Below are 46440 nucleotides of genomic sequence, written 5' to 3'. Positions count from 1 at the left end.
CTCGACGGCGCAGCTCGGCGGGGTAGGGAGACTTACCTGGCATGGACTCGATCCTCTCAAGAGATCAAGTCTCCACCGAAACCGGGGCGATTCAAAACCCTCACAAGCCCTTGAGATCTCTGCCACGCCCTCATCCTGAGCAATGGATGTCATGCGGTGCCAAAACTTCCTTCAGACCATGGACAGCCGAGCGCCAAGTCGTACCAAAAGAGACCGACGCCTGGTGCTAGAATCCGTCGACGAAATCACCGGCGTCACCACACTCGCGGCGAGAACGTCTGATGCCGGTCACGGAGAGGTCGTGAAAGCCTTCGACAGACCGGTCACGTCCAAGACCCTGCGCAACATGCCGTGCACATGGGCCAGCTTCATGCTGCCGCCTGCGGCGACAAGACACCCCTGTGCCTGAAGCAAGGCCCGCAGCCCGGTGGAGTCGCAGAAATGGAGGCCGGCAGTGTCGACGGTGAGACAGGTGCAGCCCTTCTCGAGGGCGGTGTCCACGAGTGGTTGCAGAAGCGGCGAAGAGGATAGGTCGAGGTCACCGTCCAGAATCAGATCGCCGGCAGGGGCATGGACGACCAGACGCAGGTCCAGTGTGTTCATCGAAAACCCCTCCGTTGATGTGGTCCACGTAACGGAGCAGCCCCTTGCGAGTTGCCACATCTATTGACACTACGCCCTGGCACTTCTGACCGTGAAAGCTCCGCCGCGGCCCACATGCCGTCAGGCATGAACCCCAACCACGGCAACGTGCACGGCTGGACGGCCAGGCCCAGCCACGCACCGCCAAGGCCTGGTGGAGCATTGCGACCCCTGTCCGGCACCGGGTCCGGGGTGCCGGTGCAGCACCCAGGCGATGCACAAGACGGCCGCAGCGACCATGGTCGCCGGGCACGACGTCAGCGTCCTGCCCGGCGTCATCGACGGCGAGTGGCCCGCCGAGGCGGGCGCCAAGGACCTGGTCGGAACCTTCCGCCGCCGGTCATCCTCAAGTAGGACTCCAAGGGCATGCCCCTGGCCCGCCGCAAACACGACCTGGCCGCAGCGGCAAAGGAATTACGCGAGGGCGTACGGGCGCCGTTCACCGAACGGTTCTAGCCCGGCCACTCACTCACCGCCGACGGCCTGGACAACGGCGAGCAGTCGCGGGTGCTGCCGCTGCTGGAGAGCCCGACCGAAGCGACTTCTACGTAGACGCCACCCGATCATTCGGTGCGCATCTGCCCGGCCTCGCGGCAGGCGTTCACGTCGCGGCATTTCCTTGGGGCGCGGCGGCGCGGGGCCGGTGGCCGTTCAGCGTGGCGCCGCCGGGCCTGTCCTTCCCTTTGCCGCTGGCGGCGGCCGAGACATGCACGATGCAGCCGTGCTCGTCACGGGCGTCGGCGTCCGGGTCATCCAGCCAGTGTCCGCCTTCGGCCAGGTAGCGGAAGCAGATGCTGGTGCCCTGCGGCAGGGCGATCACGGCGGTGTGGGCACCGTACTGGCTGCGCTGCATGGGGTGGGCGTAGGGGTCCCAGTGGTTGAAATCCCCGACCACCGAGACGTGTCCGGGAATGTCGGGAGGCAGCGTGAAGGTGACGTCGACCAGCCCGTCCTCGGTCGGCTCTCCCTGCCTGATCACGATATTCGCTCCCCTCGTCGCGTGGCGCACCCCATGCCCCCATGCCAGGCTCGGCACGATGTTAAGGCGACAGAACCCGGGCAAGGGGTGCGCCAACGCACTCATTGCACGCCCACGGCGCCGGGACGGCCAATTCAACGCGACGCCGGACGAGCACGTCTTGATCTGTACATGCCGGTCGCTTTACGCGCAGAGATGACCGGAGGGTTCGGCAACCACGTGCCGTCGGCGGCGGAATGTCGATCGATGATCTGTTTCATCCCCGAGCACCACCGGGGATCGGCAAGAACCCGGTCATGCCTGTTCGCGGACACCAAAGCCAGGGTTGCTCTTGGTTCGGGCCAGGGCCAGGCTCTGAACCGCGCCGTTTCTGTCGGAGATCAGGGCCTTCAACAGCGCCGGAACGGGGCCCCGCAGGCCGCCAGCCTCAGGCAATGACGGTCTCCACGATCAGAGATCCCAAGGCGCGCCCCGATCTGCTGACCCCGATGGTGGCCGAGGCGTGGCGCGCTCGGGCAGACGCAGCACGAACCGGGCCCCGCGGGGACTGTCCTGAGCGGTCAGGGTTCCGCCGTGGGCTTGGGCGATCTGCCGGGCGATCGGCAGCCCGAGCCCGGTGCCACCGGGGTCGCGGGCGCGGGAGGCTTCAAGGCGGGTGAAGCGCTGGAAGATGGCCTCCCGGTGCTCGGGGGCGATCCCTTCGCCGTCATCGCTCACCTCCAGCGTCACGACGCCGGCATCCAGCGTCAGGATGACAGTGACGGCGGAGGCGGCATGCCGTTCGGCGTTGTCCAGCAGGTTGTTCAGCAGCCGGGACAGCTCGATCCGTGAGCCGTCCACCATGACGCCGGGTGTGAGGCGGTGGCACAGGTCGGTCTTGGCCATGCGGCGCTCCAGGTCGCCGGCGACCAGTTCGGTGAAATCGATCGGCTCGTGGCGACCGGTGACGCCGGCGTCCAGCCGCGCTTCTTGGAGCAGGTCGCGAATGAGGGCCTGCATGCGTTCCACGCTGTCCAGGAGCGCGTCGGCGGTGCGCTGCCAGTCGGCCTGGTGCGGGTCGATCAGCGCCTCCTCGATGCGGATACGTATGGCGGTCAGGGGGCTGCGCAGGTCGTGGGAGGCGTCGGAGGCGAAGCGGAGCTGCTGATCCACCGCCGTCTGGGCGCGTTCCAACGCCCGGTTCGCGGTCTCGGCCAGGGTCCGCAGCTCGTCGCGGTATTTCGGCACGGGCACCCGGTGACGTAGATCACCAGACGTGGTGATGTGGGCCAGATTGCCGCTGATAGCGTCCACAGGCTGCAGCGTCTTGCCCACGATCCGATAGCTGCCGGCCACAGCCACCGCGACCAGCAGCACGCAGCCGATGGCGAGTGGGATGATCAGCTCTGAGCCGACGTACCAGGGGACGTCGGGGACGGCCATGTTCAGCTGCCAGACGCCGTCCTCGCGGTGGAACGGGTAGGCGAGCACGATCATGCAACGGTCGGGGAAGACCCTTGTGTCGCAGGAGGTGGTGGTGGCATAGGCATCGGGATCCGGGCGCAGGTTGGTCATCGGCGGCTTACGCGACATGTCACGGGTGGCCGTGACCATGATGCCGACCGGGTTGAACACCTGGATCGCCTGCCCTGGGCCGCTCTCGGTCAGATCGGGGACGCGCTGGCGCATTTGAGCGCCAAGATTCACGGCGCCGGTGAAGAGCTGATCGGTCCGGTAGTCGATAGCCGCCTGCCGGCCCATCACCACGATGAACACCGCCATAGCGGTGCACAGCAGTGCCGTGACGGCGCCGGCCACCACGGCCAGGCGGCACCTGATCGAATAACGATGCCACCAGCTCACTCTGATCACCCCCTCTGATCAGAGACACCGCGATACCTCCTTTGTTCCTTACCGGTTCACAGAAGAGCGACGACCAAAAGGTGGCAAACGTCAGCACCGACGCATGAAACACCCATCCCATGGCATGGGGACACCAGACATACAACGGTCAGGCGGTGGCTGTGGCGAGCACCTCGGCGAGGTTGCGATGTACACCGGCACCGCTGCACCGGTGAGGCGAAATACACGGGCGGCTTGGCGCCGCAGCGCGACCAGGCGGACCGCGCAACGGTCGTCCCGCGTCCTGGCGTACCCGCAGCTCGATAGTCGCTTCAGCTATCGCCTCGTCGAGAGCGTCCCCGGCGAAGTCGAAGGGGGCCGCCGTGGACCACGCCTCCACCCCGGTCTGCCTCACCGGTGCGGAAGCATGGCTTGTCCAGGTCCTTCGCCCAGCGGGCGCCCGGTTCTCGACCACCATGACCACGCCGGATGTCTCTGCGGCCCCGGTGCCTCAGACCGATCACGTGGATTCGCCGCACCGGAGCCGTACGTACCAGGACTATCGTGGAGGAGTGGGCGGACTCACCTTCCGGCGACAGCACCTACCGGGTGTCACCGTCATCTCCGTCGGTGGGGAACTCGACATGACCACCGCCGGCGAGGTGGAGGAGGCCATCCGCCGCACCTGTCAGCCGGGCGATGAGGTCGTCATCGATCTGGCCGGCACCCCGTTCATGGACTGCGTCGGATTGAACGCCTTGCTACGCCTGCGCTGGAAGGTGGGATGCAGCGGCGGCACGGTCCGGCTGGTCGCGCTACAGCGCGAGCCCGCCCGTTTGCTTCGCCTCACTGGCACTGAGCGGTATCTGTACGTTCACCGCAACCTCGCGGAGGCACTCGCCGTGGCCACCGCTGCCAGGCGACCAGCTTCCCGATGGGCCCATGGGGCTGACCGGACTTCGCCTCCTAATGCTTCGTAACGGTACAGTGCATCGATTGTTCTGATTACCGGTGAGTGGCGGGATCCGTCCTGAGCGCTGAGCCAGATGCGGCGCACCCGCCGAAGAGCCATGGGGCCTTGCCTCGATCACCCAAAGTCGCGCGGCTCCCGTACGCGGTGTGCCGCGTCATGTCCGTAACAGTGCGAACATGCCTGATGGCCCGTCGTTCCCGGCGAGGTGCAGGGTCGGACTTGCCCTTTGGCGAGGACAACCAGGTAGGAGCGCCGGTAGACCTCAGATGCTGCGGAGCCATGGCGCCTCGTGTACAGGAGTTCTGACGCATCGTGGCCATGCTGGCTGGGCGGGTTGTCCGGCCGGGTACCCGTCCACGACGTGAGGACGCATCGGTGCGCCGACTCTGCGGGCGTCGATCCTGCCCGCCGAAGATCCCGGCCGTGAGTTCGGAGACGAAGGTGAATGTGCTGTTCTCTGATACTGCTGTGTCTACCGGCGTAGCCGGTGGGATGCGGGTGCGGCCGACGGTGACGATAAAGAGCATCGACAGCGCGGTCAGGATGACGACGGCGAGGAACACGCATACGAGTTCGTGGCGCGTGGTGTGACAGGCGAAGCGTTGCGGCCCCTGTCTGGCGGAGGCGGTGTTCAGCGCGTCCATGCGCCAGGCGAAGGCGCGGTCTTGATGGCGGAGGTTCTGTTCGATCTCCCTCCCACCGAACAGGAACAGCCAGAAACTGACCGCGTTCAGCCGGGGAAAGGCGACGTCGGGTGCACCGATCTGCAAGGGCATGATGACGTTGGCGAACCCGGCGAACAGCAGCAACATGATCGTGCCGTGCATGGTGAACAGCTGGTCGTACGTTTCCTGACTCACCAGGTCCATGCCGGGCTGGATCAACTCGGCGCGAATGACCAGCGCCATGATGCCGGCCAGCGCGAAGAAGAGGAACGAGGCGATCAGATACATGTAACCGATCACCTTGTGATCGATGGACGACAGCCAGTCGGCGCCGATCCGGCCGATGTGATGCGCATGCCGGCGGGGACAAGGCCTGTCACAGCAGTGCTTGGCTGCATGCCGACCGCCTGTGCGTGACTTCGTGGCGTGCTGGTTTAGGGTTCAGATGATGTTGACCGAGAGCTTCGCGACAGAAGCCGATTGCCTTTTCAGGACAGTCGGACGCGGTTGAGCGCTTGACCGGCGGTGGATCTGGACAAATCGTGGATCGGCTGCAGATGCGGTTGCGGGCAAATGTGAGTTGCTCGATCATATCTGCGGCCGAATTTTGCAAGGAAAGGGGTTATTCGGCCTCGGCTTTTTCGTGCGGGATCAGGCGAGCCAGTTGTCTGGCATTGACCTGTGCGTTGTCGCGGTAGCAGTTGTTCATGAGAATGTGCGTCGTGTCGGCGCCATCGGCCAGCCGCCGTAGCCGGGGCGCCCACTCCCCCAACTCCTTCTCGCTGTAGAGATAGCCGAACCGCTCGTGGACGTCGTGGCTGGTCCATTTCGCCGAATGGCCGTGGAAGCGCACCACGGCCAGGTCCGTGGTGGCGGCGAGCACGGGCGGGATGGAGTCGGGGTAACCCTGAGGCATGTCCACGCTCACGTACGGAAGCCCGTAGGAGGTGAGGAAATCCAGCGTCTCTGCCTGGTTCTCCTCGCTCATCCAGGTGTGGTTCCGGAACTCGACGGAGATCCGCAACGGATCGCAGCGTGCCTTGCACTCCAGGATGTACTGCTTGTTGCGCTTGCCGATCGGAAACCACCGCGGAAACTGGAAGAGGACCGCGCCCAGCCTGCCCGAGTCGTGCAGCGGCGCCAGGGCCGTCAGGAACCGGTCCCATATCTGCTCGACGGCCTGCGGGTCCAGGTCGCGGAGGTAGAGGTTCTTCTTGGTGTCGCCAAGGCGGTCCCGCAGGTCTTTGGGCAGAGCCGTCGGCTTGGTCGGATGCTGGGTCAGCAGCGAGAACGCCTTGATGTCGAAGGTGAACCCCGCCGGAGTGCGGTCGCGCCAGAGGGAGACCGTGCTCTCTGGGGGTGGTGCGTAGTAGGACGAATCCACCTCCACCACGGGGAACCGGCTCGCATAGTAGGCCAGCCTCTCCTGCGCGGAGGTGACGTCGTCGGGATACCACCCCGACTCCAGCAGCGTCTTGTCGGTCCACGAAGCGGTCCCCACCAGGATGCGGCCCATGCCCGACCCGTACCCGAACCGTCCCTATCGAGACGCACGGCCCCGCAGCCGACCGCCGCAGCGTTGCTCACGCTGGCCGCCATGGCCGCCTGCACGCATCGGTTCTGCCGACGGCCTCGAGACACTGGCGGACCCGCTCAGCCGTGAATCACATGACTCCGCGAGCCCGTGACGGGGAACCGAGGTGATCAGCACCCCATGCCCCCACCAGCTCCGCTGCCGCCTCGGCGCGCCCGGGAAGCGCCGAGCCAGCAGCGGTCGGCCCCTTCCGGGCTGGACGCCGGGCAGGTGAACGACTTCTTTCTCCCCGCGGCGGGGCACGCGCCGAGCGCGGGTGACCGCCTCCTCCGGATTGCGCCCGTCGGTGAACATCCACGTGGCCCAACGCTCCGGGATGTCCAGGGCCGGGCGCGATGTGCGTGCACAGGATTGAGGGGCACGGGCGAAGCCCGTCAGTGTCGTACCTGTAATGGCGATGGCCACGCGTGGGCCAGGGTTTCCCTTCGATCAGGCCCGCTGTCCCACTCCGGTCAGGAACTCCCGGACTCTGCCCGGCCCACTGGTGCGAGACGACAGCGGGGGCGTGTCCATGTCCGCCGCGGCGCGCGTGCCTTCAAGGAGTTCCTGGATGGCCTCGACCGCGGTGTGGGCAGGGGCCCAGCCCAGTTCGGTACGAGCGCGGGTGGTGTCCATGATCGGCAGATGGAGCAGCATCTCGAGGAGACCCGGTGAGGCAGGTACCAGGCGCATGTGCCAGGCGACGGCTGCCGCGCCGTGCAGCAGCCATTCCGGCGCCGGAACGAGACGCGCATCCAGCAGATCCGCCAGCACGCGTGGTTCGACGATCGGATCGGCTGCGATGTTGAACGGGCCCGAGACCGGTTTGGTGACCGAGAGCCGGTAAGCCTGGGCGGCGTCGTCGGCGTGCAAAGCTTGGAAACGAAGCCCTGGCGTGTCCGGTACGAAAGGCACCAGGCCTGGACGCACCAGCTGATGGGGCAGGAAAGGACCGGCGAACAGTCGCCGCTGCTCGGTGGCGGCCTCACGCTTGAAGATGAAGCCCGGGCGCAACCGTACCACCCGGACCGCCGGATGATCGCGCTCGAACACGTCCAGCGCCCGCTCCACGTACGCCTTCTCCCGCCCATAGGCCGCCATCGGCCAACCGTGCGTCGGCCAGTCCTCGGTGACAGGAGTGTCTTTGGGGCCGGGCGAGTAGGCGCCCACAGAAGAGGCGTAGACCAGGACCGGGACCTGCGATCGAGCCACCGCGTCGAACACGCGCAGGCTGCCCAGCGCGTTGGCCCTCCACGTGGTCCGGGGATTCCGCGTCGGCTGGAACAGCCAGGCAAGATGCACGACCGCGTCGGCTCCTCGCAAGTGCGGAGCCAGGTCGTCGGTCGCGACGTCCAGCATCTGCCACGCGGTCTTGTCCGGATGCCAATCTGGCAGCCTGCGCGCCAGTCCAAGGATTGAGGTGACGCCGGGATCGGCGGCGAGTGCGGAGACGACGCTGGTGCCGACGTTGCCGGTCGCGCCGATGACGACTACACGCATGCGCGCCCGCTGCCCGGCGGCCCAGGCGTCAAACCCCAGGTCACGTTGCTGGTGCGCCAAGGGGAGAACGAGCCATGGCGCATGGGGCGCTACGGACGGTTCGAGATACACGCGAACGCCCCCTGCTTCGACCACTTCATCGTGAGGGAGCGGTCCACCCGAGATCGACAGTTCAGGGGATGCGGCAGGACCGTCGACAGACGCCGATGCGATACGCAGGCCGGTGTCTGGCGGTATTTCCGGCTCTGACGTCAGATAACGGATTGCTGCGACCGCGTCGGCGGTCAGCGTGAGGCGTGTTTGTGCCAGATGGAGAACCGGGATGACCACAGCGGATCATCGGCGAGAGAGCGTGCCGTCGCCAGCCCGCGGCATTCACGAGCACGCACGGGAAGACCTCTTCAGGGCCGCGTCCATCCCCGGCCACGTTCAGACCGTATCCGCCGACGATCAGGTGGAGGTGGACCGCGGCGGCGGCAACACGAGTCGTCGAGATAGCGGGACAATCACCGGCCGGTGGACGCGACATCGAGTCGAATCCGTGTCCCGAGCCGCATGGCATCACCGGCCGCGAGGCGCCGGCCTGGGCCGGTGGAGACGACGGCTTGTTTCCGTGGGTACCGGCTGAGCACGTGCGGCCCCATGGATCATTCACAGGCACCGATCCTGCAAGCGTTGCAGGCATACCACGACAGCGGACAGTTGCCTTTCACCCCGCCCGGCCACGAGCAGGGCCGGGGCGTCGATCCGCGGGTCAGGGCGGTGCTCGGCGAGGCGGTCTTCCGCTCGGACGTCCTCGCGGTCGGCGGGCTCGATGATCGCGCATCCTCCGGAGGAGTCCTGGAGCAGGCCCAGCAGTTGATGGCCGACGCAGTGGGCGCCGGACAGACGTTCTTCTCCACCTGCGGCAGTTCCCTGTCCGTCAAGGCGGCGATGTTGTCGGTGGCAGGGCCGCGCGAAAAGCTGCTGATCGGCAGGGACGCCCACAAATCCGTGGTGGCGGGCCTGATTCTGTCCGGGATCTGCCCGGTATGGGTGGAGCCGCAATGGGACGAGGACCTGCACCTGGCTCATCCCCACCTCACCGCAGGCGTTCGCCGACGCCTTCGACGAGCATCCCGATGCGCGAGGCGCTCTGGTGGTGACGCCCTGGCCGGGGATGTACGCTCGCACATCGAGGCCATCGAGGGGCTGCACCTGCATGGCCGCGACGACTTCTGCGGTCCCGGGCGTGCCTTCGACGCCGACCCGCTGCAGCTGGTCGTGGACGTGAGCGCCTTGGGGACGGGCGGCTACCAGATCGCCGACTGGCTGCGCGAACACCACCGGATCAACGTCGGCCTCGCCGACCACCGCCGCATCGGCGTGCAGCTCACCCACGCCGATGACAGCCAGACGATCGGCACGCTGCTTGACGCGTTGCAGGATCTCCGCAAGCCCGCAACCGAGCTGCCGCCCCCGCCGCGCGTGCAGATCCCTCGCCGTGCGAGTTGCGGCTGGAGCAGGCCATGGTGCCCCGTGATGCGTTCTTTGCCAGAATCGACCACTTCCGTGACAGCAGGCAGCAGGTCGCGTCGCCGTGGAACTCCTCACGCCCTACCCGCCCGGCATTCCGGCCGTACTGCCGGGAGAGCGCCTGACTGACAAGGTCCTGCGATACCTGCACAGCGGCACCGAGGGCGGCCTGGTCATCCCGGACGCGGCCGACGTCTCCTTGAACACCGCCGCGTGGTGGCCGGAGACCGTTGACGCAGACCCACGAGCATCGTGCCCAGTCGACGCAGACGGGCGGCGGTGTTCGGCGTGGGCGTAGCGAGGTGTGGAAGACGTGATCGTGGGGCAGCGGGTCTGGGCGGATGTGGTCACGGTGTCGCCCTGGAGGGAGCTGGATGGCGCGATCAGCGAGGCCGGTCGTGGCGACGGGCCGGCGCACGCGCATTCCAGGCTGCGGCGCTACCACTCCCCCGGCGGGCCGCCCCGCGTCGCTTGAGGGAGGGACATGCGTCTGCACAGCGTCATGGCCCCGATGCTCGCCAAGCGCGTCGATCACTTCCCGGTGGGGCGACCGGGAGAGTTCTTGTTCGAGCCGAAGCTGGACGGCTTCCGCTGTCTGGCAGTCGTCGACTCCGACCGGGATGTGCATCTTCAGTCACGGCACGGGAGCAGGTTCAACGAGCGCTTTCCTGAGGTCGTGTGGGCCGTCTTCAAGCATCTGCCCGCGGCCACTATCGCGGATGGCGAGATCGTGCGCTGGTCCTCGGGCAGACTCGACTTCGCCGCGCTCCAGCACCGCATGGTCGTCGGACGCCGCGCGGCCGAGCAGCTGGCCCGGACGCAGCCGTGCCACTACGTCGTTTTCGACCTGCTGCGGATATGCGGCCGCGACATGATCGCCAAACCGCTGATCGAACGCCGTAAAGTGCTGGAGGAGTTGTTCGCGTCCGTGCCCGCGGCCGGCGTCCTGGCGCTCGGCATGCAGACTGCCGACGACAGCGAAGCCCGCGCCTGATACGGCTCGCTGCACCTGGCGGGGGTCAGGGCCCGACCGACCGATTAGGCCTTGCCGTCCAGCTCGCCACGTGCCCTGGCTGGGGTTCGTGCCGGACGAGGTGGACTCGGCGCCGCAGGTGGCCGTGGCCCGCCTGGCTGAGCGGCTGGGAGTGGATCCGGCCGTTCTCGCCGAGTACGATCAGCGGGAGCAGACACGCAGCAATCATCTGCGGTTCGTGGCCGGCTATCTGGGCTGGAAGAGCGCTCCAGCAGGGAGCACCGCGATGAAGGAGCTGGAGCAGTTCCTGCTGGACCGTGCCGTGGAACACGACTCACCCACGTTGCCGTTCAACCTCGCCACCGACTATCTGATGGCGGCCAAGAGGATACGGCCGGGCGTGACGATGCCGGCCAAGATGGTGCCCACCGCCCGGACCAGCGCCACCGCGCTGACCTGGGACTGGAGACCGCTGCGCCCGGCGACTGTGGCTGTGATGTGACCCGCCAGGACAAGAAGGAGCCAACCGGCCCTGCCAGCCTGGGGACATGCCGTCCCGCCTTCTCAGGGTCTGCTGTGGGTGAGCAGGGCGAGCAGTGGAGCAGGCCATAGGCGGCCGTCATGTCCGCAGCAGCATACGTCACGGGCGTCCGGTCCGGGCGATGCCGGGAATGAGGGCGCCCAGATCGGCCGTGCGCGGCTGATGGAGAGTGACCTCGATGTCGAGCGGACGCGAGGCGGCAACGGGTCGATGCTCGTCACGCCGACTGACTGCGTGGCTGGCGCCCTGTCGCATACCTCCTGCGGAGGCAAGGTGTCGGCCGCGTGCTGGCCGAGCCCGCGTTTGACCGGCACGGTAAGGCTGTCGGCAACAGGGCGGTGAACTCATGCACGCCGCGTCGTCGCCGCTGGCCAGCACGACCGGCGCGCCATAGGAGCCGCCAGCAGGGTGTTGCTCCCGAGCTCGTCGTGGGAGCTGCCGTTGATGCGCACGTCGAGGATGGCGTCGGCGATGGTGTGGGCGAGCACAGAGCCGCTGCCCCCGCGCGGGCGTGGTGGCCCACGAAACCAGGCGACCTCGCGGGGTGCGGCGGTGGTGTCAATTTGGCTTGTGCAAGGTGCGGTGGTTAGCGCGGCGGTGGGTCAGAGCGTTGACAGTCGTTGGCGAGGGTGGCTCGTAGCCGATCGTGTTTGAACTGGTATCTGGCTCCGGCGGTGCGCAGCACATGACGCCGGCGGGCGTCTTCGAGGAACCGCATCCCGCGCAGAGGAAACAGCCCGCGTATCCGGAGCTGGGCGAAAAGCAGGCCGGTGCGCCAGATGTCGGAGATCGCCGCGACGGAGCCAAGGGTGATCATGATGCCGAACCCGGCGGCGGCGACGATCCCGGCCAGCAGGCCGTGGGTACGGCCGTTCTGGAAGCCCAGCGCCACACTGATAGGGATCGCGGCGCTGCAAGCCACCAGCAGGGCGCGCTGGCGGTCCAGGCGCCAGCGCATGCGGGGAGTGGGCGGGGTGTCGATGTCGGCGATCGGGCGTGCCACGCTGACCATGAGCCCGAACCCGAACGCGACGATCAGCCCGGCAACCGTTCCGTGCAGCGGCGCCTTGGTCAAGCCGTAGGCCAGCCCGATCGGCACCCCGATGGTCGTGGCGGCCAGCAGATCGACGCCGCCCGGACGTAGCCTGCTCCACCAGGAGCCGGTGCTGGAGGTGGGGCGGATGCGAGTGGCGGCGTGCCCGGCGGCGGCCGCCGCGACGATCCCGGCGGCCAGGCCGAACGGGTAGTTGATCTGGTTGCCCACGGCCATGGCCACTACCGCAAAGATCGCCAATCCTACTGCGGTGTTGAACGCCGAGCGCGGCCATCGGTGTAGCAGGCGGGCGGGCCGTCCGCCGAAGGCGGTGTGGAGCTTGTCTGTCCAGTCGGGGCGGGGGTCGCGCAGTTCGGAGACCAGGCCGGCCAGCAACCCGAAACACGCACCCATGCGGACGCCGTACCACATGCCGAAAGCCGTTCCGGTATCACCGGCGACCGTGTACCGCCCGATCGGGCCGAACACCACGGCGCCGATCCCGCACATCAACAGCATTCCGGCAAGTGCGTTGAACAGGCAGCGCTCCCACATCGGCGCCCAGTGGTGCATCTGCCACCATGCCAGGTCGCCGCGGCCCATCTGGATGGCCAGATACCTGAGCCACCTGCCGGCCTGCTCCGCTGGAGGGCCGGACCGGTGGGGCGGGTAGGCGGTGGGAACGACGCGATCAAGCAGGTGCTCCTCGGCCTGCTCGCGCGTGGCGAAACGGCCTGGCTGGAGCAGGCCGGCGGCGGCGTGCGGGTCCTCGCGCAGGAGGGTGAGGGTCAGCGGCGTGTCCAGTGCCTGGCTGACCGGGTCGTCGGGGTGCCGCTGGAGACGGTCGATCAGTTGGTTCATGGGATCGCCATCGGCAGGCGGGTCTGGCCGATAGTCCTGCAGATATCTGATCGCCTGCTCGCCTGCGACGGGTAGGAGCTCCACGGCCGCGGCGCCGTGCAGCGGCGTGGTCTTGGTCTGTACGGCGGCGGTGAAGTCGTCGGTGCGGGCCAGCACCATCAGCCGGAAGGAACGGCGCTGCCGGTTGATGTGCTGCAACGCGTGGACTTGGCGAGGCTGGTCCATCTCATCAAAGCCGTCCAGGAGTAGCGACACCATGCCGTGGCGAACCAGCTCGCCCGCCGCGTCCGGGCCGTATTCGGGAGAGGCGAGGAAGGTGTAGGCGGTGGCGAGTTGCTGGGCGAACCACTCACTGAGACTGTTGTGTCGGGGATCCCAGTCGCAGGCGCTCAGCAGCACCGGAACCGGCGTGCTCATGGCCTGCGAGACGCTCAGGCGGACCCGATGATCCAGCGCCTCCAGCAGTAACAAGATGGCTGTTGCGCTCTTGCCGGTGCCGTAGTGACCCATCACGACGATGCGGCCAGAGCCCAGCCCCGCATACAGGTCGAACAACCCGGCCAGCCCACCGCCCTCGACCGCCTGTGCCGTCGCCTGCGGGGTGCCGGGCAGCGGCACGAAGCGGGGCCGCTGCGGATCGTCCAGAGCCACCCGCAACCGGCTGGCGACGGGCCGGGAGGTTTTCACCCAACGAGGTGGGATCGGCGGCGGGTTGTCCAGCCCGCGCTCGGCCGCCTCATCCTCCCATTGTGCCCGCAGCTTTCTCGCCAGGGCATTAGCCGCCTTGACCAGCCGAACGCCCTCCTCGCCCTCAGGCGCCGTCCCTGAAAGAGCAACGTTGTCCGGATCCGGACAACGTCGTTCCTTAACGGGGTTTTGGGTGTACACAGCCATTTCCGGACACCTTTCCTCCGGCGGGCCGGGTTTGAACTCCTCCTTCATATCACGTGCCGTGTCTGCCGTTTCGTCCCTTCTGCCAGGCGCCGGCACAAAGATGCTGCGCGCGCTCATGCCGCGAGCAGGGGCATCGACGGTGTCGTGCACTCTAGCGTCGGCGGACGCGATCCTAGCCGGGTCGACAGCGGCCGCTTCGCGCATTTTCCACGCACGATGAGCGCGGCGCGCAAGGTCGAGGAATGCGGTGTGCTCGGTGTGGTCAACTTCTACTCCTGCTCGCACGAGCACGGAGGCGATCAATGTCTGGCGCGGGAAATGCCGCTCTTTGCGCCAATGCCCGACAGTCGAGGCACTCAGGCCCAGCGCCTTGGCTATGTCGATGTCTAATGGCTTCCCGTCACTGCCACGGCCGGCCTGCCACCGTTTCGCATGCTCTGAGCGTCGCGCTGCCTCCTCCGCATACCCGAACAGGCGGCCGAAGAACTCTGCGATCACATCATCTTGCTCGCGCGATGTCCGATTAGTTCCGACCATGCCTCGTTCGACTCCTTTAGTTCTCGGTGGGCAAGTCAGGATATTTCCGTCTCCACCGTATCGCGCGTTGGCGCATCGCCGCTTCTCCCGCAGAACGCATTCGACCATTACACGCAACCCAATTGCATTTGCAATGCAATTGAGAATGGCCAGGTCGCAGGCGTTGCAAATTGTATTTCGGCTCTTCTTCGTGAAAGGTCTTTACGGCTCGATCCGAGTGATGATCTCCTTTGCCAGGAAGTCAATCGGACGGCGCTCAGCCGGATGACGCACCCGGACGATTGAAGCGCTCAATTGTCGGCGAAGCTGTCGAACACGCCGTTCGAGCAGGAACACAAAGGGAGAATCAAATGCAGAGCACAGGGAAAGTCAGATGGGCCGCCGCTTCGGTCGCCGCGGCGGCTCTCACCGGCAGCCTCACGATGGCGGCCTCCGGTGCGGCGTCTGCGTCCGCGGAGGCTGCCGTCACGCCCGCCGCAAGGATGGCGCTGGCGCCCCAGGCCAAGGTGTCCGCCGTGCCGTGCGGTCTCAGCTACACGACGGGTGACGTGCCCGGCGGCCCCCTGAAGATCGTCTACTACACGATTCGTAACTGTCACTCCTACACCGTCAAGCGCAAGCTGGAGATAGCGGGAACCACTGACGGGCCGTGTCTGACGATCCATGCTGGAGGGACCGTTTCAAAGACGCGTATTATCGCGGGCTGGGCGGGCGTTAGAGGGATGAAGCCCTGCTAAAGCCTCGCACCAGGTAGGGAAGCGCTTTGAGCCTCCTGAAGCATCAACACTTCAGGAGGCCGTGCACAAGATTTCCTTGACGTTCCGGTCGATCTGCGCCCGGGTCGCTGGGCCTGAGGCCGACGGGCCTACACCGTCAGCGTCCCGATTCCCACGGTCCACAGGGGACGACCGCGCCGTATCCGAACTCCGGCTGGTTGGTGCTCACGCCTTCACCGTAAGCGAATCCACACCACAGTCACAGAGCCGTCATCGTCGCAGGTCAGGCAAATCCGTTGGAGGTTTCCCCAGGACTACAGCGAGGCCGAGAGGGAGGTCTGCCTCTCAGCCCACGGCGGCGCTTGCGTCTTCTCGCAGGCCACGGGACCCCCAGCTCACCGGCGGGCGGCGCAAGCGGGAGGCCACCGCCGTGCAACAGTGATCCTCTTTGCTGGGGCTGTCCGAAAACCAGTGTCACAGGGGGGAACCAGTGAACAGGATGACGAAGGCGGCCGCCTCGGCCGTCGTGGCGGGCGGGCTCCTGCTAGCGGCGTCGTCGCCGGCCCAGGCCGCGACCACGATCAAGGTCGAGTGCCACACCTACGGCGGCACGGCGTTCCGGTACGAGCTGGAGGCGACCGCCTCCTTCGAGAACCTACCCGACGGGAGCCGCGCCTGGCAGAAGCTGACCTTCCGTATCAACCACGGCGGCTCCGCGAGCCGCGTGGTGATGCGGATCAGGGACGCCTACAAGAACGCCTGGGCCTTCGAGCGCACGGTCGAGGCGGGGAAGACCTACACCGCGCTGCCGCTGGTCGACGGCGGGCGGCCGGTCGTCACGAACACCGACCGCGTCGACGACCAGGTCATCTTCGCGGGGTACTTCGCCAGCGCCCAGGACCCTGACCCCAGGTGCGTGGTCCGCTCAGCGCTGATGTAACCGTTCCCGTCACCTCCGGGGCGTCGGCCCGCGGCGTCCTGGAGGTGCTCGCCGCCGGCGCCCGTACGGGCGCGCAGCAGCCGTGCAACATTCCGGCAAGCGGACTCGCGTATGCCTGGTCGCGAGGGACGACGGGTCGTCAGGCGGAAGGAGGCCCCGAAATGGAGCAGCCCGCGGTGCGAGGCGACACGCCGGACGCACCCGAGTGGGACACACCTGACGTCCCTGAGGAGAGGGTGCCCGAGACTCCCGACGAGGCGGCGCCGGGCGACGGCGGCGAGGAGCCGGCGCGGATCAGGCCACCCGGCCGGCGGTTCCTGGCCGCAGTGCCCGGCCGGCGCCTTCCGGCCGCCGCCTTGCCCGGGGTGCCGTGGGGATGCCGGTGACGCGGCACGGTCACGTCGCGCCGCCTTCGCCCGCGGCCCCCGTTCTCGCCGTCGTCCTCGCTGTCGTCCTCGCCGTCGTCCTGGCCCCCGTCCTGGCCGTCGCGATGCCTTCGGCAGCGGACCTGGCCGCTGTGATGGTTTCCGCGATGGTGGTGCGGCGGCCGGCCGCGTGGTGGGTGTGGTAGGAGCCGGGCCCGAGCGCCGTACGCAGGCCGCTCTCCAGGGCGGCGAGGTCGGCCGCCTCGCACGGGGGCACCGGAGCGGAGATCGCCGCCCGGATCGCCGAAGCGCCGCCGAGCAGCCGGGCAGCGGCGGCATGGGCGCCGTCGAGGTGCAGGACCCGGGCGATGGCCTCCACCACGCTCGACGACCGGCACAGATCGCCCAGGCGGTACTGGATGTCGAGCGCGGGGGCCAGCCGCCCGGCCGCCGCCTTCAGGTCCGTCAGGTCGGTGAGTGCCAGGAGGTTGTCGGCCCAGCCGAGCCCTTCGGGGAAGCCGACCTCCTCGAACAGCACCCGGGCCTCCAGCAGCAGGCCCCGCGCGCGTACGGGATCCCCGTCGTACAGGTCACAGGCGGCGAGGTCGAGCAGCGTCCAGCCGATGCGTTCCTTGTCGCCCAGCCGTACGAACTCGTCGTGCGCCTCCTGCGCCCGCGCCCTGGCCTCGGTGAAGCGCCCCGACAGCCAGGAGGCCAGGGCCAGCATCTCGACCTGGAAGGCCTCGCCCCAGGTGTCCCTGGCGGCCCGGTACTCGTGCCGCGCCTGCTCGTGCGTGCGCAGGGCGCGCTCGAAGTCGCCGGTCTCGCGGGCGATCTCGCCGAGCATGCTCAGCGCCCTGGCCACGCCGGCCGCGTCGCCGAGCCGCCGGTGCACGGCGAGCGCGCGCTCGGCGTACCCGGTGGCCCGCTCGTAGTCGCACTCGTACGCGGTCAGCGTCGCGACGCCGCCGAGCGCCTTGGCCACGTACGGCTCCGGGGCGCCGGAGGCGTGCTGCAGCGCGGTCTCCAGCCAGTGCCGGCCTTCGGAGTAGTGGCCGCGCAGGTAGTAGTAGCGCCAGACGGCGCCCGCGATGCGCAGTGCCATCTCGTCGCCGAGACCGAACGTGCAGGCGGCGCGCAGGTTGTCGTGCTCGGCCGCGATCCGGTCCAGTGCCGCGCCGAGCCCCGGCCCCTTCAGCTCGCCCTCCATCTTCTCGGCGAAGGCCAGGTAGAACTCGGCGTGCCGCCGGGCGTACCGGTCGCGCCGCTCGGGGGTGAGCGACTCGGCGGCGAACTGGCGGATCGTCTGCGACATGCGATACCGGGCGCCGTCCGGCGTGGGGTCGACGATCAGCAGGGACTTGTCGACGAGCCGTCCCAGCAGGTCGAGCACGTCCGGCTCGGCCGAGACCGCCGCGGCTGCCGTCAGGTCGAAGCCGCCGAGGAACACCGACAGCGCGTGAAACAGCTCGCGTTCCTCCGCGTCGAGCAGGGCGTGACTCCAGTCGATGACGGCCCGCATCGTACGGTGCTGCGGCGGGGCGGTGCGCGGGCCGCCGGTCAGCAGCGCGAAGTGGTCGTGCAGCCGTTCGGCGATCTGGGGCAACGTCAGCACCCTGGCACGGGCCGCGGCCAGCTCCAGGGCCAGCGGGAGTCCGTCCAGCTCGGCGCAGATCAGCGACAGCGCGGCCCGCTGGCCGTCGTCCAGCCGGTCGGCGTGGCCGAGCCCGGCGCGTTCCAGGAACAGCTCGGCCGACGGCGGCGCGCCGAGCGGCGGCACCCGCCACACCAGCTCGCCGCCCACCCGCAGGGTCTCCCTGCTGGTCGCCAGGATGTGCACCGACGGGCAGCTCGTGAGCAGGAAGTGCGCGACGGCGGCGCAGGCGTCGGCCAGGTGCTCGCAGTTGTCGAGCACGCACAACACGCGCCGCGTCCCCAGCTCCTCGGCGATCGCGTGCAGCGCGGAGTGCCCGCCTGCGGTGTGCACGCCGAGCAGGTCGGCGATCGCCGGCGCGACCAGCTCGGGGTCCTCGACCTGGGCCAGCTCGACGAAGTGCACCCCGTCGAAGCCGCCGTCCAGGCCGGTCGCGGCGATGGCGGCGGCCAGGCGGGTCTTGCCGACGCCGCCCATGCCGGTCAGCGTCACCAGCCGGTGGCCCGCGACGAGCGGGCGCAGCTCGGCCAGGTCCGCTTCGCGCCCGATGAGCCGGGTGATGGGGGCCGGGACGCCCGCCGGAGCTCGCGGCGCGACCTGCACCCGGTGCACGACCGGCGCGGCGCCGGGCGGCAGCAGGTCCTCGGCGGCGAGCCGGCCGTGCAGCACGTTGACCTCGATCTCGCGCAGTGCCGGGCCGGGGTCGACGCCGAGCTCGTCGTCGAGCACTCGGCGGGCCCGCTGGAACGAGGCGAGGGCGTCGGCCTGCCGTCCGGCCAGGGCGTGGGCGATCATGAGCAGCTCCCACAGGCGTTCGCGCAGCGGATGCTCCACGACCAGGTGTTCGAGCTGCTCGGCGGCGACCCGGTGCTGTCCGAGGCGCAGCCGCGCGGTCAGCACGTCCTCTGTCGCCGACAGCCGCATCTCTCTGAGCCGTTCGATCTCCCCGTGCGCCCAGCCGTGCACCCGGCAGTCGGCGAGCACCTCGCCCCGCCACAACTCCAGCGCGCCGGTGAGCGTGTCGGCCGCTCTGTCCGACACCTCCTCCGCCAGCAAGCCCCGGCCGAGCGCCACTCCGGACTCGAAGACGGCCACGTCGACCTCGCCGGGTTCGAGCGCCAGCCGGTAGCCGGGCGCGCGGGTCTCCAGGGTCGCGGGCAGGCCGGCGTCACGCAGCGCCCTGCGCAGGTGGGAGATGTAGGTGTGCAGGGTGCGCACGGCCTCTGACGGCGGCTGCTCGCCGTAGAGGCCGTCGATCAGCCGTTCCACGGACACCACCCGGCCGGGCGTCAGAGCCAGCAGGCCCAGCACCGCGCGCAGGCGGGATCGCGGCAGGCCCGTACGCCGGTGACCGGCCACGAGTTCGACGGGTCCGAGTACGGCCACGCGTACGTTTGCGGCCACCTGGCGTTACCTCCGGGCAGGGGAGTGACATCGTTCACGACGATTGAAGGCGGCCGGGTTCGTCGCGTCCTCAGGGAAACCCCTGAATCCTCGACATTTTCTCGCGAATCTTGATTTGTTACGCTCCACGAGTCGTGACGGATCGACGCCCCACCGTCCCGGCCGCGCGGAGGGGCACTTGCACGGCAGGAGAAGATGGGCGAACCGCTCCTTGGCAGAGACGCCGAACTCGTCTCGTTGCGTGCATGGCTCGACCTTCGCCACCCCGGCCCACGCATGCTGATGATCAGCGGTGAGGCGGGCATGGGCAAGACGTCGTTGTGGACGGCGGCGCTGTCCGCGGCCAGGTCGGGCGCGGGCCGGGTGCTCGCCTGCCGCCCGGGGGAGGCCGAGACCGGCCTGATCTACTCCGGCCTGGGCGACCTGCTCGACGGGCAGGAGGACGCTCCGGCGGTGCGTGCGCTGCCCGCGCCGCTGCGCGCCGCGCTCGGGGTCGCCCTGCTCTGGCGGGAGCCCGGCGAGACGCCGCCGGACCAGCGGGCGGTCGGGCTGGCCGTCCTGCATCTGCTCAGACGGTACGCCGCGGAGGGGCCGCTGATCGTCGCCGTGGACGACCTGCAGTGGCTCGACCCGTCCACCGAGGCGGTGCTCGGCTTCGTGTTACGCCGGCTCGAACAGCCCGTCGGCGTGCTGGCCACGTTACGCACCGGCACCGGCGACCTCTCCTGGCCATCGCTCGCCCGCGCCGTGGCTCCCGACCGGGTGGAACGCTGCGAGATCGGCCCGATGGACCTCGACGCCATCGGCGCCGTCCTCGCCTCCCGATACGGCCGCTCTGTGCGGCCCGGCCTGCTGCGCGTCGTCCACGAGGCGAGCGGCGGCAACCCGCTGTTCGCGCTGGAGCTGGCCAGGACCTTGGACGACCGGCCCGGCCCCGACGCGGACCTGCCCGTCCCGGAAGGACTGCGGCACCTGCTGCGTACCATGATCGACGGCCTGTCCGACGCGGCGGCCGAGGTCGCGCTGATGCTCGCCTCCGCCTCCCGCGTCCAGGCCGGGCTGCTCGACGGGCTGCCCGCGCGGCACGAGGGCCTGGCCGAGCTGGTCGCCCGGCACGTCGTCACCGACGGCCCGGCGCCGCGCTTCGCCAACCCCCTGTACGGCGCGGCCGTCCTGGAGTGGGCCGGAGCCGCCAGGCGGCGCGAGATGCACGCCAGGCTCGCGCGTACGGCGGCCGGGCCGGAGGAGCGGGCCAGGCACCTGGCGCTCGCCGCGACCGGCCCCGACCCGGTCGCCGCCGACGCCCTGCACGAGGCGGCGCGGCTGGCGGTGGCGCGCGGGGCGCCGTACACGGCGGGGGAACTGGCCGAATGGGCAGCCCGGCTCACCCCGCCCGAGCAGGACGACCTGGCCGCCAGGCGCCGCATCGAGGCCGCGGTGAACCTGCTGACCAGCGGTGGCGCCTCCCGGGCCCGCGCGCTGCTGGAGGACGTCGCGGAGCGGTGCCCGTCCGGCCCGGTCAAGGCCGAGGTGCTCTTCCTGCTCAACCGGGCGATCTTCGGCGAGGGCGACTACGCCGGCGCGCTCGTGCCGAACCAGCAGGCCAGGCTGGAGGCCGGGGAGTCGGCCGAGTTGCTCGTGCCGATCCTGGCCGACCTCGCGTACACGCGCATGCACGTCGGCCACCTCGCCGGGGCCGCCGGGCACGCCCGCGAGCTGCTGGCCGTGGCCACGCGCGTCGGGGACGGCGCGCTGCGCGACGAGGCCACGATCGCCACGATCACCGTCGAGTTCATGCGCACCGCACGTCCGCCCGCCGCCGTGCCCGAGCTCGTCTACGACAATCCGCTGGATCGCTCGCCATTCGCCGCCCTGCATGTGGCCGGCTACCTGTACCGCTCGCTCGGCGACCTGCCGGCGGCGCGAGCCGCGCTCGACACCGTCCGTACGGCGGCGGTGGCGGCCGGTATCGAGGCCTACATCCCGTCCGCGCTCATGTGGGCGACGGAGGTCGAGTGCCTGGCGGGCGATTTCGACGCCGCCGCCGAACGCGCCGCGCTCGCCCGCCGCGCCGGGCAGGAGACTGGAATGCCCTCCACGTCCGCGCTGTTCACCGAGGCGCTGGTGCTGGCCCACCGGGGCGAGCTGGACAGGGCCCGGCCGATCGCGGAGGAGGGGCTCGCCGTGGCGTTGCGGTCCGGCATGGGCACGGGCGCTCTGTGCCTGCGGGCCCTGCTCGGTTTCGTCGAGCTCGCCGCGGGTGACCCCGCCGAGGCGGTACGGCACCTGGAACACATGGAGCAGGCGGCCACCTCTCTCGGAGCGGCGCTCGAAGTCGTGTGCCCGACCGCGGTGTCCGACCATGTGGAGGCGCTGGTGGCGCTCGGCCGCCTCGACCGAGCCGCCGAGCTGGCCGAACGGGCCGCCAGGTCGGCGCGCCTCATCGACCGGCCGCTGGCCAGGGGCGTCGCGGGCCGGGCCCGTGGCCTGCTGCTCACTGCCACGGGCTCGCCCAAACGGGCAGCCGGAGAGCTGGGCGCGGCCTGCGCGGAGTTCACCGCCGGAGGGATGCCGTTCGAGCTCGGCCGTACGGCGCTGGCGCTGGCCCAGGCGCAGGGGCGGCTGCGACGGCGAGCCGCGGCCAAGCAGAGCGCCGAGCAGGCCGCCACCCTGTTCGCCGAGCTCGGCGCGCCCCGCTGGGCCGGGGCGGCGGCGCAGCCGGCCCGGCCTCCGGGGCCGTACGGGCTGACGCCGTCGGAGGCGCGGGTGGCCGCGCTCGCAGCGCGCGGCCGGTCCAACCGGGAGATCGCCGAGGAGCTGGTGATCGAGGTGAAGACCGTGGAGACGCACCTGTCCAGTGCCTACCGCAAGCTGGGCGTACGCAGTCGGACGCAGCTCGCGGTCCGGTTGAACGAAGACGCCGGCGCGGGCCGGGCCTGACCGTTCACCGGTGTCTCGCCCATCACCCGTGTCTCGTTGCGGCGGTCAGCTCGCGGAGGCGCGCCAGGAACGACTGGCCGTTCGCGCCGGTGTCGAGCGGCAGCAGGTACGAGCTCGCCTCCGACGACCCGAACCAGCGCGCCTGCACGTCGACCCCCGTGGCCTGCCCGTACAGCGCCGGGTCCACGACGCGCAGTGACACCTCCGCCAGCCTGGCGCCCAGCCGCACCTCCGTGCCCCGGTCGGTGACGGTGGCGATCACGATCACGCCCGGCGTGACGACGGCCGCCGTCGTGAACGGCCCGATCTCCAGCCCGACCACCCGGAACGTGCTGAACAGCCCGTTCAGCAGGCCGCGCCGCAAGCCGCCCGGCGGCAGGATCGGGACGCTGCGGGTCTCGCAGCAGATCTCGGCCGTCTCCTCCAGGTCGCCGAGGAGCTGCTGTCCGGCGTATTCCGTGACCGCCGCCCGCAGCCGGTCGTTCAGGCCGCTCACCGGGCACAGCCGGGTGGCTCTGGTGTAGTCCAGGCTCATGACATCCCCCTGATGAGATCGGGCAAATGGGCGCCGAGCGGCGTGCCGGCCAGCAGCCGGGCGGTGAGGTCGGTGTCGAAGCCGCTGAAGTAGCCGAGCAGCCAGGAGGCGTAGAGCCCGTGGGCGTCGAAGTAGCGGACCTCGCCCTCGTCGCAGGTCACGTACCGGTAGGCGGGGACGCGGCCGGTCTCGACGGCGGTCGCGTCCGCGGCGCAGGACGGGACCGGGCGGGGACGGCCGCCCTCGCGCGGCCGCCACTCGACCGTCTCCGTGGACGGCCCGTGCGCCGGGTCGAACAGGCACGGCGGGCTCTTGCCCGCTGTCGGCGCGAGCTCCCGCCCGGCCCTGGCCAGCGCCTCCGTGCACGCCGACACCTCCAGCCAGTACGTCGAGCCATCCGCGGCCGAGGCACGCAGCACGTGGCTCTCGGCCAGGCGGCGGTACTCGCGGGCGGTCCCCGCGCCGGGCGGGAGCTTAGCGTCCAGCATGGTCAGGTCCTGCTCCAGGCAGGCGCCGACCCACTTCTTGAGCTCGGCGAAATCCCGTTCCGCCGCAGCGGTTAACCCCCAGGGTCCGTTGCGTACGAACACCAGCGCCGCGACCAGCACGGTGACCACCGCGACCGACACGGCGACGATGACCAACATGTTCGTTCTCCTTCCAGGCTTCAGCGGGTGGCGGCGGGCCAGAGGTAGGTCTGCCGCCAGTCCGGGATCGGCTCACCGGTCACGTGCCCGGTGCCGAGCAGCAGGTAGACGCAGGCCGAGACCAGCGCGGACAGCAGGTAGCCGACGTCGAGGCCGCCGGTCAGCGCGACCAGCGGGCCGGTGTAGAGGGGACTGTCGGCGTCCAGGAGCCCGACGGCGGTCCCTGCCAGCCAGGCGGCGCAGGCCCGGGGGTTCCAGCCGCCGGCGTACCAGTACCGGCCGCCCGACAGGCTCTTGTTGTGCACCTGCAGGTCCCGCACGTCGTACACGCGCCCGCAGCGTACGTGCCCGATCAGCGCGATCACCGCCCACGGCGTGGCCACCACGGTCAGCACCACGACGAACCCGGTCACGGCCTCCTCCACCCCCACGGTGAAACGCCCCAGGAACACCAGCCCGAGCGTGATCGCCGTCGCGGCCGCCGCCCCCGCCGTCCTGGACGTGCGCGGGAACAGTCCGTGCAGCTCCAGCCCCATGTTGTAGAGCGGCACGCCTGCCGCGCCCAGGCACCCGGCCACGCCGGCGAACAGCAGCAGCGGCAGGTACCAGGCGGGTGCCGCCCGTGCCACGCTCTCCAGGTACGCCCCCTCCGCCCGCGTCGAGATCGCCACGAAGGCGCCGAACAGCGTGGGCGCGAGCAGCCCGCAGAACAGCCCGGCGGCCGAGGACCACACCACGCCTGCCGCGCTGTGCCTCCGGGGAGACAGGTATCGCGTGTAGTCGCCGATGATCGTGGCGTACGCGACGGGTCCGCTGATCCCGGCCGTGACGAGGGCGAGAATCCAGGCCGACGCGCCGTTCAGCTCGGTAGGAGCCGACCACGACGGATCGAAGCCGGGCGCGTACGCCACCACCCCCGCGCCCAGCACCAGCGCCATCGGCGCCACCAGCACCGCGCTGATGCGCGAGATCAGCTCGAACCCGCAGACGGCCAGCGCCGCCACCAGCACCGCGATCCCCGCGTACGCCAGCCCGTGCGCCGCCTCTCCGGGCGCCGTCCCGCTCACCCGGGCGAGCACGACCACGACCGCCTCGCCGCCCGTCCAGATCGCCACAGCCGTGTACCCGAGGGACAGCAGCAGCCCGATCAGCGAGCCCACCAGCCGGCCGCGCACGCCGAAGTGCGCGCCCGCGGCCACCGTGTTGCTCGTCCCGGCCCGGAACCCCAGCAGCGCCAGCGGCGCCGCCAGCATCAGGCCGAGCGCCGTGCCCGCGGTGGCGGCCACGACGATCTGCCACCAGCTCAGTCCGTACGTGACGGGCAGCCAGCCGAACACCGTCGCGCTGAGCGACAGGTTCGAGCCCACGAGCACCCACATCACGGTCACGGGCCGGGCGGTGCGGCGGTGCTCGGGCATAGCGGACACGCCGTGCCGCTCGATCCCCACGAGCTGCTCCATGACGGCATCCCTTCCGATCGCGGTCCAGATCACGATCGGCCGCGCCTGTTGCGGGAGGGTGGACGCCCGGCTTGCGGGCGGCGGGCAAGCTAGCGGCAACATCCCGGCAAGCGAGACCAGCCGGGACCGGCGTCTTCGGAGCGCTGTGAACTCGATACCGCTGTGAACCCGAGCCCGGCGTGCACCGCGCGGCGGCCAACGACACCCTCGACGCCAGGATCGGGCATGTCGTCGCTTGACGGGTGTTTGGCCTGATCAATACGGTATCCGTGGTGAAACCCTGCAACGTGTTCCCGCTTTTCGGGATGGCGCGAGGCGGTCGGAACGGTGCCTGACCAGAATGAGGTGTGCCCGTACCAGGGGCTCGCGCCGTTCGAAAGCGACCAGAGCGAGCTGTTCTTCGGCCGTCGGCGGGCGGTCCGCGACCTGCTGGAGCGGCTCGCGCCCCGGCTGCGGGGGCGCGGCTCCATCCTGCTGGTGTCGGGGGCCTCGGGCGTGGGCAAGTCGTCGCTGCTGCGGGCGGGGCTGATGCCGGCGCTCGCGGAGGGTACGCCGCTCCTGCCCGGGTCGCGGGACTGGCCCCGCCTGCTCGTCACGCCGACTGCGGAGCCGTTCCGCGCGCTCGCCGAAGCCTGGGCGCAGGCGTACGGCGGTAGCGCGGAGCAGGCCGGCGAGCGATTACGAGCGCTTCCGGAAGAGGCCGGCGAGCGGTCGAGGGAGCATCCGGAGCAGGCCGGTGAGGGAGAGCAGGAGCGGGTGGGCAAGGCCGACCTGCCGGACGGGCGGTTCGTGCTGGTGGTGGACCAGTTCGAGGAGCTGTTCACCTTGGTGGCCGACGAGCGGGAGCGCCAGGCGTACGTCCAGACCCTGCACGCCCTGGCCGGAGCCGGCGCCGCGGTGATCATCGGGGTGCGCGCGGACTACTGGGACCGCTGCGCCGCCTACCCTCAGCTCGCCGAGGCCATCCAGGACGGCCAGGTGATCGTCGAGCCGATGACGGAGCCGGACCTGCTGCTGGCCATCACCGGCCCCGCCGCCGCTGTGGGCCTGGAGCTGGAACCCGGTCTGGTCGAGATCATGTTGCGTGAGCTGCGTGCCGGCGGCGGCTTCGAGGCCGCCTCCCTGCCGCTGTTGTCACAGGCGCTGCTCAACACCTGGGAAAGACGCGAGGACGGCAGGCTGACCATCCGGGGGTACGAGGACTCCGGCCATGTTCGCGCCTCCGTCCAGCGTACGGCTGACGAGGTGCTCGACCGGCTGTCTCCCGATGATCGCAAGGCCACGCTGCGGATCTTCCGGCGGATGACCCTGATCACCTCAGGCGGGCGGATGGTGCGACGCGGCGCGACCTGGGCCGAGCTCCACGCCGCCGCGGCCGCGGACTCGGAGCAACGCAGGGGCCGGGTCGAGGAGCTGCTGTCGGCGTTCGCCGGGCTGCGCCTGATCACCCTGTACGAGGACCGCGCGGAGATCGCCCACGACGCCCTGCTGACCGCCTGGCCCACTCTGCGGCAGTGGCTCGAACCTGACCTGACCGCGCACGAGGTGTACGACCGACTCGTCGAGGACGCCGGGCAATGGGCCGAAAACCACCGCGACCCCGCCTTCCTCTACCGCGGGGCCCGGCTGCTGGCCGTACAGGACAGCCGGCCCCGCTGGGACCGCGACCCTGGCAGCTTCCCGCCGCCCGGCCCCATCGTGAACCGCTTCGTCGCCGCGTCCGTCGAGGCCGCGCGGCGGGCGGGCCGGCGCCGTACCCTTGTCATGGCCGGTCTGGCCACGCTGTCGGTGCTCGCCCTGCTCGCCGCCGGCATCGCCGTGAACGCGGCGAACAACGCCGACCAGCAGCGCCTGCTGGCCGTCCAGGAGCGGCAACTGGCGGTGTCGCGCCGGCTCGCCACGGAGAGTGAGATCACCGACGATCCGGTCACGTCCGCGCTGCAGGCCGTGACGGCGTGGCGGCTGGCCGAAACCCCCGAGACGCGTCGGCGCCTGCTCGACGTGGCAGCCCGCGCGGACCGGGGAATCTTCTCCGCGCAGGACGACTCCATCGACCAGCTGCTGTTCAGCCCCACCGGTACGATCATCGCGACCGGCTACAACGGCACCGTCCGGTTGTGGGACTCGGCGACCCGCCGGCAGCTCGGCGACCCGATCGTTCATGAGGGGTTGTGCGTCTTCGGATTCGAGACGGCCTTCAGCCCCAACGGGAAGGTGCTGGCCACGGCCTGCTTTCACGAGGTCGTGTTCTGGGACGTGGCCACCCGCCGGCCACTGGGACGCCCGATGGAGGTCGTGGACGGGGTACGCGCGATGGCGTTCAGCCCGAGCGGCAGCACTCTCGCGACCGCGACCACGAGCGGCACCGTACGGTTGTGGGACACCGTCGAACGCCAGCAGGCCGGAGCCCCCATCGGCCGCGCCGACCACGAATCCGTCCGCGATTCCATCGATCAGGTAGCCTTCAGCCCGGACGGAAAACGTCTGATCAGCGCCGGCGCCGACGACACCGTACGCGTCTGGGACCTCGGCACCCGCCGCCAGATCGGCAAGGCGCTCACCGGGCACGCCGGCGACGTCAGCGGCATCTCCCTCAGCCCGGACGGCGGAACCCTCGCGACGGTCAGCATCGCGGACCGGACCGTCCGTTTGTGGGATCTGACCACCTACAAGCAGATCGGTGGCGTCCTGCGGGGAACCGGCAGCGACGTCGGCTTCTACGCGGTGGCCTTCAGCCCGGACGGGACGAGGCTCGCCACCGGTGGCGCGGACGGCTACACCAGGCTGTGGGACACCGCGAGCCGCCGGCAGGTGGGCGACCCGTTGACCAACAGGCGGTTCCGGAGCGAGAGACTGGCGTTCAGCCCTGATGGAAGGACCCTTGCGGCCGCCGACGCGGACGGCCAGGTGTGGCTGTGGGACCCGACGGCGCACCGGCAGCTCGGCGCAGCGATGGCCGGCACGTACGATGTCGCCTTCAGCCCTGACGGAAAGACTCTGGCCGCCTCCGACCCCGTGGTCGCGATGGGTACCGACCGCAAGGACAGCGCCGTCCGGTTCTTCGACGTGGTCACCCGCCGCGAGTCCGGCCCCCGCCTGCGCCCTGAGGACGATCCGGTGCCCCGCGAATGGGCCGGCATGCGCGCCATCAGGTTCAGCCGTGATGGCAGGACGCTCACCACGGCCGGGACCGATGGCACCATACGGCGGTGGGACGCCGGCACCCGCCGCCAGATCGGCCGCGCCGACAGGCTCGGCACGTTCGGCCAGCTGAGCGCCGACGGCGGGCTCAGTGCCTTCTGGACGCTGACCGGCCACGACGGTTCCGTCGCGATCTGGGACGTCGCGGGCCGCCGCGAGGTCGGACCTCGCATCGTCGTCAAGGGGCACACCGGTTTTGTGCCCGCGAAGGCGTTCAGCCCTGACGGCTCCATCCTGGCGCTGGCGGGCAGCGACAAGACCGTACGGCTGTTCGACGTCGCCACCCGCCGCCAAATCGGAGCGCCACTGCACGGCGCCGCCACGGACCAGCACAGCGCCCTGGCCTTCAGCGGCGAGGGGAAGCTCCTGGCCACCACGGCGGCTGACGGCACTGTGCGGCTATGGGATGTGGCGAGCGGGCGTCAGAACGGGGTCATCCTGACGGGTCACACCAACTCGGTCAGCGCGATGGCGTTCAGCCCCGACGGCAGAACCCTCGCCACCGGCTCGGGGGACCGCACCGTGCGGCTGTGGGACGTACCGACCCTCCGCCAGATCGGCCCCGCGCTGACCGGTCACACGAAGACCCTGGCCGATGTGGCCTTCAGCCCGGACGGGGCCATGCTCGCCACGGCAAGCGCCGATCTGACCCTGCGGCTGTGGAACGTCGCGACGCCCGCCGACCCCGCCGCCGCGGTGTGTGCGCAGGCGGGCCGCTCCTTCACCCGCGCCGAGTGGCAGCGTTACGTGGAGGCCGAGGAGTTCCGGCAGGTGTGCCCTTGACCACTTATCGCTACAGAGGGTGCTCTGCGCCGAAAGGGGCGCGCGTGACCGGTCGTGTTCCGGAGACAGAAGTAAGGCCCCGCACACAGACGTTGCGCTGCTGACTGCAGGCAGGATGAGGAGGTCCCGGTAGCAATGGAGCAGAATCCAACGAACCTGCCTCTGGCCTGCAGTGACGTGGTGTTCCGCGCCGAGGTAGAAGGACTTCGTCGTGGTTGTTGGTGCTGACGGCTGATCCGCGGGTCAGTGAGGTTAGAGCCCTTGGTGGAGGGTGGCGTACTCGTCGCGGGCCTGTTGGACAGCGTCGGGGTAGCGCTGGGCCTTCTCGTGTTCTGCGAGGGCGCGGTAGATGCTGGCGAGGGACGGGTTGTGGCCCTTGCGCTTGCCGGTGGGGATGATCAGGTCCTTGCGGATCTTTTCGACGGGTTCGCCGGCTGCGCGGCGCCGCAGCACGGTGTGGATCATGTCGTCGGTGATGACGGTGGGACGGCCGCCGTGGTTGCCCTTGCGGGCTGCGGCGTCCAGTCCTTCCAGCGTGGCCTCACGAATTGCGTCCCGTTCGGTTTCGGCCATGGCTGCGAAGAACGCGAACAGCATCCGGCCGGGCCCGGCCGGATCGTAGATCCCGGCGAGCGGCCCGGCGAGCATCTCCAGGACCAGGCCGTGTGCGGTGAGGTGGTCGGCCAGGGCAATGAGCTCGCTGGCGTCGCGGCCGAGCCGCTTTATCTCGTACACGGTGAGGACGACGCGGCAGTGTGGGGCATGGGCCTTGATCTGCCGGGCGGCGGCCAGGGCCTTTTCGAACTCGGGCCGGACTTTGAGGCGGGTGGAGACCTTCTCGCTGAAGATCTTGTTGCGGTCGATGCCGTGCGCTTCCAAGGCGTCCAGCTGGGACTGGAGTTCCTGGGTGAGAGAGGAGCAGCGGGCGTAGCCGATGCGGATGTCAGCCGCGGGTCGGTCGGGGTCGACAGGGGCGGGCGGCGGGGTGCCGGACCGCCACGGCTGGCCGGGTCTGCGGTCGGCGGGGGTCTGGACGCGCAGTCGCTTGGCCAGCCGGGGCACCTTGGTAAAGCGGCCGGTGTGATAGGTCCCGGCGACGGCGCCGGACCGTGACCATTTCTCAGAACCACGTGGCTCGAGGACTCGAGTGAGAAAGAGTTATGAGAAGGATTCGAGGCTGTCGGCCATCCCATGTGTCGGTTCCTGAAGTCCTCTGCACTGATTCCCGAGGTCGTCTTCAAACTGACTGATCTGAACGCGCCTTGCTCATCCGAGCTTCGCGGTACGCCGTCGCCGCGCCGACGCCCTCCGCGACGCCCCCCAGACGGAGCCGACGACCCCGCCCGCCCCAGCCCCCGCGCCCACTTGATTTTCAGGACGCGGGTTTCCGGGAGCCCTGGTCGCTTTGGTGTCCTGTCGGTTCCTGTAGGGCGATCGCCGCGTCGTTGTCGGAGACGTCGCCCGCAGTAATCCGTTTGTGTATCACCACAGCCCGCTGTCAGTATGAGGGCCCATGCGTCACCCTCTTGACACGCTGGACTGGCCGATTTCCACCGAGCGGCTGCTGTTGCGCCGGGCTGCCCCCGACGACCTGGACGCGACCTGGGCCTTCCGGCAGCTGCCGGAGACTCACGAATGGGTCGCGGCCGCCACAGAGACCTACGACGACTACCGTGAGCGTTTCCTCCGCGAGGAGCGGCTCGTAGACCTGCTCATCGTCGAACTGGACGGCCGGGTGATCGGCGACCTGACACTGAAGGTCCAGGACGGTTGGGCCCAGGAAGAGGTCGCTGACCAGGCGAAAAGCGTCCAAGGAGAGCTCGGGTGGACGCTCGATCCCTCCTACGGCGGCAAGGGCTACGCCACCGAAGCGGTACGCGCCCTCATCGACATCTCCTTCAAGAGTCTTGGCCTGCGCCGCTTGCACGCGGACTGCTTCTACGACAACGAATCCTCGTGGCGGCTGATGGAGCGGGTCGGGATGCGCCGCGAACAGCACACGGTGAGAGACTCACTCCACCGCACCAAGGGATGGCTCGACGGTCTCTCATACGCGCTCCTGGCCGAGGAATGGTCCGCTCACGAGTGATTACGGCGGAGACGCTTGGGAGCCCTCGCCGGGACGAAGATCACGCTGTCACTCATACACGCGGCCGCTCTCCTGCCGGCGCTGCGGCTGGAACCCAAGGACGCCACCGCGCCGGCACGGCTCAGTGCGTGGGGTGAAGCGCGGTGAAGGACATCCGGCCCGCCCGTCGTCGTTGGCGTCCGGGGGGTGAGCCAACGCTATGCGCGGGCACTGACAATCTGCGGGCGCCGGCGGGCCGTCTCAGAAACGCTCGTTTGTGAGAGCTGTTTGCGTCACCCGATCAACCTGCGCGCCTCCTCATGATCTCGCGGTGGTGCTGATCGGGCAGCCGATTCCCATCGATATGGCTGTCATTCGGCAGGGCAGGTGGTACCCGGCTTGGGCAGCCTAAGGTCGGTCAGGTACGTGGTGGCGTGCTGGATAGGGCACTTCTTGCCCGACAGGTACATGACATGGCCGGGCCCGTCGTAGCCGACGGTCACTGATCCCGGGATCATCCTGGTGAAGCTCTCGGTCCATGCGTAGTCGCCCCACGTGCTGCCGACTCCCAGGAATGGCGGCAGGCCGCGAGTCGGCAGCGGGCGGGATGGGTTGGCGACCGGTAGCGGCCAACCGGTGCATCCGAGCGCGTCGAATGAGGCTCCCCCGAAGTTGGGCGAGATCTTCTGCGCCTGACGGCGGAACTTCTGCAGCTGCGCGTAGCTGGTGTAGCCACGGTCATCTGCGCACGTCATCGCCAGCGCTCCGGGCGCGGCCCAGATCCGCGCGTTGCCGAGAGCGAAATCGGCGAAACCGGACCCGTCCCCGCCCCGGGCCTTGTCGACCGCCGCAGCGAAGGCCAGCCACCGCGAGTTGTTCGGTCCGGGGTCGCCGATGAAGCCGAAACTCCTCAGATGCCATCCGGTCAGCTCGCCCTTGCCGAACTCGGACGACGTGACCGGGATCGGCCTGCGATCGGCGTCTCGAATGAGCCTGCGCCAGACCGCCCCGGCGTCCTGTCCGTGCAACGCGCAGGCGGGAGTGTCCGCACACCATGTGGTGAATCGGGTGAAGACCCGTTCCAGGACGGGCAGAGTCCGCAGCGTCTGGTCGGGCCAACCGTCGACCTGGTTGATCGTCCCGTCGAGATACATGGCGCGGATGCGCTGCGGGAACAGCCGGGCATAAGCGCCGGCGGCCACTCCTCCGTAGGAGTTGGCCATGAAGCTCAGCCGCTCCTCGCCCAGAGCCTCGCGAACCGCTTCCATGTCCCTGGCCACCGACAGAGAGTCCATGTGGGCGAACAGACCGGTCTTGTCCGCGCTCTGGCAGGCTTTGAAGGCCTTGGTCATCGCTGCGGCCAAGGCCTTGTACTGCTTCTGGCCCTGTGGCTGGAACAGTGACGTTCCAGGCTGTATGCAAGATGGGGGCATCTGATCACGCCACACGGTGGTGCGCGGCTTGTAGGCGACGAGGTCGAACCTGCGCCGCAGTCCGGTGAGGTCGGTCGCAGCGCGCTTCACGTCGTCAATCCCGTTCGCCCCGGGACCGCCGGGAACCCCCAGCACGCTGCCGATCCGGTGCCCAGACTCGGTGGCGGGCAGCCGGGCCAGGTCCAGTTTGACCTTCGACCCGTCCGGCTTGGCCCAGTCCACCGGCACCTCGATCGCAGCGCACTGCATGCCCGCCGGTATGCCCTGGCCGGCGCAGTCCCGCCAGGTCGGCTGCGCATCCCGAGCGGCGGAGGCCTCCGGGGTCATTCCCGCCAGCGCCGCCACCGTTAAACCGATGACCAGCCCTCTGGTCCTGCCGCGCCTACGCCGCTGCTTGGTTGTCGTCATGGTGATCACTCTGGTGACACCGACCGGATGGCCACCACCGGGACGTCCTCCGTGTTGGCTTCGGGATGTCCCCCACGGGCTGTCCGGCTGTTCTCGCGCGAGCGTGTCCGTCAGGCTGGACGGCGTGCGGCGTCTGGCGAGGAGGAGCGTGGACAGGCAAGCAGAGAGGTGGCGTGTGCTGATCACTACTCCGGTGCGGGAGCGGTCGCAGCGTGAGCTCGCTTACGCGCTGATGTTGCCGTTCATGGTGGGAGCCGGCCTGGTCCATCTCGTTCTCGTGCTGCTGAGCGTCATACTGACGGCGAATCTCGTCGGAGTGCCGATGCTGGCCCTGAGCGTGATGGCGGCCAGAGGGCTCGGCACGGCCAATCGACGGCTGGCACGAGCGTGGGCCGGGGTGCGGGTGCCCGATCCCGGCCCGTTCCGTGCCGGTCCGGGCCTGCTGAACCGGCTCGGCGCGGCGCTCGGTGACGTGACGGGATGGCGCGCCGTCATCCATAGCCTGCTCCGGCTGCCGGCGGCCGGGGTCGCCTGTGCGGCCGCCGCCGGGTTGTGGGGAGGCGGCCTGCTCCTGCTCGGCTGCCCCCTGTGGGGGCAGTTCTCCGCCCTGGCGCACCTGTCTCCCCCCGGCTGGCCGGTTGCGGCGCTGGTGAGCGCCGCCGGACTGGCGCTGCTGCTCCTCGCCCCGTGGGGCGTCCACCTCGCCCTGGCCCCCGAGCGCATGCTCGCCCGTACGCTGCTCGGGCCCGCGCCGGGCGACACCCGGATCCGCCGGCTGGAGCAGGCACGGGCGCTGGCCGCAAACGACGCGATCGCCAGGCTCCGCCGGATCGAGCGAGACCTGCACGACGGGACGGCGGCACGGCTGGTGACGCTGGCCATGAGCCTGGGCATGGCCCAGGACGAGCTCGAGCAGGCCGACCAGCCCGAACGGCTCCAGCGCGCCCGCGTCCTCGTCGACAGCGCGCACCGCAGCGCCAAGGAGACCGTGGCCGAGCTGCGTGACCTGATCCGCGGCATCCACCCGCCGGCGCTCGACCAAGGGCTGGAGGTCGCCCTGGCCACGCTCACCGCACGGAGCCCGATCCCCGCCCGGTTCGACGCCGACCTGCCCGAGCGACCGGCTCCGGCCATCGAGGCCATCGCCTACTTCTGCACGACGGAACTGCTCGCCAACGTGGTCAAGCACAGCGGCGCCAGGCACGCCACCATCGAGGTACGGGTGCGTGATGGACTGCTGACCCTGCGGGTGCGCGACGACGGCACCGGCGGCGCGGCGATCGGCACCGGATCCGGATTACGCGGACTGGCCGCCCGGGTCCAGATGTTGGACGGCATGATCGACATTCACAGCCCGACCGGAGGACCTACGGTGATCACAGTCGAACTCCCCCTGCACATCTGAACGGAGCAGTGCATGCGCATCGTGATCGCCGAGGACGCCGTGATGCTCCGGGAGGGCCTGTGCATGCTGCTCACCTCCCGCGACCATGAGGTGGTGGCCGCCGTGGGCGATGGCGACGCGCTCCTGGCGGCCGTGGCGGAACACGGTCCCGACATCGCCGTGGTCGACGTACGCATGCCGCCTTCCCACACCGACGAGGGCCTGCGGGCCGCGATCCAGGTTCGCCGTGATCACCCAGAGGTGGGCGTGCTGGTGTTCTCCCAGTACATCGAGACGCGTTACGCGGCCCAGTTGCTCGCCGGCGGCGCCCATGGCGTGGGATACCTGCTGAAGGAGCGCGTCGCCGACGTCAAGGACTTCCTGGCCGCGCTCGACCGGATCGCGGCCGGGCAGACCGTCCTCGATCCCGAGGTTGTCACCCAGATCATGGGAGCCAGCCGACGCGCGGAGACCCTGGGCACGCTCACCCCGAGGGAACGCGAGGTGCTGGCCATGATGGCGGAGGGGCGTTCCAACAACGCCATCGCCGCCGCGCTGTTCCTGTCGTACGGTTCGGTGGAGAAGCACGTGACGCAGATCTTCACCAAGCTCGGCCTGTCTCCGTCGGACAACGACCACCGCCGGGTACTTGCCGTCCTGCACTACCTGCAGGCCTGACCATTCCATCTGCGCTCCCGCGCGTGGATGGGGATTTCAGCGTCAAAAGGCGTCCTACGGCGCCGAGGTCGCGTGAAAACTGGCCACTGTGGCCATGGCCTCAGCACGCCATCCAGCTCGGCCAGCGAGGGCGTGGTTCGGGCGGGGTGACAGCCTGATCGGATCGTGCGCTGAGCAGCGGGGTCACGGGTTGAGCAGAAAGGGCAGGCCCACGTCGTGGACTCTGGTCGGGCGCAGGGGCCGCCACCCTTCGATGAGCTTGGCGAGCTCGGCTTCGATGTCGACGGTGATGAACCCGAAGAAGTTGATGTTCTCGCGGTGGCCGGTGGTGATGAACGACAGCAGTTCGTCGGGAACTTCGCGGCCCTGGGCGCGCAGCTCCTTGATCGCCTGCTGCTCTACGGCGGCTGGCTGCCCGAACGCGGCAACGACCCTGACCACCAGCACGGTCCGCGCCACGCAATCCATCAGCTGTGGCCCAGCAATCTCGACCAGCACCGGGCCCGCTTCGCCGCCTACATGCGCCAGGTGCAGCAGGACTGGCCCGGCCACCGTGGGCCGACTTCCTGGAGCAACGCACCGGCGAGCTCAACGCCACCCAGCCACCGGCGCCCGACCTCGACCAGTTGCCGCGAATCCAAGATAACGATGGTCCTTTGGGCCGCCCATGCGCAGGTGTTTCGGACCGAAACACCTGTACACACGTTCGAGGCAACATGCTGTGAAGATCAGCCAACGTGCCACACGTGAAAGAAGAGATCATCTTTTCCTGACCTGCGAGAACTGGCCAAGAACCCAAGATCACTTGGGAGCCCCGCCAGGTGGTCGTCACCACGCGCGCCGACGACCACAACCCGCTCGTCGCGCACTTTGTGGAATCCGCGACGAACCTGCTGGTCCGGCCATCTCAGTGAGGCAAGGTCAAGGCATAAACGTACGTGTCCTCGCTCCCGAAATAGACGACGCCGTCGGCGACGGCTGGAGAGTGGACCCCGTTCTCCGCCTGATATCTCCATGCCAAGGCGCCGGTGGCCGCGACCAAGGCGTAAAGGTATCCGTCAGAACTGCCGACATAGGTGACACCGTCGGCGACCGCGGGCGAGGCGGTGATGGCGCCTCCGGTCTGATACTTCCAGCGTAGGGTGCCGTCCGCTGCGTCTACCGCGTAGACGTACCGGTCTCCGCAACCGGCGTAAACGACGCCGTCGGCGACCACGGGCGAGGAGTAGACATAGTTTCCGGTGGGGTATTTCCAGCGCAGCGTGCCGGTGGCCGCGTCCAGGGCGTAAATGTCGTTGTCACTCCCGACATAAACGGTGCCGCCGGTGATGGCAGGTCGCGAACCGACGCCGGCCCCAGTCGAGTAGCTCCAGACCAAGTCGCCGGTGGCCGCGCCCAGGGCGTATACGTTGCCGTCGTAGCTGCCCACGTAGACGATTTTCTCCGCCGCCCCTAACCCGTGGATCACGCCTTTGGTCTGATAGTCCCAGCGCAGCGCGCCGGTGGCGGCGTTCAGCGCGTAAACGGTGCCATGGTTGTTGCCGGCATAAACGGTGCCGCCGACGACCGACGCCCGCGCGGCGACCAGGTCCCCCGTCTGATACCGCCAGCGCAGGGCGCCGTTGGCCGCGTTCAGAGCGTAGATGTTCTTGTCGTCGCTGCCGACGTAGACACTGCCGTCGGCGACCACGGGCGGCGGGTAGACGTTGGCGCCGGTCTGGTACTTCCAGCGCTGTGCACCGGTGGCCGCGTTGAGAGCGTAGAGATGGTAGTCGCCGCTCCCGATGTAGACGGTGCCATCGACGACCGCGGGAAGAGAACCGACACCGCCCGCCGTCTTGAACCGCCAGCGGAGCGAGCCAGGTCGCGGCGGGCGAGGTTCTGATGCGGTGAGGAGCCTGATGAGCGTTCCGCCGGCGCCCAGCACGGTGAGCGCGGCCAGGCCGCTTATCAGTACCGTACGCCGGCTCGGTCGAGTGCGATTGTCTGAAGGGTCGGACGGACCTACAGTGACTTTCCCGGGCGGCTCCATGGAAAGCCTGTGGTGGAGCTCATCCGCTGGTGACAGCCGGTAGGCGCGGTTGCGAGCGAAGACGAATCGGGCCGCCCGATCGGTGGCCCGGCTGGTCGGCGCGGGCTTGCCGTCTCTAGCCAGCGCTTCTACGACCTCGTGGAAAATCGGTTCCAGCCGCAGTCCCGGCCCTTCGCCAGCGATTCCGGTTTCGATGACGTCGGCGAAATACTTGGTGAAGTAGGTCTGAGGCGTGGGAACGGCGGGGTCGGTCTCGTACCAGGCGAGGGCGAATTCGCCCGCCGCCGCCAGAGTGTAGGCGCCTGTCCCTCGGGTCCGGTCGGAGACGTCATTGGCGGAAAGAGCGGGCTGTGCTGCCAGACCCGCATAGCAGCAGTCCAGAATGACGATTTTGACTTTGGCGCGGCTGTTGGTGAGTGCGTATCGGACGGTGTCGAACGCAAGGCTGGTGTAGCGGCGCCGCTCAGCGGCGGTACGTGACTTCACCAAGCCCAGACACAATGTGTCCTGCGGATCGACCTGGCCGTGCCCGACGTAATAGAACAATGCGACGTCCTCAACCGCGTGGAACAGCTCCACCAGTTGGTCCGGCAGCCCACCGGGCTCCGGCGGGTCGGGGAACACGGAAAGACGGTCGGCCGGCCAGCCGCACAGCTCGCCGGTGAGCAGCGATTCCATCCGGGCGAGGCTGTGCAGCGCGGCCGGCACCGGCGGTAGGTGGCGATAACTTCCGGTGCCGATCAGGACGGCCCGCGACCGCGCCAGGTCCAGGCCCGCATCAGGCATCCAGCATCTTCTCGATGAACGACGGCAACTCGTTGAGGTTTTCGGCGTGGAGCGTGTACTCCTTGCCCTGGTCGGTCTTCACGGTGACCGTCACATTCGAGCGCCGGGATCTGATGAACTCCGGCAGAGTCCGGATCGCCACGGCAAGTACTCCGCTGCTGCCTGCGAGCACGGCCAGGACATCTGCGGCACCCTGTTCGCCTGCACCGGGAGGCACCGCGGTCTGCTCGACCCGCACCCCCGGGACCCGCTCCAGCCAAGCCCGTAGCGATCGCTGCTCTGAGGGGTCGGAGACGTCGATTTCGACCTGATACTTCTCCTGCGGATCTGCCATGCCAGGCACCGCCATCCTTTGCGTGGACGGGCCCCCGATGCTCAGCATGAAATCATTCCAGGAAGCAGTCCTCACGTGAAGCAATCTGACGATGTGGCTTCGATGGCGATGCTGCTCCTTCGGGCCGTGTGGCGCGATTCTTACCAGCGGGCCTGGTAGACGCCGCGCCAACCTGCGCCCGCGAAGTAGGCGCGCACGTCCTCGGTCAGGATCCACCGATCGCATGGCTGGCGCGGCCGGGAGTTCGTCTCCCTCGATCACATGCAGGCCGAAGCCGTCCGCTGGTGCACCCAGGTGGCCGGGCGACGGCAGTGCCGCCCGCTGGGCGGTGCCGCGCCGCTGTCGGTGTTCGAGGCCGTCGAGGCGCCCGCGTTGCTGCCGCTGCCGCAGACGCCGTTCGTGCTGGCCCGCTGGAGCACCGCGGTCGTCGGCCTCGACATCCATATCAAGGTCGGCCGCACCCTGTATTCGGTGCCGTGGAAACTGATCGGGCGGCGGGTCGACGTGCGCTGCACCGCGACCATGGTGCAGATCTTCTCCGACGGGACCTTGGTCAAGACGCACGCCGCTCTGGAACAGGGCAAACGCACCGACCATAACGACTACCCGCCGGAAAAGATCGCTTTCCAGATGCGCACTCCGGTCTGGTGCCGCACCCAGGCCGACCAGATCGGCCAACCTTGCCGCCAGGTGGTCGACCACCTGCTGGAAGTCAACGCCCTCTATCGACTGCGCGCCGCCCAGGGCGTGGTGGGCTTGGCCGCCAAGTACGGCGAGACCAGGCTGGAGGCCGCCTGCGCCAAGGCGCTGTCGGTCGGTGACCCCGCCTACCGCACCGTCAAGGGCATCCTGATCGCCGGCACCGAAACCGATCCTGAGCCCGAGACCAGCGGCGATGCCGGAGCCGGCGGCTTCTTGCACGGTCCTGCTCGGCTGTTCGCGGCCGCGACGACGGAGGGAATGACGGACGACCTCCACGATCACCATGCACCCGAGGGGCACCTTGATGGCCACCTGCCCGCCGGCGACCAGCACGAGGAGACCAACCGATGAGCGTGCTGGACACCGGCCTGCGCGAGGCTCTGCGCACCCTGAAGCTCTCCGGGATGCTGGAGACGCTGGACGCCCGCCTGGCGCAAGCTCACGGCGGTGAGCTCGGCCATCTGGAGTTCCTGCAGGTCCTGCCACGACGAGATCACCCGCCGTGAGACCGTCGCTTTCCACCGGCGGCTGACCCGCGCCAAGTTCGAGCAGCAGACCACGCTGGAGGAGTTCGACTTCGCCGCCAGCCCCAAGCTGCCCGCGGCCCAGATCCGCGACCTGGCCGCGTTGCGCTGGCTGCACGCCGGCGAGTCGGTCATCTTGTTCGGGCCCGTCGGGGTCGGCAAAACCCACATCGCTCAGGCCCTCGGCCACCTGGCCATCCGCCAGGGCGCAGGCGTCCGCTTCGCCAAGACCAGCCGCATCCTGGCCGACCTGGCCGGCGGCCACGCCGACCGCACCTGGGACAAGCGCCTGGCCGAACTCATCCGCCCCGACGTTCTCATCCTGGACGACTTCGCCATGCGCCAGCTGACCGCCACGCAAGCTGACGACCTCTATGAGCTGGTCAGCGAACGCCGCGGCCGCTCGCTGATCATCACCAGCAACCGCGCTCCCAGCGACTGGTATCCCCTCTTCCCCAACCCCGTCGTCGCCGAGCCGCTGCTGGACCGACCGACTGATCAACACCAGCCACCAAGTCATCATGAACGGACCCAGCTACCGGCCGAACAAGCGCCCCAAAACCAGCACTAGCAAGACAGAGACCCGCTCGATCAACTAGAACAGAACACGGCCAGACCCTGGGGAATTACGCAAGGCCAGGGGTGGGGAATATCGAGATCGTTCACAAGGAGGCCTGCGGCGCCGATCGCCCCCTGTCCGTACGGCGTTCAGCCACCGCCGGCGATCGTCACGGCCTTCCGTTCCCAGGGGTTGATCCGAGCAGGAAACGTTTCGGTTCGAAACGTTTCCTGGACGAGCGTGCGAGGCGAGAACGCGTGATCTCCCGCCTGTTAGGCCCAGCCGTTGTCGCACGACAACGCCTCCAGGTGTTTCGACCGAAACACCTGGACACACGTTGGAGGTGCAACACGCCTTTTGTGCCTTACTGATCAACAATGCGCTGACCTGCAGAGATATCCAAATACCCAAGATAATCGCGGCGGCCACGGCCCCGCGCGGTGCACGCCCGGGTCAGGACTCGCAGGTGACCTCGACCTCGGCGGTGCAGCTGTCGGTGCCGGCACCGCCGGTGGCGCGGTCGGAGCCGAGGCCGCCGAGCAGCGTGTCGTTGCCGCCGTTGCCCGTCAGGGTGTCGTTGCCGCTGCCGGCGTTGACCAGGTCCTGGCCGGAGCCGCCCCGGAAGATGTCGCCGCCCGAGCTGAGGAAGACCAGCGACGGCAGCGAGGTGTTGTTGATGAGTAGGTCGGTGCCAGAGCTGAGGTTCGCGGTCATGTCGGTGACGCTGGACGCCGCGCAGTCCACGGTGTTGGCGTTGACCTGGACGCAGGAGCCGCCCGCCGAGAGCGTGGTGAGGGTGTTGGAGACCCGGAAGTTCGAGCCGGACACGCTCACCGTGATGGCGTTATTCGTGGTCGTCGAGGTGATGGCCAGGCGCCCATTGCTGTTGCTGACGGTGCCGGCGGCGTGCGCAGGGCCGGTGAAGGCGAGCAGCGGCACGGCCATCGCCGTTCCGACGAGGAGCGCGCGCAGCCCGGCGGTTCGCGTTGCGCCGATGCGGTTCCGCATGGGGATCCCCCTGTGATCGGTGGTGTCTGTGGGCGGCCTCTTCGCGGCGTCGCCCGTGCCCACCGATTGAAGCGCGGAGGTCCCTGGGGTTCCGTGGCCAAATACACGGTCGGGAAGTGCTGTCGGGAACTGCCGGGCGGCTCACGCCCAGCCTTCCTGAACCGGACCACCGGGCCGATTCAGGCCAGCAGCCCTCGCCACAAGAGGGCGGGGCTGCTGCGTCTGGCCCGCGATGAGAGCGCAGAACGGGCCTTTGGTGTGATCGCCCCGCCGATCAAGCTTGAACAGCAGGAAGTCAGCCCGAACGCTGACCGGCGCGAGCCGGGCAAGCTCATGCTCGCTTCGTGACCTGCGCGCGTACCCACAGGTAGCCGAGCAACGAGAGCCCGGCGCACCCGGCGATCGCCATGATGACCAGGCCCGCCGACGACGGGCCGGACAACAGGCCGCGCAGGGTCTCGATGAGCGGGGTGAACGACAGGTGCCGAGCCAATGGCCGCACCCCCGACCCCTGCTTGCCGGCCGGCACGAGCCCGATGGTGATCCCGATGGCCACGAGGCTCGCGAGCATGACGTCGTAGCGGGCCAGCGGGCCCCGCATGGTGTGGCGGAAGTCGATGCCGTCCAGGACGATCTTGTCCGCGTACGCCTGACGCGGCGTCGCGGCCGCAATCACTGAACTGTTCATGGTCGTTACTGTCGTAGACCGCTCTGATGCCCGGCCGATGTCGCGCTGACACGGCCGCTGACCCGGCCGGTCCCGGCGCAGGCATGGGCCTCGCCCTCGGAGCACATTCCTGCAACGCCAGCCAACATGCCTTACGTGCCTGACAAGATCATAACGCTCTGACCTGCAGGAAGAGGCCAGCGTAAACCGACAGCCCACACCAATGCGCCAACCCCTACAGAAGCTGTCGCACACCCACATGAACACCGCGCTCGCACGACAGTGCACGACACTCAATTCACCCCAACAGAAGCTCAAGTACCGCAGCACGACGGAGGCCGTCATCGGCGGCGTGACCGGTGACCTGTCCCGGCCCCACGAACTCTTGCTGGGCCGCTACGACACCACCGGCCGTCTCTGCGTGATCGGCCGGACCACCCGGTTGAGCGTCGAGGCGGCGGCCGAGATCGCCGGGCTGGTGACTCCAGCCGGGCCGGATCATCCCTGGCCACCGCGATTGCCACCGGCGTGGGCCGGCGGAGTCTACGGACGCCCGGAGCCCATCAGCTACATCCAGGTCGAGCCGGACGTGGTGGTGGAGGTCCTGGCCGACGTCGCCACCGAACACGGTCGCTACCGCCACCCGTTGCGCTTCCTGCGCTCTCGCGCCGACCTGGGCCCGGCGCAGGTGGCCATGCTGGACGACGTCGAGCCGGCAATGCCACCTCCGCGGTCTCAGCCCGTCTACGCGGACATGAGCGACGATCGCGCCATAGCCGGATCTTTATTTCAACAATCGGTCTGTGGATGGGGGTGCCATGACGGAGACGGGGGTAGTTCCGGCACAGGCCGAGGAAGTGCCGCAAGGACTCTCGGCAGGCGTGCTCAGACCGCTGTTTCGGGGGGGACAAGCGGTGTGCGGCGCCAGACGCGGGGCCGGACAGCCGTAGACACCCTGTCCGGCCCCTACCGGCCGGCCCGTTCCAACCTCCGGCAACCACGTCCGGGTCAGCTCTGCTTGCCCATGGCCTGGCGGATGACGTCGCGCACCCGGTCCATCATCGCGATGGGGGTTCCCATGAGCAGGTTCTTGGTCGCCGATTCGGTGCCGGGGTGCGGGTGGGTGGGAGCCATCGCCTCCGCGGCCTTGACGCCGAGGGCCATGCTCCGGCGCTCGGCCTCGGTGGTGTGGCCGCGCAGTTGGGTGAACTCGTAGCGTTCCTCGCTGCGGGCGTGGGCTTCGACGGCGGCACGCAGTACGGCGAGCTTCTCGGCGAAGTCCGGGGCATTGGGCCCGGCCTGGTCCATCTGCTGCAGGAGCTCCTTGGCGTGGTTCTCCTCGGCCAGGCGGTCGTCGACGACGGCGTCACCGCCGTCGATCTTGAGGCGGGCGTAAGGGTGGACGATCTCTTCCTCGGCCGTCTCGTGCACGGCCAGCAGCCGCACCAGCCGGGTGAACGCCTCGCCCCGCTGGTCCGGCGTGGCCTGCTCGACCTCGTCGAACAGGTCCCTGATCATCGCGTGCTGAGCAAGAAGCAGGTCGATGACGTCGCTCTCGCCCATCGTCTCGGGCATCGTCCTCTGGGTGGTCATGATCGGTCTCCTCTCGGACACCGCCGGTGCCTACCCGGCAGAGGAGGCCGCACGAGTGGGGACGCCAACGGCAGCCGAGGTCCTTGCCAAAGCTATGGCCGCCGCCGAGAGCGTGCAGGTGTTGGGCCGGGAAGCCTCGGGTAGAGCGGGCGGTCACGCCTGCTACACCGGCACAGTCTCAGCGACAAGGAGCACGAGGCAGATGACCTTCAACCCGTTGCGGGAGCGGGGTATCCCGCTGGACAAGCAGTTGCGGAACTGGCGCGAGCTGAACGTGACTCCGATCGACCCCGACCACGCCGATCCGTACACCCGATGCCGGATCATCACGATGAACGGGATCGAGACCGAGGCGATCTTCTTCAGCCACCAGCTCGCCCGCCACTGCCCCGACCTCGAGCTCAAACAGCAGCTGGCACGGGTGCGCTACATCGAGGCGCAGCAGCAAAAAGCGGTCAACTGGCTGCTGCCCGGCCTGGCCTCGGTCCTGGAGACCACCCTGGCCTACGAGCAGGTCGCCGTGGACCTGACCGCCTGGGTCGCCCGGATGGAGCCAGACAAATACCTGAAGCAGGCCTACCAGTTCGGCGTCCTGGAAGACTTCGACCACCTCTACCGGTACGCGAACCTGTACGAGATGATCGAACACCGCAAGGCCGAGAAGATCGTCGACGCGCTCACCGAGGTCATGCCCGGCCGCCCCACCTACCTGCACCACCGCGACCCGGTGGACAACGTGCGCGAGCCCTACGACCGCACCAACACCGCCCCCATCAGCAAGCTGCACGCGCTCACCATCATGGCCGCCGAGCAGCAGACCATGAACTTCTACATGAACGTCGGCCCCATGTACATGGAGCCGATCGCCCGCCAGCTGTATCAGGAGATCGGCCTCATCGAGGAGGAACACGTCACCCACTACGAGTCGCTCGTCGATCCGGGCGAGAACTGGTGGGAGATGCTGCTCAACCACGAATACAACGAGTGCTACCTGTACCACTCCTTCATGCAGACCGAGTCCGACCCCAAGGTGAAGAACATCTGGGAGCTGCACCTGAACATGGAGCTGGAGCACCTGCGGCTGGCCGCCGAGCTGTTCAAGAAGCACGACGGCCGCGACCCGGAGCAAGTGTGCGCCCCCGAGCTGCCCGCCCCGGTCACCTTCGAGCCGAACAAGGCCTACCTGCGCGAGCTGATCGCCACCCAGATCGACTACACCACCCTGGGGACCGGCTACGTCCAGGAGGCCCACGAGCGCTTCGAGAAGATGCAGGACGCGCTCATGGGCGGCGACAAGGCGCCGTCCGAGCTGGTCATCGAGGACAACCGGGCCAAGTCCGGCCAGGAGTACCGCCTGCAGACCGAAGGCGAGCACCCCGTCCGCAGCCTCGCCTTCCACCGCTGAGGAGGCTTCAGCATGGGTCACCACCACACCCCCTGCACGCCTGGTCCGGCGCGGCAGCTCTTCGAGATCACCGCCCTGGACACGGCGGACGAGCGGTGGCACACCATCGGGTGGGGGATCGACCAGGCGCAGGCCGAGACCGTCGCGCAGGACTGCGTCACCCGCCCGGTCTCCCCCTACCGGGCGGCCCGCATCCGCCACGACGGCCGCCTCATCGCCGAGCACCACCGCCTCGCCCTATGAAGGCGCCGCCGCCCCCGCGCGTGGCGGTGCCGGTGATGTACCACCGTTGGGCGCACATGACGTTCCTGCACTGGCGATACCCTGCCCAGGCGGTGCGGGAGCTGGTGCCGCACGCGCTCACGGTCGAGACCTTCGACGGGTCGGCATGTGTGACACCGTTCCTCCTGACAGATGTGCCATCCGCCGCGCCGCGGCGGCCCTTATCCGCCCGCCCTCTGCCGCCCCTTCGGGGGTCAGGTGATCGTCTGAGGATGTAGGGTCGCCGGCCTGACCGTACTGGCCGGCGCGCGTCAGCGGCGGCGAACAGGCGTGGACAGTGATCGTCGGCCCGGCTCCGGGCTCACGACGCATGCGGTGGATGAACGTCTCATCGAAACAGAACCTGCGCCCCTGCGACGACCCCGAGCCGGACGAGCCCGCTTCGCCAGAGCGCCTCGTCGCCGGCCACCTCCTGGAGTTCTGCTGGTGGAGCAAGCGATCGGGAGAGGAGAAGGGGAGATCATCGCTCATGGCGGGCACGTTTGACCGGCCCTGAACCCGTTGAACGAAGCCGCGGACGCTCTCAAGACTGTTCAGGGGCAGGTATCCATGTGCGGGCGTGCACCGTTCTTGGGAGGACAGCCCAGGCAGCTGAGGCGAATGGTCTCTGGCTCGAGGGGTAGCTGCCGGTTCATGGCTACCGACGTCATCGCCCTGATCGCCAAGGACCACCGAGTCGTGGAGGGCCTCTTCGAGCGGCTCAAGAACAAGGAGGGAGACCAGCAGGCCACCTTGGCCGAGCTGCACGCCCTCCTGATCGCGCACTCGCGGGCGGAGGAAGACAGGGTCTATCCCGATATCGACGCCCACCACAGCCTTGAGGAGCACAAGGAGGTCGAGATCCTCCTCGATACGCTCATGCGTGCCGAGCCGGGGACGAGGGCATTCGACCGCACGCTCGACAAGCTGATCAAGTCGGTCAATCGCCACGTGCAGGAGGAGGAGAGCAGGATCCTCCCCAACATGGCGAAGTCCGTCAGTAGAAAGAGGCTTGAGGACCTCGGCAAGGAGTTCAAGAAGCGCAGGGCGGAGGAACTGGACGCGCTCAGCGCCCAAGGCCGCTCCACCAACGGCCCCTCCAAGGACGAGCTGTACGAGCAAGCGAAGAAGGCCGACATTCCCGGACGGTCCCATATGAGCAAGGAAGAGTTGGCCGACGCCCTACGGCACGCCAAGTCCTCCTGACCTCAAGCCAGGAAAAGTGGAGCAGTCAGACGTCAAGATCTCCAGAACGCGCGTGCTGGCCTCAGGTACTTCACGACTGCCACGATCAGCACGCTCGTGTCCGGGGTGATCACCGACGACGCCCTGCCCGTGAGCCTGTCAAGAACGTCCTCGGCCCGTGAGAAGGTCTCGGATGCGGTCCACCAGCCCTGCCCCCGGTGCCAGCAGCTTGTTGGCGGGCGGGGTGTCCGGCGCGGACGG

General features: G+C 69.0%; 43 protein-coding genes. 23 read left to right on the top strand and 20 right to left on the bottom strand.

Features of this window, described 5'->3' with window-relative positions; translation table 11 throughout:
- Window positions 1-288 precede the first annotated feature (288 nt).
- The 3 genes from ACIBI9_RS64315 to ACIBI9_RS64305 all read right to left on the bottom strand — a co-directional run bounded on the left by ACIBI9_RS64315 (window position 289) and on the right by ACIBI9_RS64305 (window position 3463).
- Window positions 289-603, bottom strand: a complete 315-nt coding sequence (locus tag ACIBI9_RS64315) for an STAS domain-containing protein (protein WP_397238404.1) — start codon at window positions 601-603, stop codon at window positions 289-291.
- A gap of 640 nt (window positions 604-1243) precedes the next feature.
- The gene (locus ACIBI9_RS64310; protein WP_397238402.1) at window positions 1244-1621 is read right to left on the bottom strand and encodes an isoamylase early set domain-containing protein; all 378 of its coding nucleotides are present in this window, start codon (window positions 1619-1621) and stop codon (window positions 1244-1246) included.
- 450 nt (window positions 1622-2071) lie between these two features.
- Window positions 2072-3463, bottom strand: coding sequence for a sensor histidine kinase (locus ACIBI9_RS64305; protein ID WP_397238400.1), 1392 nt, complete (start codon window positions 3461-3463; stop codon window positions 2072-2074).
- Between the two features lie 551 nt (window positions 3464-4014).
- On the opposite strand from ACIBI9_RS64305, the gene ACIBI9_RS64300 reads away from it, so the two are divergent.
- Window positions 4015-4422: an STAS domain-containing protein gene (locus ACIBI9_RS64300; protein WP_397238399.1), complete on the top strand. Its 408-nt coding sequence runs from the start codon at window positions 4015-4017 to the stop codon at window positions 4420-4422.
- Window positions 4423-4447: 25 nt separating this feature from the next.
- On the opposite strand, the gene ACIBI9_RS64295 is transcribed toward ACIBI9_RS64300, so the two are convergent.
- From ACIBI9_RS64295 to ACIBI9_RS64285, 3 genes are all read right to left on the bottom strand, one after another.
- Complete coding sequence (locus ACIBI9_RS64295) at window positions 4448-5425, bottom strand: cbb3-type cytochrome c oxidase subunit I (RefSeq protein WP_397238408.1); 978 nt, start codon at window positions 5423-5425, stop codon at window positions 4448-4450.
- Window positions 5426-5702: 277 nt separating this feature from the next.
- A complete protein-coding gene (locus ACIBI9_RS64290) occupies window positions 5703-6596 on the bottom strand; it encodes a DUF72 domain-containing protein (RefSeq protein WP_397238397.1) in 894 nt (297 codons plus the stop codon).
- 507 nt (window positions 6597-7103) lie between these two features.
- Window positions 7104-8483 carry an NAD-dependent epimerase/dehydratase family protein gene (locus ACIBI9_RS64285; RefSeq protein ID WP_397238395.1) on the bottom strand — a complete coding sequence of 460 codons (1380 nt, stop codon included), beginning with the start codon at window positions 8481-8483 and terminating at the stop codon, window positions 7104-7106.
- 261 nt (window positions 8484-8744) lie between these two features.
- Between ACIBI9_RS64285 and ACIBI9_RS64280 the strand changes: the two genes are divergently transcribed.
- From ACIBI9_RS64280 to ACIBI9_RS64260, 5 genes are all read left to right on the top strand, one after another.
- Window positions 8745-9797: a hypothetical protein gene (locus tag ACIBI9_RS64280; RefSeq protein ID WP_397238393.1), complete on the top strand. Its 1053-nt coding sequence runs from the start codon at window positions 8745-8747 to the stop codon at window positions 9795-9797.
- Window positions 9733-9966, top strand: a complete 234-nt coding sequence (locus ACIBI9_RS64275; RefSeq protein ID WP_397238391.1) for a hypothetical protein — start codon at window positions 9733-9735, stop codon at window positions 9964-9966. The genes ACIBI9_RS64280 and ACIBI9_RS64275 overlap by 65 nt, the downstream gene beginning before the upstream one ends.
- Before the next feature lie 15 nt (window positions 9967-9981).
- A complete protein-coding gene (locus ACIBI9_RS64270; protein WP_397238389.1) occupies window positions 9982-10143 on the top strand; it encodes a hypothetical protein in 162 nt (53 codons plus the stop codon).
- 36 nt (window positions 10144-10179) lie between these two features.
- Window positions 10180-10662, top strand: coding sequence for a hypothetical protein (locus tag ACIBI9_RS64265; RefSeq protein ID WP_397238388.1), 483 nt, complete (start codon window positions 10180-10182; stop codon window positions 10660-10662).
- A gap of 70 nt (window positions 10663-10732) precedes the next feature.
- A complete protein-coding gene (locus ACIBI9_RS64260) occupies window positions 10733-11143 on the top strand; it encodes a DUF4158 domain-containing protein (RefSeq protein WP_397238386.1) in 411 nt (136 codons plus the stop codon).
- A 138-nt stretch (window positions 11144-11281) separates the two neighbouring features.
- Here the strand turns inward: ACIBI9_RS64260 and ACIBI9_RS64255 are convergent, their stop codons facing one another.
- Both ACIBI9_RS64255 and ACIBI9_RS64250 read right to left on the bottom strand, forming a co-directional pair.
- Window positions 11282-11713 carry a M55 family metallopeptidase gene (locus ACIBI9_RS64255; protein ID WP_397238406.1) on the bottom strand — a complete coding sequence of 144 codons (432 nt, stop codon included), beginning with the start codon at window positions 11711-11713 and terminating at the stop codon, window positions 11282-11284.
- A 55-nt stretch (window positions 11714-11768) separates the two neighbouring features.
- The gene (locus ACIBI9_RS64250) at window positions 11769-14507 is read right to left on the bottom strand and encodes a hypothetical protein (RefSeq protein WP_397238384.1); all 2739 of its coding nucleotides are present in this window, start codon (window positions 14505-14507) and stop codon (window positions 11769-11771) included.
- Window positions 14508-14857: 350 nt separating this feature from the next.
- Between ACIBI9_RS64250 and ACIBI9_RS64245 the strand changes: the two genes are divergently transcribed.
- From ACIBI9_RS64245 to ACIBI9_RS64235, 3 genes are all read left to right on the top strand, one after another.
- A complete protein-coding gene (locus tag ACIBI9_RS64245) occupies window positions 14858-15244 on the top strand; it encodes a hypothetical protein (RefSeq protein ID WP_397238382.1) in 387 nt (128 codons plus the stop codon).
- A gap of 469 nt (window positions 15245-15713) precedes the next feature.
- Window positions 15714-16163, top strand: a complete 450-nt coding sequence (locus ACIBI9_RS64240) for a hypothetical protein (RefSeq protein ID WP_397238380.1) — start codon at window positions 15714-15716, stop codon at window positions 16161-16163.
- Window positions 16164-16324: 161 nt separating this feature from the next.
- A complete protein-coding gene (locus tag ACIBI9_RS64235) occupies window positions 16325-16549 on the top strand; it encodes a hypothetical protein (protein ID WP_397238378.1) in 225 nt (74 codons plus the stop codon).
- Window positions 16550-16559: 10 nt separating this feature from the next.
- Here ACIBI9_RS64235 and ACIBI9_RS64230 read toward each other — a convergent pair whose 3' ends face one another.
- Complete coding sequence (locus tag ACIBI9_RS64230) at window positions 16560-19586, bottom strand: BTAD domain-containing putative transcriptional regulator (RefSeq protein WP_397238376.1); 3027 nt, start codon at window positions 19584-19586, stop codon at window positions 16560-16562.
- A 195-nt stretch (window positions 19587-19781) separates the two neighbouring features.
- On the opposite strand from ACIBI9_RS64230, the gene ACIBI9_RS64225 reads away from it, so the two are divergent.
- Window positions 19782-22526 (top strand): ATP-binding protein, encoded by a 2745-nt coding sequence (locus ACIBI9_RS64225; protein ID WP_397238374.1) that lies wholly within the window; start codon window positions 19782-19784, stop codon window positions 22524-22526.
- Window positions 22527-22548: 22 nt separating this feature from the next.
- Here ACIBI9_RS64225 and ACIBI9_RS64220 read toward each other — a convergent pair whose 3' ends face one another.
- The 3 genes from ACIBI9_RS64220 to ACIBI9_RS64210 are packed head-to-tail and all read right to left on the bottom strand — an operon-like array spanning window position 22549 to window position 25168.
- Window positions 22549-23061 (bottom strand): hypothetical protein, encoded by a 513-nt coding sequence (locus ACIBI9_RS64220; protein WP_397238372.1) that lies wholly within the window; start codon window positions 23059-23061, stop codon window positions 22549-22551.
- Window positions 23058-23708, bottom strand: coding sequence for a hypothetical protein (locus tag ACIBI9_RS64215; protein ID WP_397238370.1), 651 nt, complete (start codon window positions 23706-23708; stop codon window positions 23058-23060). Before ACIBI9_RS64215 ends, ACIBI9_RS64220 begins: the two co-directional genes overlap by 4 nt.
- A 20-nt stretch (window positions 23709-23728) precedes the next feature.
- On the bottom strand, window positions 23729-25168 hold the full coding sequence (locus ACIBI9_RS64210; RefSeq protein WP_397238368.1) for a purine-cytosine permease family protein: 1440 nt from the start codon (window positions 25166-25168) through the stop codon (window positions 23729-23731).
- 327 nt (window positions 25169-25495) lie between these two features.
- Between ACIBI9_RS64210 and ACIBI9_RS64205 the strand changes: the two genes are divergently transcribed.
- The gene (locus ACIBI9_RS64205; RefSeq protein WP_397238366.1) at window positions 25496-29152 is read left to right on the top strand and encodes an NACHT and WD repeat domain-containing protein; all 3657 of its coding nucleotides are present in this window, start codon (window positions 25496-25498) and stop codon (window positions 29150-29152) included.
- A 252-nt stretch (window positions 29153-29404) separates the two neighbouring features.
- On the opposite strand, the gene ACIBI9_RS64200 is transcribed toward ACIBI9_RS64205, so the two are convergent.
- Window positions 29405-30214, bottom strand: coding sequence for a recombinase family protein (locus tag ACIBI9_RS64200; protein WP_397238364.1), 810 nt, complete (start codon window positions 30212-30214; stop codon window positions 29405-29407).
- 451 nt (window positions 30215-30665) lie between these two features.
- Here ACIBI9_RS64200 and ACIBI9_RS64195 point away from each other — a divergent pair, with 451 nt between their 5' ends.
- Window positions 30666-31241: a GNAT family N-acetyltransferase gene (locus tag ACIBI9_RS64195; RefSeq protein WP_397238362.1), complete on the top strand. Its 576-nt coding sequence runs from the start codon at window positions 30666-30668 to the stop codon at window positions 31239-31241.
- Between the two features lie 350 nt (window positions 31242-31591).
- On the opposite strand, the gene ACIBI9_RS64190 is transcribed toward ACIBI9_RS64195, so the two are convergent.
- On the bottom strand, window positions 31592-33061 hold the full coding sequence (locus ACIBI9_RS64190; protein ID WP_397238360.1) for an alpha/beta fold hydrolase: 1470 nt from the start codon (window positions 33059-33061) through the stop codon (window positions 31592-31594).
- 175 nt (window positions 33062-33236) lie between these two features.
- Between ACIBI9_RS64190 and ACIBI9_RS64185 the strand changes: the two genes are divergently transcribed.
- Window positions 33237-34466, top strand: a complete 1230-nt coding sequence (locus ACIBI9_RS64185; protein WP_397238357.1) for a sensor domain-containing protein — start codon at window positions 33237-33239, stop codon at window positions 34464-34466.
- Window positions 34467-34478: 12 nt separating this feature from the next.
- Complete coding sequence (locus ACIBI9_RS64180) at window positions 34479-35123, top strand: LuxR C-terminal-related transcriptional regulator (RefSeq protein ID WP_397238355.1); 645 nt, start codon at window positions 34479-34481, stop codon at window positions 35121-35123.
- 183 nt (window positions 35124-35306) lie between these two features.
- Here the strand turns inward: ACIBI9_RS64180 and ACIBI9_RS64175 are convergent, their stop codons facing one another.
- From ACIBI9_RS64175 to ACIBI9_RS64165, 3 genes are all read right to left on the bottom strand, one after another.
- The gene (locus ACIBI9_RS64175) at window positions 35307-35675 is read right to left on the bottom strand and encodes a hypothetical protein (protein WP_397238353.1); all 369 of its coding nucleotides are present in this window, start codon (window positions 35673-35675) and stop codon (window positions 35307-35309) included.
- A gap of 355 nt (window positions 35676-36030) precedes the next feature.
- Entirely contained in the window at window positions 36031-37941 is a 1911-nt protein-coding gene (locus tag ACIBI9_RS64170; RefSeq protein ID WP_397238351.1) for a PQQ-binding-like beta-propeller repeat protein, read from the bottom strand.
- Window positions 37934-38275: a hypothetical protein gene (locus ACIBI9_RS64165; protein WP_397238349.1), complete on the bottom strand. Its 342-nt coding sequence runs from the start codon at window positions 38273-38275 to the stop codon at window positions 37934-37936. Before ACIBI9_RS64165 ends, ACIBI9_RS64170 begins: the two co-directional genes overlap by 8 nt.
- Before the next feature lie 261 nt (window positions 38276-38536).
- Here ACIBI9_RS64165 and ACIBI9_RS64160 point away from each other — a divergent pair, with 261 nt between their 5' ends.
- From ACIBI9_RS64160 to ACIBI9_RS64150, 3 genes are read left to right on the top strand one after another with little or no spacing between them, the layout of a single operon-like run.
- Complete coding sequence (locus ACIBI9_RS64160; RefSeq protein ID WP_397238348.1) at window positions 38537-39328, top strand: Mu transposase domain-containing protein; 792 nt, start codon at window positions 38537-38539, stop codon at window positions 39326-39328.
- On the top strand, window positions 39325-39483 hold the full coding sequence (locus tag ACIBI9_RS64155; RefSeq protein ID WP_397238346.1) for a hypothetical protein: 159 nt from the start codon (window positions 39325-39327) through the stop codon (window positions 39481-39483). The genes ACIBI9_RS64160 and ACIBI9_RS64155 overlap by 4 nt, the downstream gene beginning before the upstream one ends.
- Window positions 39425-40072 carry an ATP-binding protein gene (locus ACIBI9_RS64150; RefSeq protein WP_397238344.1) on the top strand — a complete coding sequence of 216 codons (648 nt, stop codon included), beginning with the start codon at window positions 39425-39427 and terminating at the stop codon, window positions 40070-40072. Before ACIBI9_RS64155 ends, ACIBI9_RS64150 begins: the two co-directional genes overlap by 59 nt.
- A gap of 441 nt (window positions 40073-40513) precedes the next feature.
- Here the strand turns inward: ACIBI9_RS64150 and ACIBI9_RS64145 are convergent, their stop codons facing one another.
- Window positions 40514-41068, bottom strand: coding sequence for a calcium-binding protein (locus ACIBI9_RS64145; RefSeq protein ID WP_397238342.1), 555 nt, complete (start codon window positions 41066-41068; stop codon window positions 40514-40516).
- A 93-nt stretch (window positions 41069-41161) separates the two neighbouring features.
- Between ACIBI9_RS64145 and ACIBI9_RS64140 the strand changes: the two genes are divergently transcribed.
- Window positions 41162-41416: a hypothetical protein gene (locus ACIBI9_RS64140; protein ID WP_397238340.1), complete on the top strand. Its 255-nt coding sequence runs from the start codon at window positions 41162-41164 to the stop codon at window positions 41414-41416.
- Here the strand turns inward: ACIBI9_RS64140 and ACIBI9_RS64135 are convergent.
- Window positions 41400-41756, bottom strand: coding sequence for a hypothetical protein (locus ACIBI9_RS64135; RefSeq protein ID WP_397238338.1), 357 nt, complete (start codon window positions 41754-41756; stop codon window positions 41400-41402). The two genes, ACIBI9_RS64140 and ACIBI9_RS64135, sit on opposite strands and share 17 nt — an antisense overlap.
- A gap of 987 nt (window positions 41757-42743) precedes the next feature.
- Window positions 42744-43328, bottom strand: a complete 585-nt coding sequence (locus ACIBI9_RS64130) for a hemerythrin domain-containing protein (RefSeq protein WP_397238336.1) — start codon at window positions 43326-43328, stop codon at window positions 42744-42746.
- 202 nt (window positions 43329-43530) lie between these two features.
- Between ACIBI9_RS64130 and ACIBI9_RS64125 the strand changes: the two genes are divergently transcribed.
- From ACIBI9_RS64125 to ACIBI9_RS64105, 5 genes are all read left to right on the top strand, one after another.
- The gene (locus tag ACIBI9_RS64125) at window positions 43531-44733 is read left to right on the top strand and encodes a hypothetical protein (RefSeq protein WP_397220731.1); all 1203 of its coding nucleotides are present in this window, start codon (window positions 43531-43533) and stop codon (window positions 44731-44733) included.
- A gap of 12 nt (window positions 44734-44745) precedes the next feature.
- On the top strand, window positions 44746-44976 hold the full coding sequence (locus ACIBI9_RS64120) for a hypothetical protein (RefSeq protein ID WP_397238334.1): 231 nt from the start codon (window positions 44746-44748) through the stop codon (window positions 44974-44976).
- On the top strand, window positions 44973-45233 hold the full coding sequence (locus ACIBI9_RS64115; RefSeq protein ID WP_397238333.1) for a DUF2071 domain-containing protein: 261 nt from the start codon (window positions 44973-44975) through the stop codon (window positions 45231-45233). The genes ACIBI9_RS64120 and ACIBI9_RS64115 overlap by 4 nt, the downstream gene beginning before the upstream one ends.
- A 101-nt stretch (window positions 45234-45334) precedes the next feature.
- Window positions 45335-45511 (top strand): hypothetical protein, encoded by a 177-nt coding sequence (locus ACIBI9_RS64110; protein WP_397238332.1) that lies wholly within the window; start codon window positions 45335-45337, stop codon window positions 45509-45511.
- Between the two features lie 137 nt (window positions 45512-45648).
- The gene (locus ACIBI9_RS64105; protein WP_397238331.1) at window positions 45649-46200 is read left to right on the top strand and encodes a hemerythrin domain-containing protein; all 552 of its coding nucleotides are present in this window, start codon (window positions 45649-45651) and stop codon (window positions 46198-46200) included.
- The last annotated feature ends 240 nt before the right edge of the window (window positions 46201-46440 follow it).

The sequence above is a fragment of the Nonomuraea sp. NPDC050451 genome, assembly GCF_044458585.1.
The sequence above is the reverse complement of the archived record's forward strand: the minus strand, read 5'-3'. Positions and strand labels throughout refer to the sequence as shown.

Coding starts and splice junctions, on each gene's coding strand:
- ACIBI9_RS64120 (WP_397238334.1), top strand. CDS start 44,746: ATGGGTCACCACCACACCCCCTGCACGCCTGGTCCGGCGCGGCAGCTC.
- ACIBI9_RS64115 (WP_397238333.1), top strand. CDS start 44,973: ATGAAGGCGCCGCCGCCCCCGCGCGTGGCGGTGCCGGTGATGTACCAC.
- ACIBI9_RS64250 (WP_397238384.1), bottom strand. CDS start 14,507: ATGGTCGGAACTAATCGGACATCGCGCGAGCAAGATGATGTGATCGCA.
- ACIBI9_RS64105 (WP_397238331.1), top strand. CDS start 45,649: ATGGCTACCGACGTCATCGCCCTGATCGCCAAGGACCACCGAGTCGTG.
- ACIBI9_RS64145 (WP_397238342.1), bottom strand. CDS start 41,068: ATGCGGAACCGCATCGGCGCAACGCGAACCGCCGGGCTGCGCGCGCTC.
- ACIBI9_RS64130 (WP_397238336.1), bottom strand. CDS start 43,328: ATGACCACCCAGAGGACGATGCCCGAGACGATGGGCGAGAGCGACGTC.
- ACIBI9_RS64235 (WP_397238378.1), top strand. CDS start 16,325: ATGGAGCAGCCCGCGGTGCGAGGCGACACGCCGGACGCACCCGAGTGG.
- ACIBI9_RS64180 (WP_397238355.1), top strand. CDS start 34,479: ATGCGCATCGTGATCGCCGAGGACGCCGTGATGCTCCGGGAGGGCCTG.
- ACIBI9_RS64160 (WP_397238348.1), top strand. CDS start 38,537: ATGCAGGCCGAAGCCGTCCGCTGGTGCACCCAGGTGGCCGGGCGACGG.
- ACIBI9_RS64170 (WP_397238351.1), bottom strand. CDS start 37,941: ATGCCTGATGCGGGCCTGGACCTGGCGCGGTCGCGGGCCGTCCTGATC.
- ACIBI9_RS64190 (WP_397238360.1), bottom strand. CDS start 33,061: ATGACGACAACCAAGCAGCGGCGTAGGCGCGGCAGGACCAGAGGGCTG.
- ACIBI9_RS64125 (WP_397220731.1), top strand. CDS start 43,531: ATGACCTTCAACCCGTTGCGGGAGCGGGGTATCCCGCTGGACAAGCAG.
- ACIBI9_RS64215 (WP_397238370.1), bottom strand. CDS start 23,708: ATGTTGGTCATCGTCGCCGTGTCGGTCGCGGTGGTCACCGTGCTGGTC.
- ACIBI9_RS64195 (WP_397238362.1), top strand. CDS start 30,666: ATGCGTCACCCTCTTGACACGCTGGACTGGCCGATTTCCACCGAGCGG.
- ACIBI9_RS64220 (WP_397238372.1), bottom strand. CDS start 23,061: ATGAGCCTGGACTACACCAGAGCCACCCGGCTGTGCCCGGTGAGCGGC.
- ACIBI9_RS64135 (WP_397238338.1), bottom strand. CDS start 41,756: ATGAACAGTTCAGTGATTGCGGCCGCGACGCCGCGTCAGGCGTACGCG.
- ACIBI9_RS64165 (WP_397238349.1), bottom strand. CDS start 38,275: ATGGCAGATCCGCAGGAGAAGTATCAGGTCGAAATCGACGTCTCCGAC.
- ACIBI9_RS64110 (WP_397238332.1), top strand. CDS start 45,335: ATGAACGTCTCATCGAAACAGAACCTGCGCCCCTGCGACGACCCCGAG.
- ACIBI9_RS64245 (WP_397238382.1), top strand. CDS start 14,858: ATGCAGAGCACAGGGAAAGTCAGATGGGCCGCCGCTTCGGTCGCCGCG.
- ACIBI9_RS64210 (WP_397238368.1), bottom strand. CDS start 25,168: ATGGAGCAGCTCGTGGGGATCGAGCGGCACGGCGTGTCCGCTATGCCC.
- ACIBI9_RS64155 (WP_397238346.1), top strand. CDS start 39,325: ATGAGCGTGCTGGACACCGGCCTGCGCGAGGCTCTGCGCACCCTGAAG.
- ACIBI9_RS64290 (WP_397238397.1), bottom strand. CDS start 6,596: ATGGGCCGCATCCTGGTGGGGACCGCTTCGTGGACCGACAAGACGCTG.
- ACIBI9_RS64315 (WP_397238404.1), bottom strand. CDS start 603: ATGAACACACTGGACCTGCGTCTGGTCGTCCATGCCCCTGCCGGCGAT.
- ACIBI9_RS64225 (WP_397238374.1), top strand. CDS start 19,782: ATGGGCGAACCGCTCCTTGGCAGAGACGCCGAACTCGTCTCGTTGCGT.
- ACIBI9_RS64265 (WP_397238388.1), top strand. CDS start 10,180: ATGCTCGCCAAGCGCGTCGATCACTTCCCGGTGGGGCGACCGGGAGAG.